Origin of the sequence: Mesorhizobium sp. WSM4312 (genome assembly GCF_002294875.1) — a bacterium.
Taxonomy (GTDB): domain Bacteria; phylum Pseudomonadota; class Alphaproteobacteria; order Rhizobiales; family Rhizobiaceae; genus Mesorhizobium.
The window spans coordinates 1-57,671 of record NZ_NSFU01000027.1 but is presented as its reverse complement, the minus strand read 5'-3'; the positions used below and the strand labels follow the sequence as shown (position 1 = coordinate 57,671).

45 protein-coding genes and 2 pseudogenes (1 of these 47 running past the window's edge) are annotated in these 57,671 nt (G+C 59.7%); 26 read left to right on the top strand and 21 right to left on the bottom strand.

Annotated elements, in window-relative coordinates:
* Positions 1-585 carry the 5' portion of a response regulator transcription factor gene (locus tag CK228_RS31275; RefSeq protein WP_069090554.1) on the bottom strand. 75 nt of this gene lie to the left of the window's left edge, so 585 of the gene's 660 nt are visible here — the first part of the coding sequence; it begins with the start codon at positions 583-585; the stop codon falls past the left edge of the window.
* A 146-nt stretch (positions 586-731) separates the two neighbouring features.
* Between CK228_RS31275 and CK228_RS31270 the strand changes: the two genes are divergently transcribed.
* The 7 genes from CK228_RS31270 to CK228_RS31240 all read left to right on the top strand — a co-directional run bounded on the left by CK228_RS31270 (position 732) and on the right by CK228_RS31240 (position 7,273).
* On the top strand, positions 732-1,043 hold the full coding sequence (locus CK228_RS31270; protein WP_095790334.1) for a PepSY domain-containing protein: 312 nt from the start codon (positions 732-734) through the stop codon (positions 1,041-1,043).
* Positions 1,033-1,719: a cytochrome b/b6 domain-containing protein gene (locus tag CK228_RS31265; protein ID WP_095790333.1), complete on the top strand. Its 687-nt coding sequence runs from the start codon at positions 1,033-1,035 to the stop codon at positions 1,717-1,719. The genes CK228_RS31270 and CK228_RS31265 overlap by 11 nt, the downstream gene beginning before the upstream one ends.
* Before the next feature lie 156 nt (positions 1,720-1,875).
* Positions 1,876-2,238: a hypothetical protein gene (locus tag CK228_RS31260; protein ID WP_095790332.1), complete on the top strand. Its 363-nt coding sequence runs from the start codon at positions 1,876-1,878 to the stop codon at positions 2,236-2,238.
* A 40-nt stretch (positions 2,239-2,278) separates the two neighbouring features.
* Positions 2,279-2,749 (top strand): DUF2271 domain-containing protein, encoded by a 471-nt coding sequence (locus tag CK228_RS31255; protein WP_095790331.1) that lies wholly within the window; start codon positions 2,279-2,281, stop codon positions 2,747-2,749.
* Positions 2,750-2,761: 12 nt separating this feature from the next.
* Entirely contained in the window at positions 2,762-4,966 is a 2,205-nt protein-coding gene (locus tag CK228_RS31250; protein WP_095790330.1) for a PepSY domain-containing protein, read from the top strand.
* The gene (locus tag CK228_RS31245; protein ID WP_095790329.1) at positions 4,947-5,930 is read left to right on the top strand and encodes an FAD:protein FMN transferase; all 984 of its coding nucleotides are present in this window, start codon (positions 4,947-4,949) and stop codon (positions 5,928-5,930) included. The genes CK228_RS31250 and CK228_RS31245 overlap by 20 nt, the downstream gene beginning before the upstream one ends.
* 50 nt (positions 5,931-5,980) lie before the next feature.
* A complete protein-coding gene (locus tag CK228_RS31240) occupies positions 5,981-7,273 on the top strand; it encodes a glucoamylase family protein (RefSeq protein WP_095790328.1) in 1,293 nt (430 codons plus the stop codon).
* Between the two features lie 789 nt (positions 7,274-8,062).
* Here the strand turns inward: CK228_RS31240 and CK228_RS31235 are convergent.
* Entirely contained in the window at positions 8,063-10,546 is a 2,484-nt protein-coding gene (locus CK228_RS31235; protein WP_095790327.1) for an adenylate/guanylate cyclase domain-containing protein, read from the bottom strand.
* Between the two features lie 85 nt (positions 10,547-10,631).
* Here CK228_RS31235 and CK228_RS31230 point away from each other — a divergent pair, with 85 nt between their 5' ends.
* Entirely contained in the window at positions 10,632-11,879 is a 1,248-nt protein-coding gene (locus CK228_RS31230) for a YcaO-like family protein (protein ID WP_179296108.1), read from the top strand.
* A 36-nt stretch (positions 11,880-11,915) separates the two neighbouring features.
* Here CK228_RS31230 and CK228_RS31225 read toward each other — a convergent pair whose 3' ends face one another.
* From CK228_RS31225 to CK228_RS35530, 4 genes are all read right to left on the bottom strand, one after another.
* Positions 11,916-12,383, bottom strand: coding sequence for a hypothetical protein (locus tag CK228_RS31225; RefSeq protein ID WP_095790325.1), 468 nt, complete (start codon positions 12,381-12,383; stop codon positions 11,916-11,918).
* A gap of 30 nt (positions 12,384-12,413) precedes the next feature.
* Positions 12,414-14,033: a hypothetical protein gene (locus CK228_RS31220; RefSeq protein ID WP_143750641.1), complete on the bottom strand. Its 1,620-nt coding sequence runs from the start codon at positions 14,031-14,033 to the stop codon at positions 12,414-12,416.
* 1,269 nt (positions 14,034-15,302) lie between these two features.
* Positions 15,303-16,391 carry an IS110 family transposase gene (locus CK228_RS31215; RefSeq protein ID WP_095790323.1) on the bottom strand — a complete coding sequence of 363 codons (1,089 nt, stop codon included), beginning with the start codon at positions 16,389-16,391 and terminating at the stop codon, positions 15,303-15,305.
* Between the two features lie 852 nt (positions 16,392-17,243).
* Positions 17,244-17,486 carry a transposase gene (locus tag CK228_RS35530; protein WP_179296107.1) on the bottom strand — a complete coding sequence of 81 codons (243 nt, stop codon included), beginning with the start codon at positions 17,484-17,486 and terminating at the stop codon, positions 17,244-17,246.
* 243 nt (positions 17,487-17,729) lie between these two features.
* Here CK228_RS35530 and CK228_RS31200 point away from each other — a divergent pair.
* A pseudogene (locus CK228_RS31200) lies at positions 17,730-18,188 on the top strand (integrase core domain-containing protein); the annotation flags it as partial.
* A gap of 605 nt (positions 18,189-18,793) precedes the next feature.
* A complete protein-coding gene (locus CK228_RS31190; protein ID WP_095790320.1) occupies positions 18,794-19,855 on the top strand; it encodes a glycosyltransferase family 2 protein in 1,062 nt (353 codons plus the stop codon).
* A 1-nt stretch (position 19,856) separates the two neighbouring features.
* On the opposite strand, the gene CK228_RS31185 is transcribed toward CK228_RS31190, so the two are convergent.
* The 3 genes from CK228_RS31185 to CK228_RS31175 all read right to left on the bottom strand — a co-directional run bounded on the left by CK228_RS31185 (position 19,857) and on the right by CK228_RS31175 (position 22,378).
* Positions 19,857-20,264: a GtrA family protein gene (locus CK228_RS31185; RefSeq protein ID WP_143750640.1), complete on the bottom strand. Its 408-nt coding sequence runs from the start codon at positions 20,262-20,264 to the stop codon at positions 19,857-19,859.
* Positions 20,261-20,971, bottom strand: a complete 711-nt coding sequence (locus CK228_RS31180; RefSeq protein ID WP_245438151.1) for a class I SAM-dependent methyltransferase — start codon at positions 20,969-20,971, stop codon at positions 20,261-20,263. The genes CK228_RS31185 and CK228_RS31180 overlap by 4 nt, the downstream gene beginning before the upstream one ends.
* Positions 20,972-21,433: 462 nt before the next feature.
* Positions 21,434-22,378: a hypothetical protein gene (locus CK228_RS31175; protein ID WP_095790317.1), complete on the bottom strand. Its 945-nt coding sequence runs from the start codon at positions 22,376-22,378 to the stop codon at positions 21,434-21,436.
* A 522-nt stretch (positions 22,379-22,900) separates the two neighbouring features.
* On the opposite strand from CK228_RS31175, the gene CK228_RS31170 reads away from it, so the two are divergent.
* From CK228_RS31170 to CK228_RS31160, 3 genes are all read left to right on the top strand, one after another.
* On the top strand, positions 22,901-23,692 hold the full coding sequence (locus CK228_RS31170; RefSeq protein ID WP_095790316.1) for a class I SAM-dependent methyltransferase: 792 nt from the start codon (positions 22,901-22,903) through the stop codon (positions 23,690-23,692).
* Positions 23,693-23,988: 296 nt separating this feature from the next.
* On the top strand, positions 23,989-25,425 hold the full coding sequence (locus CK228_RS31165) for an MBOAT family protein (protein WP_095790315.1): 1,437 nt from the start codon (positions 23,989-23,991) through the stop codon (positions 25,423-25,425).
* Between the two features lie 2 nt (positions 25,426-25,427).
* The gene (locus CK228_RS31160; protein ID WP_179296106.1) at positions 25,428-26,915 is read left to right on the top strand and encodes a hypothetical protein; all 1,488 of its coding nucleotides are present in this window, start codon (positions 25,428-25,430) and stop codon (positions 26,913-26,915) included.
* Positions 26,916-27,178: 263 nt separating this feature from the next.
* Here CK228_RS31160 and CK228_RS31155 read toward each other — a convergent pair whose 3' ends face one another.
* Genes CK228_RS31155 through CK228_RS31145 form a run of 3 tightly spaced genes read right to left on the bottom strand, consistent with a single transcriptional unit; the run spans position 27,179 to position 32,598 of the window.
* Positions 27,179-29,992 carry a rhamnan synthesis F family protein gene (locus CK228_RS31155; protein WP_095790314.1) on the bottom strand — a complete coding sequence of 938 codons (2,814 nt, stop codon included), beginning with the start codon at positions 29,990-29,992 and terminating at the stop codon, positions 27,179-27,181.
* Positions 29,989-31,563, bottom strand: coding sequence for a class I SAM-dependent methyltransferase (locus CK228_RS31150; protein ID WP_095790313.1), 1,575 nt, complete (start codon positions 31,561-31,563; stop codon positions 29,989-29,991). Before CK228_RS31150 ends, CK228_RS31155 begins: the two co-directional genes overlap by 4 nt.
* Positions 31,564-31,590: 27 nt before the next feature.
* Complete coding sequence (locus tag CK228_RS31145) at positions 31,591-32,598, bottom strand: NAD-dependent epimerase/dehydratase family protein (protein ID WP_095790312.1); 1,008 nt, start codon at positions 32,596-32,598, stop codon at positions 31,591-31,593.
* Between the two features lie 450 nt (positions 32,599-33,048).
* On the opposite strand from CK228_RS31145, the gene CK228_RS31140 reads away from it, so the two are divergent.
* Complete coding sequence (locus CK228_RS31140) at positions 33,049-35,094, top strand: hypothetical protein (RefSeq protein WP_095790311.1); 2,046 nt, start codon at positions 33,049-33,051, stop codon at positions 35,092-35,094.
* A 145-nt stretch (positions 35,095-35,239) separates the two neighbouring features.
* On the top strand, positions 35,240-35,452 hold the full coding sequence (locus tag CK228_RS31135) for a hypothetical protein (protein ID WP_143750639.1): 213 nt from the start codon (positions 35,240-35,242) through the stop codon (positions 35,450-35,452).
* A 222-nt stretch (positions 35,453-35,674) separates the two neighbouring features.
* Here the strand turns inward: CK228_RS31135 and CK228_RS31130 are convergent, their stop codons facing one another.
* Complete coding sequence (locus CK228_RS31130) at positions 35,675-37,003, bottom strand: sulfotransferase family protein (RefSeq protein ID WP_095790309.1); 1,329 nt, start codon at positions 37,001-37,003, stop codon at positions 35,675-35,677.
* A gap of 538 nt (positions 37,004-37,541) precedes the next feature.
* Between CK228_RS31130 and CK228_RS31125 the strand changes: the two genes are divergently transcribed.
* Complete coding sequence (locus tag CK228_RS31125; protein ID WP_095790308.1) at positions 37,542-39,152, top strand: class I SAM-dependent methyltransferase; 1,611 nt, start codon at positions 37,542-37,544, stop codon at positions 39,150-39,152.
* A 94-nt stretch (positions 39,153-39,246) separates the two neighbouring features.
* Positions 39,247-39,705, top strand: coding sequence for a class I SAM-dependent methyltransferase (locus tag CK228_RS35525; RefSeq protein WP_179296105.1), 459 nt, complete (start codon positions 39,247-39,249; stop codon positions 39,703-39,705).
* A 148-nt stretch (positions 39,706-39,853) separates the two neighbouring features.
* Here the strand turns inward: CK228_RS35525 and CK228_RS31120 are convergent, their stop codons facing one another.
* Positions 39,854-40,507, bottom strand: coding sequence for a CmcI family methyltransferase (locus tag CK228_RS31120; protein WP_095790307.1), 654 nt, complete (start codon positions 40,505-40,507; stop codon positions 39,854-39,856).
* A 775-nt stretch (positions 40,508-41,282) separates the two neighbouring features.
* Between CK228_RS31120 and CK228_RS31115 the strand changes: the two genes are divergently transcribed.
* Positions 41,283-42,260, top strand: coding sequence for a right-handed parallel beta-helix repeat-containing protein (locus tag CK228_RS31115; protein ID WP_095790306.1), 978 nt, complete (start codon positions 41,283-41,285; stop codon positions 42,258-42,260).
* Between the two features lie 1,051 nt (positions 42,261-43,311).
* Here CK228_RS31115 and CK228_RS31110 read toward each other — a convergent pair.
* Genes CK228_RS31110 through CK228_RS31095 form a run of 4 tightly spaced genes read right to left on the bottom strand, consistent with a single transcriptional unit; the run spans position 43,312 to position 45,170 of the window.
* Positions 43,312-43,653 (bottom strand): hypothetical protein, encoded by a 342-nt coding sequence (locus CK228_RS31110; protein ID WP_095790305.1) that lies wholly within the window; start codon positions 43,651-43,653, stop codon positions 43,312-43,314.
* 1 nt (position 43,654) lies between these two features.
* Positions 43,655-43,867 (bottom strand): hypothetical protein, encoded by a 213-nt coding sequence (locus CK228_RS31105; RefSeq protein ID WP_179296104.1) that lies wholly within the window; start codon positions 43,865-43,867, stop codon positions 43,655-43,657.
* A gap of 8 nt (positions 43,868-43,875) precedes the next feature.
* Entirely contained in the window at positions 43,876-44,757 is an 882-nt protein-coding gene (locus CK228_RS31100; RefSeq protein WP_095790303.1) for a WD40 repeat domain-containing protein, read from the bottom strand.
* Positions 44,694-45,170, bottom strand: a complete 477-nt coding sequence (locus tag CK228_RS31095; protein ID WP_095790302.1) for a hypothetical protein — start codon at positions 45,168-45,170, stop codon at positions 44,694-44,696. Before CK228_RS31095 ends, CK228_RS31100 begins: the two co-directional genes overlap by 64 nt.
* Positions 45,171-46,282: 1,112 nt before the next feature.
* On the opposite strand from CK228_RS31095, the gene CK228_RS31085 reads away from it, so the two are divergent.
* From CK228_RS31085 to CK228_RS31065, 4 genes are all read left to right on the top strand, one after another.
* Positions 46,283-46,741 carry a MucR family transcriptional regulator gene (locus CK228_RS31085; RefSeq protein WP_095790301.1) on the top strand — a complete coding sequence of 153 codons (459 nt, stop codon included), beginning with the start codon at positions 46,283-46,285 and terminating at the stop codon, positions 46,739-46,741.
* A gap of 504 nt (positions 46,742-47,245) precedes the next feature.
* The gene (locus tag CK228_RS31075) at positions 47,246-47,728 is read left to right on the top strand and encodes a hypothetical protein (protein WP_095790300.1); all 483 of its coding nucleotides are present in this window, start codon (positions 47,246-47,248) and stop codon (positions 47,726-47,728) included.
* A 4-nt stretch (positions 47,729-47,732) separates the two neighbouring features.
* Entirely contained in the window at positions 47,733-48,116 is a 384-nt protein-coding gene (locus CK228_RS31070) for a calcium-binding protein (protein WP_095790299.1), read from the top strand.
* A gap of 3 nt (positions 48,117-48,119) precedes the next feature.
* Entirely contained in the window at positions 48,120-48,455 is a 336-nt protein-coding gene (locus tag CK228_RS31065) for a hypothetical protein (protein WP_245438150.1), read from the top strand.
* Positions 48,456-49,415: 960 nt separating this feature from the next.
* Here CK228_RS31065 and CK228_RS31055 read toward each other — a convergent pair.
* Positions 49,416-51,113 carry a recombinase family protein gene (locus CK228_RS31055; RefSeq protein ID WP_095790297.1) on the bottom strand — a complete coding sequence of 566 codons (1,698 nt, stop codon included), beginning with the start codon at positions 51,111-51,113 and terminating at the stop codon, positions 49,416-49,418.
* A 366-nt stretch (positions 51,114-51,479) separates the two neighbouring features.
* Positions 51,480-51,935, bottom strand: a complete 456-nt coding sequence (locus CK228_RS31045) for a hypothetical protein (protein ID WP_095790344.1) — start codon at positions 51,933-51,935, stop codon at positions 51,480-51,482.
* Between the two features lie 246 nt (positions 51,936-52,181).
* Here CK228_RS31045 and CK228_RS31040 point away from each other — a divergent pair, with 246 nt between their 5' ends.
* From CK228_RS31040 to CK228_RS31025, 4 genes are all read left to right on the top strand, one after another.
* Positions 52,182-52,394: a helix-turn-helix transcriptional regulator gene (locus CK228_RS31040; protein ID WP_095790296.1), complete on the top strand. Its 213-nt coding sequence runs from the start codon at positions 52,182-52,184 to the stop codon at positions 52,392-52,394.
* Between the two features lie 435 nt (positions 52,395-52,829).
* Positions 52,830-53,666, top strand: a complete 837-nt coding sequence (locus CK228_RS31035) for a universal stress protein (RefSeq protein ID WP_095790295.1) — start codon at positions 52,830-52,832, stop codon at positions 53,664-53,666.
* A gap of 87 nt (positions 53,667-53,753) precedes the next feature.
* Positions 53,754-56,294 (top strand): cation-translocating P-type ATPase, encoded by a 2,541-nt coding sequence (locus CK228_RS31030; RefSeq protein ID WP_095790343.1) that lies wholly within the window; start codon positions 53,754-53,756, stop codon positions 56,292-56,294.
* Positions 56,295-56,446: 152 nt separating this feature from the next.
* A complete protein-coding gene (locus CK228_RS31025) occupies positions 56,447-57,472 on the top strand; it encodes an AI-2E family transporter (RefSeq protein WP_245438149.1) in 1,026 nt (341 codons plus the stop codon).
* A 62-nt stretch (positions 57,473-57,534) separates the two neighbouring features.
* Here the strand turns inward: CK228_RS31025 and CK228_RS36120 are convergent.
* A pseudogene (locus CK228_RS36120) lies at positions 57,535-57,671 on the bottom strand (VIT family protein); the annotation flags it as partial.

Sequence of the window (57,671 nt, the reverse complement as noted above, 5' to 3'; positions counted from 1 at the left end):
GCTGACATGAACCTCGATCGTGTTGCTTTCCACCTCGGCATCGAAATCATAGAGCTTTTCCTCGAGCTGCGCCTTGGAGAGCAACTGGCCGGGCCGCGTCAGGAACGCCTCCAGCAGTGCCCATTCGCGGGCTGTCAGCTGAACGGCCTTGCCGTCTCGACGCACATTTCGGCGGGCGATGTCGATGTCGAGCGAACGAAGCCGGATGATGGGGTTGGGATTGCCTGAATATCGGCGCGCGACCGAGCCGATGCGCGCCGACAGCTCGTCGAGATCGAACGGCTTGACCATGTAGTCGTCCGCCCCCGCGGTCAGCCCTTCGATCCTGTCCGACACCTGGTCGAGCGCTGTGAGCACGATGACGGGCGTGACATCTCCGGCGGCCCGCAATGCACGAAGGAACACGATACCCCTTCCGTCGGGCAGCATCAGGTCAAGCAGGATCAGGTCGTAGGCCGCACCCGCCATCGCGTCCCTGGCCGCGTCGATCCGCGAGACCCAGTCCACCGAATGGCCGTCACCGACGATCTGGTCGCGTACGGCCGCGCCCAGCACACTATCGTCCTCTATGAGCAGGATTCGCATTGTCGTTCGCCCTTCGCGGTCACAGCCTTCCTTGCCGGACGTTCCTGACGCCCGGCTGAAGCGGATTGCGCGTAAACTTCAGGATAGCGTCAGCTTGGCCGTGCACTTTGCGCTGGCGCAAATCGGTTGGAACGGAGTCCTGGCCCATGCGGCTTGCCCTGATAATTCTTGCGTGTGTCGCGTCCCTCTCCGCAGGGCCGGTGCGCGCCGATGACGAATGCTTCGTGCCGATGGCGGACTGGAAGCCGAGGGAGGCCGTTGCCACTTTGGCGGCCCAGCATGGCTGGACCGTGCGTCGGATCAAAATCGACGACGGCTGCTATGAAATCGACGGCATCGACGCCCAAGGCCGTCGGATCGAGGTGACAGTCCAGCCATCCACCCTCGAAATCATCCAGATCGAACCCAGGGATGACGCCAATCGGCACCAGGACGAAGAAGACCGCCATGACAATTGATGACGTTGCCCCGACCGAGTCCGAGTCCCGCAACGCGGCTGCGCGGCGGGTTCCTGTCTGGGACCCGATGGTCCGTCTCTTCCACTGGAGCCTCGTCGTCGTGTTCGCCACGGCTTGGCTTACGGCGGAAGATCTCCAGCCCGTTCATCAGCTTGCTGGATACGCGATCGCCGGTCTGGTCGGCTTCAGGATCGTGTGGGGTGTCGTCGGCAGCCGCTACGCCCGCTTCACACAATTCGTCCGTGGACCGGCCCGGACGATCTCCTACATCGCTGACATGGCAGGAAGCCGGGAACGGCGCTACCTTGGCCATAACCCGGCTGGTGCGGCGATGGTCGTGGCGATCCTGGTGACCCTGTCCGGGACCGCCTTCACCGGATGGCTTATGGAAGCGCCGGACCGCGCCGCTGCGGCTGTCGCACAGATGCGGATCGTCGCCCCCGCATTCGCAGACAATGATGGCAACGACACCGAGGACGGGATTGGAGCCGCCGTGGAAGGGCGGGCCGTAGGTCCGCTCAAGGAAGTCCACGAGGCCCTTGCCAACCTGATGCTACTGCTGGTCGCGCTGCATGTCGGCGGAGTGGTTTTGGCGTCGTTCCGCCATCGCGAGAACCTGGTCCTGGCGATGCTCACGGGCCGCAAGAGGCCTCCCGCTCCCGACGACGTCGCCTGAATAGGGACATTTCGCAATAGGTTGCCAATCCGGCCCCGCCGTTTCGGCGGGGCCTTTCGATTCCTGACGGCAAGCTGAAGCAGAAAACCCATTCCCTTCAGGAGAGGATCAGGTCTGGCCGTCAGAACAGTGCCAGCAGAAAAAGGAGATCCTGCCATGAAAAAGACCCTTGTCACCTTGCTCGCGTCGACGGCGTTGATCGCCGGGATCGGCCTTCCCGCGTGGAGCGCGATGCACGGCGCTGGCCTGTTCGAAGGACCGCGCGATGTGGCCCTGACTGCCTTCCGCAACGCAAGTGCTTCCCCGATGCTGGTCAGCGATGATGACAGCGCTGACCTTAAACACCGTCGCAGCCTGCAACGCGGAGGCGATGATGACGAACATGGCGCAAGCGACGAAGAGGATGGCGACGACTCCGATGGTGGCAACGCCTCCGGCCCGGCTCCGGCCGGGAGCGTGGCTCCCCCGAGCAACGGCCTCTTTGGCACCGGCGCGACGCCCAAGGTCCAGGTGAACTGAGCCAACGGCCCGCATCACGGCAGATCAAGGAAACAGTCCAATGAAGACCATATTCGCCGCCTTGGCTCTGACCACGGCGCTGACACTCCCCGGCATCGCCATGGCGCGGCCGGTAACTCTCACAACCACGCTGAAGGACTATGGCGGCAACGGGGCCTTCCTCGCCATCTACGTCACAGACCCGAAGGGCACCTACGCCGGCAGCCTGTGGATGGCCGGAACCAAGTCCAAGTACTACGAGCACCTGTCCGACTGGTATCGCGCGACGGGCGGCAACACGGCCGAGATCAATGGCATCACCGGAGCGAGCGTGGGCGCCGGGCGCCGGCTGGAGATCACGCTCGACCTTGCCGACGCGCTCTTTGACGCGGGCTATACCGTTCACATCGACGCGGCCGCCGAGGACATGCGCGACAGCCCCAACGAGATCGCCGTGCCGCTGACCGCGCAAGGAGCGGGACAATCCGTCCCCGGCCGCCGCTACATCGCGAACTTCAGCTACGGCTTGTAAGGGGTCGCAACGATGATCCGTGCCCTTCACCGCTGGCTGGGCTTGCCGGCCCTGGCTCTTCTGACGCTGCTCGCTGTCAGCGGTGCGGTGCTGTCCATCTTCCCGGCGGCCGAGCGGATTTCCGCACCTCAGGCGAAACAGTCGATGAGCGTTGCAGACCTTGCCGCGCGCATCCAGGCCGCCTTCCCGGGAGTCGAGCAGATCCGGCGTTCGCCCTCCGGTCGCATCACCGCCTACTGGTTCGATGGCGGCACGCCGGCGTCCGCCGTCATCGATCCGGCGACCGGAACCGCTACAGCATCGGCCGATCCGAATCCGATGCAGCGCTGGCTCACCAACCTGCACCGCTCGCTGTTCCTTGACGACGCCGGCCGCATCGCCATGGCGGCAGGAGCGGCGGCTATGCTCGCCCTCGCTGTCTCCGGTTCCATGCTCGTCGCGCGACGCGCCGGCGGGTGGAGGCGCTGGTTTGGCCCGCTTCGGGGACCTGTGGCAGGACGCGTCCATGTCGAGCTTGCGCGGCTCGCTGTACCCGGCCTCCTGCTGTCGGCAGCAACTGCGCTTTGTATGACGGCCTCGACCTTCGGGCTCCTTCCCGACAAGGCGGCCCTTGCGGAATTGCCTGCGGCAAGCGGCACAATTGGCGCGCAGCTGACATCGATGCCGCTGCTCGCGGCGACGCCAGTCTCAAGCCTGCGCGAGCTGAACTTCCCCTATCAGGGAGACGCCACCGACGTCTTTACGCTCAAGACCGACACCGGCACCGGCTACCTCGACCAGGGAACCGGAGCAACGCTAGGCTGGTCCGGCCTGAGTGGCTGGACGCGTGTCTCCGAAACCATCTACATGATCCACACCGGACAGGGTGCTGCTCTTCTCGGCCTGCTTCTAGGGCTTTCGGCGCTTGCCGTCCCTGTCATGGGCGCCACCGGGCTCCTCATCTGGTTGGCGAACCTCAAGGGTCGCCCCACAATCCGCGACAATGCCGCACCGGCCCGCGCTGAGACGGTCATCCTGGTCGGAAGCGAGGGTGGCAGCACCTGGGGTTTTGCGGGGACACTTCACGCGGCGCTGACCGGCGCCGGGCAGCGCGTCCACACCGCGCCGATGTCGGCGTTCGACGCGGTCCGCTTTTCAATCGCGCAACAGTACCTCATACTTGCCGCGACCTATGGCAATGGCGATCCGCCGGCGTCGGCGAAGGGGTTCCTCGATCGAGTGGCCGGACTTTCCGCCGCGCCACAGGCAAGACTGGCGGTGCTGGGCTTCGGCGATCGGAGCTTCCCGGGCTTCTGCGCCTACGCCAGGGCGGTTGCCGCCGCGGCGGAAGGCAAGAGCTGGCCGCTTCTGGTGCCTTTCGAAACGGTGGACCGCCAGTCGCCGCAGGAGTTCACCCGCTGGGGCCGTGCGCTCGGTGCTGCGCTCGGCGTCGACCTTGAACTCAATCACCAGCCGATCCTGCCCGAGACCAAGACGCTGACGCTGGTTTCGCGACGCGACTATGGCCATGAAGTCCAGGCTCCGACCGCGATCCTACGCTTTGCCCTGCCTCCCTTGTCCGTTTGGCAACGCCTGACGAGATGCGGGTTCGCACGCTTCGAACCTGGAGATCTGCTCGGCATCGTGCCGGAGGGATCGCCCGTGCCGCGCTTCTATTCCCTGTCATCAGGCAGCCGGGACGGGTTCATCGAGATCGTGGTGCGCAAGCATGTGGGAGGTATCTGCTCGGGCGAACTCATGGCACTCGAACCGGGCGGGACCGTCGCCTCCTTCATCCGCCGCAATCCCACGTTCCGTGTCAGACGCGACAGCGCTCCCCTGATCCTGATTGGAGCGGGCACCGGAATAGGACCGCTTGCCGGCTTCATCCGCGCCAATACCGCGCGGCGACCGATTCACCTGTTCTTCGGGATGCGACTTCCCGAAAGCGATTTCCTCTATCGCGAGGAACTCGAAGCCTGGGCGGCCGCTGGCGGGCTTTCCAGCCTGTCCACGGCGGTCTCCCGCGGCGCGCGGCCAAGATACGTTCAGGACGCACTGGCCGCTGAGCGGCTCGAAGTCGTCCGCGCAATACGCAAGGGGGCACGCGTCATGGTGTGCGGCGGGCGGCAGATGGCGGCCGGAGTGGCAGAGGCGATGGCGCGGATACTTGAACCGCTTGGCCTGTCCCCCGCCGTCTTGAAGGCACAGGGGCGCTATGTCGAAGATGTCTACTGATCTTGAGCGCCACGCCCTCAACGGGCCGACGATGGGCACGCGCTGGTGTGCGCTATTCCACGCTCCCTCCGGCTTCGACGCGAAAGCTCTCCGTGCGGCCCTGCAGGCCGGGGTCGATGAGGTCGATGCGCAGATGTCGACATGGAAACCCGACAGCGATCTGATGCGCCTCAACCGGGCGCCCGCGGAAGAGTGGGAGACGGTTCCGGGACGCCTTATGGACGTGATCCGGCTGGGACTGAGGATCGGCCGGGAAACGGGTGGCGCCTTCGACATCGGCATGGGCGACGCGGTGACCGCGTGGGGCTTCGGCCCGGTTGAAGCCAGTTCGGATCGAATCCGCAGCGCGATGCAGGCAAGGCGTTTGCCTGCCCCCGACGCGCTGGAGATCGATGGAGCCAGGGTGAGAAAGCGCGTACCAATTGCGCTCGACCTGAACGGCATTGCTAAGGGTTACGGCGTGGACCGTCTTGCCGAGATCCTCGGCAGCTTCGGAGTCCGCGACGGGCTCGTGGGCATCGATGGCGAGTTGCGGGCCATGGGCCTCAGGCCCGACGGTGAGGCCTGGACGGTCGCATTGGAGAAACCGGACCCGCAACGCCGCGCGCCGCATTCAATCCTCGCCTTGCAGGATTGCGCGGTAGCCACGTCCGGCGACTACCGCCACTGGGTCGAGGTACAAGGCCGACGTCTCTCACACACCATGGATCCGACACGCGGCGCACCGCTTACCAAACCTCCGGCGTCGGTCACCGTCCTTGCGCCCACCTGCGCCGAGGCCGATGCTTGGGCGACCGCGCTCATGGTGCTCGGCCCGGACAAGGGCGGTGATATTGCCCGACGACTGGGGATTGATGCCCTGTTCCTGCTTCGGGGTGAAGCAGATAGCATCGGCTCCTGCCGGATAGACTGTAGCAGCAAGGCGGTGATCAACTTGGAGGCATCGCGCCGTGGGACGCTGTAGTAGGTTTCCGAATATATGATGCTGAGTTAGATGAGGGCGAGGCGATTGCCATGAACGACGACCTCGAGACTCTGCAGCGGGAGACATTCGACTACTTCGCCCATGAGGCAAACCCAGCCAACGGTCTCGTTCGTGACAAGACCGAAGCCGACTGGCCCGCAAGCATCGCCGCCACCGGCCTTGCGCTGGGATGCTATCCAGTCGGGGTCAAGCGTGGCTTCATGAGCCGGAAGGCCGCGGTGGAGCGGACGCTAGCCACGCTACGCTTCTTCTGGAACAGCCCTCACGGTCCTGAGCCGGACGCCACGGGCTATCGCGGCTTCTATTATCATTTTCTCGACATGCAAACCGGCCGGCGGGCTTGGCGCTGCGAGCTGTCGACCATCGATAGCACCCTGCTGCTGGCGGGTGCATTGGCGGCTGCCACTTTCTTCGACCGGGACACAAAGGCCGAAACAGAAATCCGGACCTTGGCTGATGCGCTTTACCGTCGGGCCGACTGGCGATGGGCGCTAAACAAAGGAAAGACCGTCACCCACGGTTGGACTCCCGAGGCTGGTTTCCTGAAGTATCGCTGGGAAGGTTACGATGAGGCGCTTCTGCTGTATGTCTTGGGCCTCGGCTCGCCGACCCACCCTCTGCCTTCGAGCAGTTATACGGCATGGACCGCTACATTCCGATGGCTGAATGTCTACGGTCACGACTATGTCTATGCGGGACCGTTGTTCATCCATCAACTTTCGCATGTGTGGATTGATCTTCGCGGTCTGCAGGACTCTTACATGCGCGGCAAGGGAAGCGACTATTTCGAAAACAGCCGACGCGCCACTCTTGTCCAGCACCGCTATGCCTTGGAAAATCCACGCGGCTTCGACGGCTACGGAGAATACTGCTGGGGCATTACCGCTAGTGATGGCCCCGGGCCCTCCACGATCAAACTGAAAGGCATCGAACGCCGGTTCCTTGACTATGCCGCGCGTGGCGTTCCGTTTGGCCCCGACGATGGAACGCTCGCGCCCTGGGCAGCCGTCACCTCGTTGCCGTTTGCTCCGGAGATCGTGTTGCCGACAATCGCCTTCTGGATCCATAAGGCCAAACTCAAGTCCAGCAGAACGTACGGTTTCGCGTCGTCCTTTAATCCGACGCACCCGCAGGGCAAAGCCAAAGGGGCGTTCGGCTGGTGGGTCTCACCTTGGCATTTCGGCCTCGACGAAGGCCCCATCGTATTGATGATTGAGAACGTGCGCACCGGACTATTATGGCGGTTGATGGGCCTGTGTCCGCACATCCGTATCGGCCTGCAACGGGCAGGTTTCGTGGGTATGGCTGGATCAAGTTCCTGACACCTGATGCAAACCTCAACGGACTTGATTGAACCTCAGCCATCCGCCGCGTCGAAAATCCAGCTATTGCACACAGCTGTGGCCCGCATTTTCGCACTCATGCGCCAATCCTCATTAGCCAACAACCGCGGCCACTCCGGCCCTTTTTGTCGATATCTCGCCGGAAAAATCTCAGGCGAGAGGGTGACCATCGAATATAGCATCAACGAGGGATTGCAGAGCGTCGAGTACTATTTCGGTACTCCACCGGATAATCGAGGGTGCACCCGACCGGAGTGTCCCGATCAGTTGCACGGTCACGTTTCGCCGTCCTAATGACGGCGCCCCTGGGGCAGACCAACGATGTCCTTCCTGGCCATTCAACAAGAGACTATGAGCAAAGAGTCTGCTTACGGCAGATTCACTCCGACAGCCGACGGGCAGTTTTCGACCCCTGAGCTGCCAGTCGGCAAGGCGCCCAATGTCGGCCGTTAAGGTGAGTTGGGCCGTCGCCTGAAAGCAGTCATCGCCGTCGGCCAACGCTGGAGGACGCAGTAACGCCACCAGTGGACTCTTCAAACCCCGGTTCTCAGCTGTCCTAACCTATCGCCATGAAGATCTAGACGGGGTGGAGCACGCACCTACCCTCATCCTGCGTATCGCCCTGCTCTACGCTTCAGCCAGAGCCTTCAGCCGATCGACCGGCGATGAGAACTTTCCCAACGGCGAGGTCTCGCGCGCATCTCATCATGACCAGCGACGACCGTCTGGCGCTCCCGATTGTGACGGAAGTGAACCTCTCAGCAAGCATCAACCCCGTGTTTGAACTTCGCCGCCGCGCATCTCCGTCAGGCCGGCGCCCAGTTTCGCCCTGTCCAGGGCATGCCTGATCGGAAAAGTGCCGAGAAACCACGCGAGAATATCCTCCTGCGATGGGTTCGCGGGTCCGGCCCAGGCGGCTCCTGCGGCCGCGAAAAGCTGATCGAGCGCCGATTGCCGCTCCTCGATGCGGCCGAGCCTGCCGAGGGCGGCTGCTTTCCATCCGGGCGTGTCTATGATCAGGTTCTGCGAGCGCTCGGCAGCCTCGATGCTGCCCGCGTAATCGCCGATCAGAAAGCGCGTCGCCGCCATGTGCGACCATTGATAGTCGGGAAACAGCGACGTCAGGTCGAGCGCGTGCTGGTTGAGCCGGGCAGCAAGGTCGATCCGCCCCATGAAGGCAAGTCCGAGCGCCGCCGACACCGTGATCTTCGGATCGTTCGGATTGAGCTCGGATGCCAGCTCGAAATGCAGCTCGGCCTGCTCGTAGCGCTCCACCATCGCCGCGGACCAGGCGACCACCATCTGGTTGCGCGCATCGAGCGGGTCGAGCTCGACCGCCCGCCTGGCGAGCGCAAGCGCGCGTTGCTCGGCCGTCGCATCATGCGGGCTTCCGGGCCTGATGAAAGGCCGCGAATTGTAGACGCTGGCGAGGCTGGCATGCGCCGGGGCGAAGCTCGGATCCTCGGCGATCGCCTGGTTGAACAGGCGCTCGGCTTCATCCTCCGCCTCGGCCGACCAGCGCAGCAGCAGGTGCTCGCCGCGCAGCCATGCGTCGTAAACGCCCAAATCCTCGGGAAGCCGCTGCACGGCGCGCGAAAGGCGGTCCTGCGAGAGATAGACCTCTAGCTTCGACGTCAGGCGTGCGACCAACCGGCGCTGGGTCGCATGCCAGCTCGCCAGGGTCAGCCGGTAGGACTCGCTCCAGACGACCCGCCTGGCGGCGCTCTCGTCGAGCGTGACGACCAGCGCAAACTCCTCGCCGAGGTCGCTGCAGCCGGCCTTGAGCCGGTAGTCGGCATCCGCCGCATCGTCACCGTACTGCATGTCAATGATCGTCAGTTCGCGGAATTTCGACAGGCTGATGATCAGTTCGGAGCGGAAGCCGGTCGCGAAGGCCGCTGTCGATTCCGCCTCGCTGCTGAAGCTCGAGACGGCGATGACCGGAGCGCGCTGGTGCGATGGCTTCTCGGGCTGTCGCGGCAGCGCGGGGTCCGACAGGCTGGCGGCGAGCGCGGCGGTTTCGGCGCTGGGTTTCAGCTGATATTCCCGCTCGAGGCGGGCGACGAGCTTGTCATAGACGCGCCTTGCCGCGGCAACGTTCTGGTGGGACGCATGGTGGCGCATCAGGCAGCGCACGGCGCCCTCGTGCGACGGCTCGAGCATCAGCAGGGCGCTCGCCGCATGCCGGATGATCGGTTCGCTCGCGTCGAAGCGACCGAGAATGTTCTCGAGCGCCTCTTCCGCCCGGTTGCGGCGATTGTGGCGGGCGACGCTCAGCCAGGCGCCATAGAGGCTGCTGACGGATTCGAAGCCGTAGAGGATGGCCTCCGCCCAGTCGGACCGCTCGAGCAGCGTATCGTCCACCTTGCCTTCGCTGAGGTCGACGAAGATGCGATTGATGTCGACGACAACGCGTGCGGGATCCAGGCTCACATAGGCGCCATGCCGCAGCCCGGATTCCCTCGATCCGCGGGAAAGCGCCTTGGCGGCGACGCGCAGCCCACGTGTCAGGGCGCTCCTCGCCTCGGCGTGCGGGCGCTCGGGCCACAGCAGCGCCGCCATCCGGTCCTGCAATTCACGAAATCCGGTCGACAGTACGAGATAGCCGATCAGCGCCTGTGCCCAGCGGGACCGCAGGGCAACCGGCTCGCCGACGTCGTCGAGCACGGCGAGCCCGTCCAGGACGGAAACCGAGAAATGTGGTGCCCGGCTCGCTTCCTCGCCGGGCGTGTCGCCGGGAACCACATGGTAGAGCGACATCTGTTCGGGCAGGTTCTTGAGCGTGTGGCGGCCGGCGAACCGGAAACCGCAGCCGGTCATGCCGTGCGCTGCCCGGCATACCTCCTCCGTCACGCAGGTGCCGCCGGGTTTGGCCAGCGTCTGGACGCGCGCCGCAATGTTGACGGCATGGCCGTACGCATCGCCCTCGTGACGGCGCACCTCGCCCAAGTGGATGCCGATCCTGAAGCGGCCGGCAGCGGGCAGCTCTACGGCCAGCGCTGCCAGCCTGCGCTGCATCGTGACCGCGTAGTTGACCGCATCCGAGACGCTGTCGAACAGAGCGAGCACGCCATCACCGGTCGACTTGACGAATTCGCCACGGTGCTCGGCGGACAAATCCCTGAACAGCGCAAAGCACTGGGTGACGAGGTCGATCGCCGCGAGCTCGCCCGCGGCGGTGAGGCGGGTGTATTGCGAGAGATCCGCGAACAGGATCGCCTTCAGCGCCGGCAATTCGACTTGGGTTTGCATGATGGCCGGCTCGCGCTACGGTCTTGACTGATATTGTGGCCCGGCTGATCACGTCTGTCGATGGGATCGCGCCGGGATGGTAAGCATGGCGATGACGAACGCGAAAGAGACCAGGCGGGCACTCGATCAGCTCTTCGACATTCTCGATCTGCCGGGAGGCGGCGGCCCGGTGCGCCTGGCGATCGCGATGCCGCGTGCGGCGCTGGTGCGGCTGCCGGGCTTCCCGCAAGTTGCCCTGCCCGACTCGGGGCGCGTCGCGACCGGGCGCGGCCTGGACGAGGCGGGTTCCCGCGCCAGCGCGCTCGGCGAGGCGGCCGAGCTCGTCTCGTGCTCGGCGTGGGGGAACGAGACGCTCGTCACGGCACGCGCCGGTGATATTGGCCCGGCGGCGGTCCCGCCGGAAATGCTGAACGGCTTTTCCGATTCGCAGCTCGCGAGCCGGGCGTCCTGGAACGACCGCAATCGCGACTTCGACTGGCGCCCGCCACCCTGCGATCCGGCCGCAGAGATCGACTGGCTCGAGGTGGAAGACGCCCATGGCGGGCCGCCGGCCTATGTGCCCGCCGATTTCGCCTTCATCGGCCGCAAGGCGCCAGGGGATGAGCGTGCGGTGGCGAGCGGCGACAGCAATGGTTGCGCCTGCGGCGCCAGCGCGGAGAGCGCCAGGCTTGCCGCAACGCTGGAGCTGATCGAGCGCGATGCGGCGGCGCGCTGGTGGTATGGCCGGCGGCAGAGGCCGGTGCTCGACCTCGCCATACTCGACGACACCAGCGGACTGGTGTCATGGCTTGATGCGCGCAGGCGCCGAACCTGGCTGTTCGACATAACAACCGATCTCGGCGTGCCGGTGGCGGCGGCTGCCTCGTCCGAACGCGACGGCAGCGACGTTGCACTCGGCTTCGCCGCGAAGCCGGACATCCGCGAGGCGGCACTGGCGGCGCTGACCGAGATGGTCCAGACGGAGTTGCCGCTCGCGGCAGCGCGGAAGCTGGGCGCCGATGCCGCCGACTGGACACAATGGCGGCAAACCGTGACGATGGCCTGGCCGCCCCTCGATCCGGTCGGTGCTACGCGGGCGGGCGGTCCGCTTCGCTTGCCGGGCATTCCCCCGTCGCTTGACGCGCTGGTCGATGCGTGCGCACGGGCCGGCGTTCGGCTGTGGTTCGCTGACATGACGCGCGATGCCCTGGGAGTACCGGCGTTCCGCGCCCTTTCAGGCGAGCTTTGCCACATAAAGCCGCGGCTCGCCCGAAAGCGGCTGCTCGGGCTCGACAGCCATGATCTGGGCCCTGTTGTCAGCGCACCGGAGACCCAGATTCCGCTGAATGTGTGAGGCGAGCTCCGAGCGCCTGCGATACAGTCCGGCGATTCAGCGACACCTCTTGAGCAGAAGCAGACCAAAGAGAAACTCGCGCTTCTCGTCGGGATGTATTTGCGGGTCGATCAACTTGGTCAGCGCATTGTTCAGATAGTCTTTGGTATCACCGGTATCAGGGTCGGCAGCCACACTGGGAACGGCCATCGTCACAACGTCGTTATTCGGATTGTCCTTTTCCGCTTTGACATTAATCTGCTTGTCCTGCCCGCCGGACTTGTAGAACACATGATTGGCTCCTCCAGTGTTTTTCACAAAAACCCTGTTATCGGGATTGAGGTCGTCCTTGTAGGTAACGATCAATCCGCTGCCGACGAGCCCGATAATGAAATCTTCAAAAATCTTCTGCCCGGGACCGTTCTGCGTCCAATAATTATGGAACAAGGCACCGGCTCGCTTCGTACCTTCGAATTCCTGGTCGTAATTCGATGTTCCTCCGTAGAACACCTTGAATGTCGACATATCTACTCCTCCTCTGGCAATGTGGGCGGGTCAACTGTCCAAAAGTCCGGAAAAAGCGATGAGGTCCGGAAGGGCGTAACTTTCCGACGAAGGATGAAGCCTGGGATCCGGACGCCACGGCTGCACGGACGGGTCCAGGATCGACGGTTCGGCAGCGCTGACGGCAGCGTGGAGCGTCTCCATCACGATGCGGCTCCCCAGGGGACCGAGCTTCAGCCCGCAACCTTTGACGGCCGCTTCCTTGAGCACGTAAAACCACAATGGCGTGGAATCGACGAGCCGCGCTGCTCCGCCTTCCGGCCGTTCGGTCAGAGCGTCGCGGACAGCCTGGCTCTCGCCGTCAAGCAGTTCCGGCTCGGTCAGCGGAGCGAAACCAGGATGCGCGCGATCGCCGAGCTTTCCCGCGACGCAATGAAAGACATGTTGCGCGCTGCTCAGCTCGAGCAGGTAACTGCGCTGGAGCGTGCGAACTGCGAGATTTCTCGACAATGGCATCGAACCGGTCGTGTGCGGAAGGGCTTGCGGCCTGATCTGCCTGAGCTCAAATGCCAACCGCGTGTCGATCTTCGCTGCGAATATCGCGCCCTGGGCTTCCGTCAGACCGATTGCCAGGAGCCGGCGCCAATCCGCCACCCATTGGCCGCGCAGCCGGGTCATCGGCGTGATTGCGCTGTTGTAGGTATTGTCCCAAAAGGCACTGACGGTCGCCCCCGGGTTCCATGCGTTCCAGGGATACCGGTTGCGGATCATGCTGTGGCCGAACCGCGCGCAGGCCGCGGCGAATTCGAGGGGTAGCTTGAACCCGTCGGCGTCCACGTCGATGACGGCTCGACCGCGCTCCATCACGTCCTGGTAAATCACGTTGTCGATTAGCCGGCGGGCGTAGTCGTGAAGCACCACCGACTGGAGATGCAGTTGCGTCAGCCGCCTAGCCTCGTCGGCGTCGTCGCTGAGACGGCGCACAGCATTGAAAAAACGGATGAGCGCCATGTGGGTCTGGGCGAGCGCCAGGTTGCTGTCGTTGCGCCGGTCCGCGATGCACGGCATGCCATCCGTCGCACGTGGAAGGTCCAGCAATCGGCCGTCAGTCGTCTCGCCTACAGCCATGGGCGCCGGGCAGGCCTGGGAAGATGCCGACGCGCCTCCCGGCGGCATCGCACCAAATACGCTGTCGAGATCAAGGGTCGCGCTGCGAATATTCTTCGGCTTCGATTTCCCCGGTGTTATCGACGGTGTCATCGACGTCAGGTCATGGAGGACGAACTGCCCGAAGTAGGTGTAGCCCGCCGGGATCGTTCCCGTCTGATCGCCGAAATCGTTGAATTCCATTGCGTCCCCGAGCGCCTGAAGGAGCGCCAAAGGCGGGGCGGTTCCTTTTTCGGGGCGGCCGAAATAGCGGCGATAAGGCACGAGGACCTTGCGCGTGGAGGTCTTCGGATCCGCCCGGTCCAGGACTTCGACAGTCGTAAAGTCACGATCGATCCTGAAGCTGTGCTCGGGCAGCAGCCCATCGTCGTCGTAGAAAGCGATCGGCGATCCCTGGTCTTCGAAGACCGCGTACAAGCCCTCGCCGTGCCGCTCCGGCGCAATGACGATCTGCGCCGTCTCGTTCGACAGCGTATCCCCCGAATACACCGGAGAGCTGCTCATCCCTCACCCCCCTCGGGAGCCGCCGAGCGCTAGTCACTGACCGCGTTGCACCGCATACGACCGACTGCGACGTTTGAATTGTCGCCAAATAATCCGTCAAGGCAGCAAAGGAATCTGGAATTCACTTTGCCTCGCCGGCCAATGCGACCATGCAATACTCAAACCGACAGCTTTGCAATCGGATTTTCATCGGCCCCTCCTCTTCACGGCGATCGCAAAGCGATCGCGAGGATCTGGAGGAATGGTAAGGCCCGCTTGCGCTCTATCGGTACCGCTGATGGGGCGACTTGGTGACGGGTGCCATGAAGCGCGAGGCGCTGGCGAGTTCGCGCCCTCCTCCCTCCTTGTTGGGGGAAGATAGTAAGGCCCGTTCCGCACTTCGCGGAACCGTTCACTGGTGGAGGGGTGCGAAAAGCGCGCCATCGTCCTTTCCATGCCGCAGCGATCGAGAAGCCCGTCCGCCGGATAACATTCGCGGCATTACTGGCAAGGCCCGAAGGTGGCGCCACCACGACCTCCAGCGCGGTCGCCTGCGATGTCAGCTTTCAGGAAACGGCAAAGCCGATCTAGACGGCTGACATGAGGCGTAAGGCGAGATTCACGGCGCCGCCAGCAAAGCCAAAGCTCAAAAAACCCCTTGCCAGCGGAGAGCCGTCCATACACGGCCCCAGTGCAGTCGTTTGAAGGATAAGGGGCAAAACCCGGTATGGGCAGCGGATGTGCTCCGCACCTTGGAGATTCTCACACCAGATCAATAATTTATTATAAAATCGCACATTGCAGCGAAGGCGAGCAATGTGTGAGAAATGGCGAAAACGCCAGCAAAAACAGCCAACCGACCGCGCTACAATGTGTGGCCTTTTATCTCGCCGTCTTAATCGGTCGTATTTTCCGCGACTTTCTTTCCATCGTCGTTCCTCTTCCAAACTACGATAATACACTATTCTATGCCCTAAACCACGATCCCGTACTCTTGCGTCGAGTTCCGATGCGCCGTGCAGTCTTCCGCGCTCTGCGACGGTGTAGCAGCGCTGCTTATTTGCAGCACGGGAACCGTCGTGGCGCACTTTTCCATCGGACTGACGGAGCATCATCACAGGCAATCCGGCGCGGTCCGGCCGTCTCGCGATCGGCGCGGCCGCAGGCAAGATAACGTGCGTTCCGTCGTTCCTGGTCTGCATCGGTCCTCATCCGCCGGAGCGGATCTCTGGTGTTAGGTAGCGCCCGTCAACGTGTCGGCGCCATGCGTTTCAATTTCCGTTGCACCGTTCATCGATGCGCCCCCAGCAGCCTGCGATCCTTGATATGAGCGCGCTGGGCGGCATCGCTTCGGCTCGCCGCGGAATCGCCGACATAGAAGGTTCCGTCACTCCACATCGCGTGCATGATCACCGCCAGCTTGCGCGCCACGGCGACACAGGCCTTGCGGTGGCAGGAGCGTTTGGCGATCGCCTGGCCCCAGCTTTTGACCTTGTCCCTGCCCTTGAAGCGCGTCATCAATCCCGACGCCGCCTCGTAGAGCGAGCGTCGCACGTCGGCGTCGCCGGCTTTCGATATGCGACCCTGAACGTCAATCGAGGTGCCCGACTGCCATCGCCGCGAGGTCAGCCCGAAGTAGGCGGCGACGTCGCGTGAGCGGCGGAAGCGCGACGGATCGTCGATCGCCGTCATGAACGAAAGTGCGGTGACTGGGCCAACCCCGGGGATGGCCATAAAGCGTCGGCACAGTTCGCTGCGTGCCACCATTTTGACGACGAGATCGTGCAGCCGGCAATACTGCCTCCACAGCGCGGCGCGCGCCGACAGCATGGCGTCCATCAGCTCGGACGACAGTGGATCTTCTGCCACCGCGGTGCGCACCGCCTGCTCGAAAGCTCCTCGCCCGACCTTGCCCAATCGGATGCCAAATGCCTTCAGCGAATGGCGTATGGCGTTCTCCAGGTCGAGGAACTTGGCCTTCAGATTGCGGCGATGCGTCAGCAGAAGCTTCGTCCGGTAGCAGCTTTCCGACTTGATATGGGCCTGCCGGAACCAGCCGGTGCGCATGATGTGGGCGATGCCGAGCGCGTCCGCCTTGTCGGTCTTGTTGCGCTGCGCCGAGAGTGCGGCGCGCACGTGCTGCGTCTCCAGGCAGAAGGCCGGCAGGCCAAGTTTCTTGAGCTCGGGATGCAGCCAGGGCGACAGCGCGCCGGCCTCGTGGCCGACGCGGCGCAGGCGCGGCAGAAACGGCTTCAACGCCGCAAACAGCGCGTCGGGATCAGTCACCGCCGTCGTCTCGAGATGCACCGCGCCATGATCGTCGACGACGCACACCGCTGTCTCGTCCATCGCTACGTCCAGTCCGCAAAAGAATTCCATCGTTCGCCTCCTGCGTTGCTTCACAGGAGCAGATTTTGGCTAGGCGCTCGCCCCGATTACGGGCGGCAATTTGAATCGGCTGATCGGCTGCGCTTCGCGAGACTTATTCGCCATCGTCGTTCCTCCTCAAAACTACGATGATACACTACTTTATACTTCATACCACGATTCCGTTTGCTGGCGTTGAGTTCCGATGCGCCGTGCAGTCTTCCGCGCTCTGCGACAGGGTAGTTGCGCTGCTTATTTGCAGCACTGGAACCGTCATGGCGCATTTTTCCATCGGACTGACTGAGCAGCGTCACAGGCAATCCGGCGCGGTCCGGCCGTTTCGCGATTGGCGTCGCACGCAATGTATGGCCCGCCCCGTCTGCAGGTGGAATGTTCAAGAGGACCCGCCCGGTCTGCACCAATTTATGCGGCCTCGGCGCTTTAGGCGCCCTGGCAAGATAGAGATTCGCGCGCTCGGCTCCTAACAAGATACTCGGCCTCGAAAGGGCCGCTGCCTGCTGACAGGTTTGCCGAACACCGATCAACCGTTGGGCCATCTGCGCACATCCTCCCGCAGACTTCATGCGGCCGAGCAGAAGCCGGGGCGCGACCGCTCGACCAAACTCATTACCCCTTTGAGGCCATCACGGCTTCGTATGGGCGCTGGTGTGACATCACGGCCGAGGCGATCCGGGCCAGCTTGTGGGCGAGCGCAACCGCCACCACGTTGCGCTTGGCGCGCTGTGCAGCGCTTGTAGCCAGGCGCCGAGCTGCGTGTCCATTCCGCCAGAGATGGCAGTGCCGCTCGCGCGCCATGGATCAACAGCACGCGCATGTAGGTGCTCCCGCGCTTGCTGGTCCCCGTCAGGCACGGCTTGCCGCCGGTGGTGATCTGGCGTGGGACAAGCCCAGCCAAGCAGCGAAGTCACCCCCCTTTGCAAACGTCGACACGTCGCCGACCGCTGCCGCCAGCGCTGTTGCGTTGAGAGCGCCAATGCCTGGCACGCTGCGCAACAGACCAGCCCGCTGATCGCTCTTCGCGAGCGCTTCGAACTCCTGATCGAGCTGCTTGATCCGATGATCGAGCGAGCGCAGTTCGTCGATCATGTTATGAACGAGTTGCCGGATCCTGGGGTTAGGATCGCGTTCTACGGCAGGTTCTCGCACAGCCACAGGTTCAGCTTTGGGCGCCCCTTCGCGATGACGATGCCGCAGTCGAACATCAGACCTCGCAGTTGATTGATCAAGTGCCGTCCGCGTGCCAACCAGCCGCTCGCAAGCACGGTGCAAAGTCTGCACATCGAGTTGCTCTTCCGACTTGATCGGCACGAAGCGCATGATCGGCCGTGTCGCCGCTTCCGGATCCTGTGCGTCATCGACGACTTCAGCCGGGAGTGTCTGGCCACGGTCGTCGACAAACTCGATCTCAGGTGAGCGTGTCGCCCGCGAACTCGACATCATCGCCGAGCATCGCGGCTAACCCCTGCATGATCGTGTCGGACAATGGCACCGAGCTGACCTCGAATGCCATCCTGACATGGCAGGACGATCGGCAGGTCGAATGGCACTACATCGCGCGCCGGGCAAGCCGATGCAAAATGGCTTCGTGGAAAGCTTCAACGGGAGGCTGCGCGATGAGCGCCTCAATGAGCGGCTCTTCACCAGCTACCGGCATGCCCGCAACAGCGTCGAAGAATAAGGATCGACTACAATGTGAATCGCCCACACACGAGCCTCGATGGGCTCACCCCGCTTGAATATGCAACCCGATCCGTCAGGGATCACAACGTGAACAGGGCTAACTTATAGACGCGGACAAAACGGGGAGCACGTCACTTGAGACGAACATCTACGCCAAGGCCAGCGACGACATGAAAAGCCTAGATCCTGCCAGTGGCGAAACAGCGCCGTTCAGATTCCTTTCGGAAGTCGTCAAACCCAAGGCAATAATGGTCCACGGCAAACCCGCGTTGCAAGTCATCAGGAAGTTCGGCATTTCGGCTACGGTGATCCAGGCTGATCACCACTTCTCCGCCAGACCTATAAGGAAATGGCTCGCGGGATGAGAGCTGCCATGGAAAGCAGTGTAGTTCGCTAGACCCACACAATTCATCAGACGGGCGAAGGCCCTCATCCACCCTGCAACACTCGCCAGATCTCTGATCAGTCGATGATCATTTGCGAGCGATAACCGTCGAACTTCGTGAATCCAGCCGGCGCCTTCCAGAGGCGGCTCGATCCCCGGCGGCGAAGATTTGCTGCCGCCATCAAAGATGCCCTTGCAGTTCCACTTGTCAACGGCTGGCATCATCTTCCCAGGGTTCATTCGATCGTCCGAATTCCGGTGTTTAGGAGATTTCCTCCTATGACGCTGATGAACTTAGGGCTATCACGGTCGCCCTCGAAGTCGAAGAATGGGAAAAGTTGTGATTGTTACGCCGATATCTGTGTCGTTTGTTGTCCCGGTCTATTCCGGCCAGAAATATCTTCGCAGCCTCGTGGCGGAAATCGAGACCCTAGGTGCTCAATGGAGTGCCTCCAATGCTCCGTTTGAGGTCAGGGAGATCTGCCTAGTCGACGACAACGCAATCGACGGGTCCGGAGAACTGATCGACACCCTGGCTGCCGAAAATCCGCTGGTGCGTGCCTTTCATCTGTCGCGAAATTTCGGCCAACATCCGGCAACAATGGCGGGTATCATACGATCGACTGGCGATTGGATCGTCACCCTCGATGAAGACCTTCAGCATCCACCAAGTTCGGTAAACGATCTTTTCCGAAAGGTTGCAGAGCGTGGCAGCGACATCGTGTACGCGAACGCGGAAAGTGCCGTTCATCAGAGCCTGATACGGGACCTTGGGTCGAGGGGATATAAAGCCTTCGTTGAAAGAGCCAGCGGCAATCCGAACATCCGAATGTTCAACAGTTTTCGATTATTGCGAGGGGAGATCGCCAGGGCTGCCGCTGCCGCGTGTGGCCACGATACGTATTTCGATATGGCACTCTCGTGGTTCACACAGCGCGTCGATATTGTTTCCATGCGCCTAAAGGACGAGCGGTTCATTCAAGGTAAGGTCAGCGGGTACCGATTCAGCAAATTGGTCTCCCATGCCAGACGCATGATTATGTCGGCTGGAGCAAAACCTCTTCGCCTCGCCGGCTTTTTTGGGGTCTTATTCAGCGTCGCCGCACTCGTTGGCGGTGCGGCCTTGGTATTGGTTCACTTCATCTTCCCATCTGCTGTGGAGGCGAAGGGATGGACCTCCCTCATCCTGGCCATTGTCCTCTTCGGCGGCTTGACAATGATGCTCATCGCTGTCGTGCTGGAATTTCTCTCGGTACTGGTACTTCGGGCGCATGGAAAGCCGCTATTTTTTCTCATCGATCGGTCGTCAGATGAGGCCATAAAGCGCTATTTTTCAAACCCGGAAAAAGTAGCAAAAGCCCAGGTGCGGTTGCCTACACAAAGAGTCTAAATTAGCGATCCTCGGATCTTTGGCGCGGTACCGCAAAAACCCAAAGCTGAAATAACAGGAAGTTTAGCATAGGGATAAGAACGCTGATGATTGCAAATGTCAGCCATCCCGAGAAATAGCCTGATCGTGACAGGTTCGTTACGACAAAAATAATCGTTATGTTTGTGATTTGCACGACGCAGAATCTGAGCCATTCGACGCCGAGCCGACCTTTTGAGAGGAAGGTAAGCTTGCGATGGCCAATGAACGAAACCGGCATAAGGGCGCCATAGGCAGCGTACGCCGCAATCGTTTCGCTGACTCCAATTTTTACGAGGATGTTGGCCAGCGCGAAATAGGCGGCCGTGTTGAAGAATCCCACCATAGCGAAGGTCGAAATCCGCCTGGCTCTCTCGAATGTGATGTTCAACGGCGGCCCGACACGTAATACTGCGCCCCTAAGGGAACAAATCCCATCGCATCGTCTATCCGCCTCAAGGCGCCGTCTATCGACGGAACATTGAGGATATATTGCCCGCCGACATCGCGAAGGCCGGCATTTTCCAGATGCCTCATGACCTGCCTTTTCGTGAGTAGAACAGCGTCCACATCAAAGGCGCAGTTGGAGACGATCCGTCTCGTCACCGGGTTGTAAGGATTATGTTCAAAAATGAGCACCATCCCACCTGGACGAATGACGCGGGCCAGTTCTTGAGCGAAGAGCTCCCACTTGGATGGGGGGACATGATGCATGACGCATATTGCGTACGCCGCATCAAATCTATTGTCCGGGAAGGGAAGAACATTGCCGTCCGACACGGCATAGGCAACATCCGGATTCCTTAACTCGGCCTCTGCGATGCATTCGGAAGAAGGATCGACCCCTGTCAGACGGCCGACCTTTCCATGCAAGAGGCCGTGGTAGTTCCCTATCCCGCAACCCACGTCGAGAACGGACAGCCCAGCCGGCGCCCCGACTTCTCTTTTCAGGATATCGATCAGCCGAACCGCTTTCGCGCGAGTGAAGAAGTCCACGTCGAGGCCAGAAAACGAGATCGCGCTGTTTACGGTGTCTGCGTAGGTCTTCCTGTAGGCATCGAACTCGCTGCCGGCCATTTCCAATCCTTTTTTGCTCACGTCCCTGAAGATCCGCGTGACCTGTGTCGGCAAAGTCCAGCAACCTGTCCGGCGTAGGGCATGAACATAGCTGAGGGCAATAAGAAACGGTGCTTATGCGATGGTGATGTCGCGTTCAACCCGCCGAGGGGAAAACCCCGGCAGCGCCTTTCGGTCCTTCGCTTGATCGTCCACAGCTCCGTCAAAGCCTGTGTGGGATATACGGTTACGCGATAACGTCGTTATCGGCGAGCCTCATCCGTTTGATGTTACCTTCTCACCAGCAATCAAGCAATTTTCTTGCAACGAATAGACTGCGGCAGTGGCGACTTGAGGGTATTGCGATACGTCAGTTGTCGACCCGTCAACTCCAATCGATCGCACGGGCGGCAGCCGGGCGACGGAGTCGTTGGCAGTAGTGGCCAATCGCGAAGTTTCGACTGGGTCAACGTGCCGCCCTCTCGAGTGGCCGGGGTTGCGTGTTTAGCCTCCCCCTGATGCTGCGAGATGCCCAGCTCTGGCGCCTTCCAGCCCTGCCAGTTTGATGATTTCGGCGAACCTAGCGGCGTCGATCTTTCCGGCCATGCAGACTCCGTCCGGATGCCATCCTGGCCGCGACATCTCCTCAAATTCAGGGTCCTGCAGCCGCTTGGCCAGACTGCGATTGGAACTGAGATAGGCGTCTTCAAACTGTCGTACGACATCCGGCGGCAACCCGAACCGCGGCCCTGGCAGATGTCGTTGAAGAGCCAAAAGCGCTTCTGACATGGGCGGCAGACCTCGCTCGTTGAGCATTCGCGCAACCTCGGTCATTTCGGCGTTAAGGCTCCGGTTCGTATGAATTTCCTGCACCTGATCGATCGTGTCGATGCCGATGCCCAACCGCATCTTGAACGCGCTCAGCAGCGAACGCGGGCTGTAGTTGATCATCCGCATGGCGGCATCGGGGAATGCGCCGGCCCAGCTTTCGTAGAGACAATTCCAGTCAAGATAGGGAAAATATGCTGCGCCGGTTACAATATCGCTTCGCCCGAGCGATTTGACATCCTGCGCATAACCGCTGGCTGCCAGGATGTCCTGCCGCCTTAGGACACAAACGATCATGACAACGTCCACACCCTCCTTCTTGAAATATTCAGCCACGTGCAGCGGATTGCATATATAAAAAAATTCCGACGATATGATCGAAACCAGATCGAAAGAGAACAACGTCTCCCTCTGGTCAGGAAGGTTAGCGAGACAAATGATATCGTCCATGGCTCGCCGGGACTCGTCCTGGACCAGGCTTCCGGCGACTTGATGGGAGGCCATGTCAGGAGCGACATGGAAGCCGGCCTGTCGCAGGACGAAACTGTTATATCGTAGCCAGTTCTGCAGGAACGTGGTCCCGGTCTTGGCTAGGCCGATATGAAGGATTGCCTTGCGCATGAGTGCGAGCTCCAATGACGGATTTGTTTCTCTCTTCCTACGCTCAGTCAGGTTGGCTAAGCAACGGTCGACGCAGCCTGTCCCTCTCGCGGTCCGTGTGGGCGCGAAACGATCTCGCAGCGCGGTTGACCAGGACTCACCGCGACGCAAATTCGGTCGGACCTCCTCCACGCCAAGCATGCGGGACCATGCGCATTGCGCGAGGCACGGCATATCGTGCCTATTGACGAGCGCGGGCCGACGCGGCCGACGAAGCGAATCTGTACGAAACCGAGCGACGGCGGCTCCGTGTGTGGTGCGTGCGCAAAACGTCACCTCGGCCCAGAGGGCCTAAAGCCGCCATGGCTGCCCAACGATACCAAGCCGTCGCTGGAGCCTTGAACTTCTGGCCGGCGCCTTCAGATGGCGAACGTCGTCGACTGTAAATGTAATGAAAAAACGCGACCTAAAGGCAGGCTGCGTATTGTCTAATTGCTTCCAGAATGTAGGTTGGCGGCCGACCTGCCCAGAGAGAGATAACCAATGTCAGATATCGATATTGCCGGCATACTGGCCGAACAAGAGCCACTCGCCCGGTCGATCGCCAAAGCGAAAAAGGTCGCCTTTGAGATCAGCAAGGATGACATGCTGCTTGATTTTTTCGTCCGGGCCGTGTTTCCGACAGATCACCCCAAAGCAATCGAGGCTTATTTCACTGGCGGAGAGGATTGCGCCAAGCGCTTCGCCAACCTATGCCGCGAGCACCTTTTGTCTGACCCATCCAGCGTCCTTGAGTTCGCGTCAGGTTATGGCCGCGTCGCGCGCTACGCCACGCAGGTTTTGCCGGATGCAGCATGGGTTTCCAGCGACGTTCACCCTAATGCAATCGAATTCCTATCCAACAAGATCGGGGTTAGGGCACATCTCTCCTCCACAAAACCGGAGGACTGGAGCATCGACAACGAGTTTGATGCCGTCTTCGCCTTATCGTTTTTTTCGCATATGCCAGACGCCACCTTCGCGCCGTGGCTTTCTCGCGTTTTCACCGCCGTGAAGCCGGGGGGAATCTTGATTTTCACAACTCACGGAGCCGTCTCTCTCCGAAATATGAGAGCTGGGGGGTTGTCTGCGCAATTTGACGACACCGGATTCTATTGGAACTCGAACAGCGACCAGCGCGATTTGGACGCTCGTGACTATGGGACAAGCGCCGTTTCCCTTGGTTATGTTCAAAAAGCAATATCTGGCATCGAAGGGGCCGAGCTGATACGCTTCCAGCAGGCTTTTTGGTGGGGGCACCAAGACCTCTATATCGTCCGCAAGCTAAATCAATAAGCTTGCGGTACGAACTCGATGCGTTGCATTCACGACGGCTGCACCTCCGCGCGGTCCGTCTTCGCTGCTGAATTCAATGGTGGTTCGGCACGATATCGTTATGCACTGCGCCAGCAATCATCTATTTTCTTCCTGCGGTGGACTATCGGGCAACTCCCAACCCGCGCCCGCCAACTTGCCAAACTCAAATCACAAATGGCACGTTGTCACCGGGAGTGCGGCGCTGGTTCGCGCGGGGATCCGGCATAAGTCGTGCAATTGACTTCAATCCGTCCATTTGCGATCCGGAAGGACGAGTGGGCGCAACTGATCGGCGCGCAATGGTATTTTCTGACCAGGCATTTCTCTTCCTTTACCTACCAATTACACTCTTGTTAGGCTCACTCCTGAGTCGAACGAGATTCTTCTCGATTTTTATCCTGACGTCCAGCCTGATCTTCTTCTACTGGTCTTCAGGAATTTATATTCTGCTGCTTCTCTTCAGCATTGCACTAAATTTCGCGGGCGCGATCGCAGTGGAGCGCAGCCATCACAAACTCGTGGTCACCGCCGTCGTCACACTGAACGTGTTGATCCTCTGTTACTACAAGTATACGGCCTTCCTTCTTGGCTCAGTCGGCTTCTTTGGGTCCGAACTTTTGCGGGGCTTCGCGCAAGCCATCATCCTCCCGATAGGAATCTCGTTCTTCACGTTCCAGGGCATCTCCTATGTGATCGACGTATGGCGTGGTGAGGTAAAGGCTGAGCGGAACTTGGTGCTGTTCGGAGCCTACAAAGCGTTCTTCCCGCAGCTGATTGCCGGCCCGATCGTGCGGTATCGAGACGTCGAAAAGGACTTCCACCATCCTGATCTCAATGCGGATATCTTTGCGGCCGGAGTCGGTCGCTTCATGGTTGGCCTCTGCAAAAAGGTGCTTATCGCCGACAGCGTCGCAGGCGTCGCCGACGCGTCCTTTGCCCTTGCCGGCGCGGACCAAACCTTTGCCTCTGCGTGGCTCGGAGCGATTGCCTATTCGATCCAGATCTATTTCGACTTTTCTGGCTATTCGGACATGGCGATCGGCCTCGCTATGATGTTCGGAATCCGGTTCAAGGAGAACTTCAACCACCCCTACGCTGCGTCCACGATCACCGAGTTTTGGCGTCGTTGGCACATCTCGCTGTCGGGCTGGTTTCGTGACTATCTCTATATTCCCCTCGGGGGCAACAGAGCCGGCCCGGCGCGAACTTACGCAAACCTGATGATCGTATTCCTTGCGACCGGAATATGGCATGGCGCGGCATGGACATTCGTCCTGTGGGGCGCATACCATGGAACCTTTCTCATAGCGGAACGCCTGATCCTTGGAGGAAAGGCGTTTTCGTCACAGGTCGTTCGGATGATCTATTTCTTTCCCGTCGTGATTTTCGGGTGGGTCCTGTTCCGCGCGAACGACTTGTCGGTCTTCGCCAACCATGTACGCGCTATGCTGTTGCCTCTGGCACACGGGGCGTTCGGGTTGCCCGGATCGATGGACCTCGCTCTTTCGCCCCAGGGCAAAGTCGCCATGCTGTTGGCGTGCCTCCTCATAGTCATACAAGGGCAGGTAAGCCCCTTGGGTGTGGTCGTAGCCGGAGCAGCGAGCAGTGCCGCGCGCATCGCCCGGCTTGTCTTCGTCAGCGTCGCGGCAGTCATTTGCCCTATCTACATTGTACCTCAGGCCTTTTCACCGTTCCTCTATTTCAGGTTCTGAGTATGAAATTAGCGAATCTCGCAACCGTCGGAGCCTTCGCGGCCTTTCTAGTTGCGCCCGTCGGCAGCCTGGCACTGATGGGGCTCGACGCGACCGCTGAAAGAGCGATCACCTTGACCGAACTCACGTCGGCTAATCTGCTGAAACCAAATGACGAGTACCGGAACGACGTAGCCAGAAGGCTTGTTAGCAATTCTCCGGTCGGAATGGCTGCCATCCGGGCGAAGAATGCGCTGGATTTTGAGGTCTTCGGCTTCGTCAATACGTCCCAAGTCATCTCCGGCGCAGATGGATGGCTGTTTTACAAGCCTGGATTTCAGGACGGCGCATGTATGTCAGAGCACGATGGTGGCGTCATGCTGGCGCATGTCGAAGCGCTGCGAATGATGGCTAAGGGGATCGGCATCGACTTTCGTATGTCGGTCTCACCAGACAAGGAGGTTGTGTATCCGGAGAAGCTTGGGCCTGCCGCCGCAGCCGCTGCCGGCTGCAAGATCCTCTCATCGCGTATGTGGCGCCGCATCGCAAAAACCAGCGGATCGAGCATAATCGACCATTTTGATGTGATGGGTCACGACGCAACCGACGACCCGCTCTATTTTAGAACGGACACCCACTGGAACGATTTGGGGAAACTCAAAGCCGTCAAGCAACTCGTCTTCGAGCTAACGGGCAGAAAAATCGAGGGTCCGATACTCTCAAGCGGCCAAGTCATGCACGCCACGGACATGCCAAAAGGGTTGCTAAGAACCGAGCACGAAGAAGCTGAAGCGCTTTACGACGACTACGTATCTCGAAAATTTCCAGATGATAGCGATCAAAAGATTGCGGGAACATTCATACTTCACGATTCATTTTATGGTGTGAGCTATAACTTGTTGCGGCGTGTCTTTTTGAATCCTATTTTTGTATCCTACGGGATGGCGAATATCGAACTGGAAGTCCGGAATGCGTTGGCGAAGTCCCCCAAGCACGTGTTGGTGAACTCCGTCGAGCGGTACATGCTAGGCCGAATTCTCTTCGGTGAGCTGTCCTGGACAGGGGTGCTCGGCAAGGCGCTTCTGGACGCCAACGCAAAAACCGCTCGCGGATGCAAAATGTTGAATGCTGCGAAAGATCGGCTGAGATTCGAAAACCTAAGCGAACAGCCGTCGGGCGACTTCACCGCGGGGATCGATCCTCAGATTCTCATACGATTGCCAGAGCATGGCAGGCCCTGTGTCCGGGTTTCGTTCGAAACGACCTCAAGGCAGCACACCTACATCCACCTGCCAATCAGAGACCAGATCAATCAGAACGGACCATACTTCGAAGGATTCTCGCTGATGCTCACTGACGAGCCGGGAGCGCGCGACTTCTGGTTCGTTTTCCCGGAGGACTTTGCTGGCATGACGTTAAGGGTTGATCCAATCTACGCCACAGGAACCCTATCTAATCTGAGAATACAAACCGGGGCACTCCCCTCGTCCTCGCCTCAATCGAACATGTGACCACGACTCGATCGACGGCCGCCGTAGAGGTGACCGTCAAAGCCGCGAGGTCACGGCGCAGTCCTCAAATCAGCGTAAAAGTACGCCGAAAATTTTCACGGACGGTCGCAGCACCAGCGACTCTGCCGGGCGCTTCATGAATTGGGAATTGCTGCCAATGGCAGAGCAGGCTCTTGAATCAACGGGCGACGATGCATCCGCCCGGATGCCTCGCGTTGAACACCTTCGATGAAAGCGTTTTTCGGCTGCCAGCCCAATTTCTGTTACCAGCTCGTGCCGGGCGCGCGCAAACCAGCGGTATCGTATCCTGCCTTTTGCGCAACAAACGGCATCAAGCGCTCGATCGCATGAAGGACCGTGCCGTCATAAGGAACGGGCTCCGATGGGTAATCAATCCAACCGAGACCCAGATCTAGCAGCGGAAGTAACACCTTTGGTCGGCACCAGAACATGGTTCCCAGCGGGAAATCCAAAAAGTCCGCCAGCGGCGTGGCGATGCCCATCCGTCTTGCCAGATCCTCGGCGATTTCCCTGTTGTCGTTCCAACCTACGAGGTGTGGATCCTCCGCCATCAGAAGACCTATCGCCGGTTTCGATGCGAAGACTGCCGCAGCCAGGTCGAGCATCGCGTGTTCGCCGCCAACCAAGTTCTCCCAAAGGAAGTGCCGCCACGCCTCCCCCATGGCCGCATCCGTGCCCATGCTCCTCTTGGCGTGCACGTGGCCGATTAGATCGTAGCAACCATCTAGCAGCCGCGGCAGGAATTCGGTGAGAAGCGGTCCGACATCACGCCCCCTGTTGGGAACGATCGCAATTTCGACAGCACTGTCGTAGTCGCCGAACACGGCTTGAAGATGTCTGGCTTTGGCGTCGGTGTCCGTGGATAGGAACAGATCGCAACGAGTGCAGTTACGCTTGAGCCGGAAAGCCAAATCACTAGCCAGATCTTCATAGTAGAAATGAGCATGAAGGGCCACACGCTGCATATCTTGCGACGCCCGGTACGTGCCGTTGCCAGGATTGAAAACGTCCCGGGACCATGGGCCGACGGGGCGCCCGGCGCGGAGCCAATGGGCTAAGGGATTGGCTTTCCCCAGGCCGCACGTATCTGAATTCGCTTGTGCATAGATTTGCGGATTGAAGCCCGCACAAGGACGGCGGAATTGTGGATTGGCTATCGAATCGCCCGAAAGGCCCATGATGCTCCATTGCTGGAGCGTGCGCCGCTCGGCTTCCAACTCCTCAACGGGCGCTATCCCTGGAGGAAGGACCATATCGCGATCAACTGCCGCAGCCACCATCAGGGTAGCAATATCCTCGTCATGAAGTGCTGCCGCGGCTGCCTTGCCCCACTCATCGACTTGTTGAACATAGGCACTCATGTTGTAAGCGGCTTGTCCTACTCGCGCCACTTCGGCTCCCAAGGCCTTTGCTTTATCGCGGTCGTCTGCCAGCCCGCACAAGATGGCGGCCGCGGCGTAGGTGTCGAGGTGAGGTGCGATGAGAGGACGTGTAGCAGCGTCGGCCCCTAAGATCTCCGCCGTTCCACAGGCTCCCTGGAAGCACACGGTCGGGATCCCACGCACAACCGTATCGATGGCCACGTTTGGCTGAGGATCAAGGCGAGAACTGAGTAAGAAGGCGTCTGCAATGGCATATGCAGGCTCCAGATCCGATACCGGATCAAGCATCACCAAGCTATCGCCCAGATCAGACTGGGCGATCTGGTAAGCGAGATACGCCGAGTAGCCACTGTCATGCTCCGGATCGTACCCATGACCGATCCAGACAAATCGAAAGCGAACATTCGGCCGCAACCGTTTTGCCGTCGCAGCTGCGCTTATAAAAAGATCAACGCCTTTACGAATGTGCACCGAGCCGGCGCCAAGCACCAGAAAGGAAGCCTCGTCACCTTCGGGCCGCAAACGACGTAGGAACTCGCCACTATTTTTGTCAGCAGGCTGATGGGCTGAGGAAGCTGGCGGCGGATCGCTGCGCCCCTGAGCCATGATATGAATTCCGGGGCGCCCTTTGAGGCCAGGAAAGGCATCGTACGAAGACTGCGCAACGATCTCCGCTGGAAATACGACATGCTGCGCCCAGTCATAAACGTTACGCATCTTGGCTAAGGGGCGCGTATAGGTGGCAAACTCATGCACCAAAGCAACGCTCGGCACCCCACAGGACGCCAAGGCAGGCACCATGATCTGCGTCTCTATGCTATTGGCGATGGCATAAAGTGGCTTGAACTCTTCCACGATTCGCTTGGCTAGGCGGATCGCATCCGCTGAGTGCCAATCCTCCCATGTCAAGGGACCAACGGACGAGGCGGCAACGGCGACGAAGTCGTTTTCGAGTTCTCCACCGCGCATCATCAGGGAAACCACCGTTGCCCTTGTCGCTAGCGCTTGGGCAAGGTTCCACCCCAACATCGGCGCGCCGGTTCTCGAAGCCTCATGCACAATCAGAAGCACAACCGGCTTTTCTGAGTGAGGTAACGGCGAAAACTCTAACCTATCAACGACTGACACGCCTCTCCGACCTTCGTGCCGGCCATGGCGCTCGTAGTGCAGGAGAGGCGAAAACCCAACGCTAGCTATATCTGAGTAGCGTTCCCGATAATAAGACGAATCAAAAAAAGGCGATGCGCGCCAGCCAAGCGGTTCACCGACCACCGCGTAGTGCAACGCCGGGTCCATACCAGCAGGCAACCGGTGTGCGTAATATTCGGCATCGAAGGCATGCGCCAGTCGCAAATGGGCAGCAGCCTCCTCGGCTTCGCGTCTATTCGCAGGTAAAAAATCCACAAGAGCCGAGAGTTCTAGCCAGACATACGCGGGCGGCTTGAACATCCCTGCCGCCTGGTAGAAGGGACGCAGGAAGGCGCCGTCGAACCGCGCATTTGGCTCCAATCCGGTCCGCCAGCCAATGTCGGCATAGTGCCCCACTGGATCCACCAGGTCCGGCTGACTAAGCGAGGAACGATAGTAATCGCCATCTACGAACCTCGTCATTTCCAGCATAGCGACGAATTCATTACGAATTTCATCAACTATTGCGCTCGTGCGAGGATTCATTGGGTGCGTCCTGGTCCAAGAACACGATTGCGGACAAACGCGCGGAGCCGGCGCGGAAAGAGCCGCGACGCGCTAAGTATCCCAAAGCGTTTCAGAATGGCCTCTAGGCGGCGGCGTAGGCCGAAGTAGCGTTGCTCCCATTCGGCAGCTTTGCTCTCCAAATCCGCTACGCGGCCTTCCCATTCAGCATTTCGCTGTCGCAGTTCTCTGACGTCGGCTCCTTGTCTGAGACGCGATTCAGCAAGGAGGTTGGCATGTCGGAACGATGTTCTCAACACGTCTCGCTGAGAACATGCTACGGCCAGTTCGGAGCGTATTTGCGTGAGCTCTGCCCGTAGCCGCTCGAGTTCAGCCAAAGGTACGGACGCTGACGATTGAATTTCGGTGCCCGTCGCATCAAACGCTCTGGCGGGATTCCGCTGGCCCTTAGCAGTTTCGGCGCTCCACGGCTCCTCAATGTCCGCGTGGCTTCCCGACTGAGCCAAGGCCAAGGCGGCTTCCGCTCTTTCGGCTCGTTCGACTTGAGCCTTGATGGTTTCACTAGCCGTTTCAATTTCGCGGCGGAGACCAGAAGCCAGCAATTCCGTCTGCTTCATGTGACTGCGAAGCTCTGCGTGAGCGGCATGACTTCCCGACTGAGCCAAGGCCAAGGCGGCTTCAGCCTTTTCGGCCCGTTCGACTTGAGCCTTGATGGTTTCACTAGCCGTTTCGATTTCGCGGCGGAGACCAGAAGCCAGCAATTCCGACTGCTCCATGTGACTGCGAAGCTCCGCGGTAGAGGCGGCGCCACTCTCTGCTCGCGCCAGGATTTCACCGATATCGCTTGTCTCGATGAACAACGAATTAGGAATACTTGGGAGTTCTGATTCGGAGGCAACCGCAATATTGTATGGCGGTCGTGGTAAGCCTTGACTGACCTCGTAATGCGTCTCCCCTCGTCGCTCGAACGTTAGCGTTCTCGATATTCCAGCCTCGTCATCTGCGATAAGCGTTGATCCGAGCAGCGGTCTTTGAAGGAGTATCAAGACATTACGGAACACCCCCTTCAGCAGCGCCTCGAGCTCCACACGCGAGAGCTCGTGCACATGATAGGGATTGGCAGGGCTTCCGAGCGGAGAATAGACATCTCGTTCAGGAGACGAAAGGATGAGAAAACCGGCTGGCCGCAAAACGCGTCGAACCTCTGCGATAAACAGATCATGTTCAAAAAAATGCTCAAGCGTTTCAAAGGACACGACCACGTCTACGCTCGCATCTGCCAAAGGCAACTTGCGCGCGTCTCCTTGCAGATAGCGAAGGTTGGGGGCGACGTAGCCTCCCTGGGCGTGCGCTACCGCCTCCTCGGACAACTCGATACCAACAACCGATCGCGCGACTTGGGCCAGGAGAGCGGAGCCGTACCCTTCGCCAGACGCCACATCAACAACGTCAAGGTCGCGGCAAAGAGCCCGGGCAAAAAAATAGCGGTGAAGGTGCTCGATCTCCACTTGATTCGCCGTATCGGTTGTGAACCGTTCGCCGGTCCACTCTAGTGCTGGCTGTGGTAGGACCCGTTCGAATATCTCGCCCATTGATTCTCGCCTATTCCTCTCGCTGATCTATTGTTCAGGGCCACTTACCTCTGACCTGTCACGATGTGCGCCGCCACCACCAAGATCCCCGAGTGTTTGGCTCAAGCCTTCAGAAAAGGAGAGAGAAGGTCGCCACCCCAGTGTCTCCCGAATGAGCGAAATATCGAGCACACTCACTGGAACATCAAATTTTCGACCGTGCTCATAGCGAACGTCCAATCTATGGGGGAGTTTTGATTCAAGTTCGGCAATGACCCCGTTAAGGCTGACCCCCTCGCCACTCCCGATATTGAATACATGGTGGCTGTCGAGCGGTTGCGCGCGAGCCAGCGCAACCAAGCCTGCTGCGACGTCGGAGATGTGAATGAAATCACGCACGACTTCGCCATCGCCCCATATAATTATTGGCTGCTGCGACAATGCGCGGTGCAGGAACGTCGTCACCGCACCTAGACCTTTTGCCAAATTCTGCCCCGCTCCAAAAGGATTGGCTAGGCGTGCAACTCGACAGTCGAGCCCGTAGAGAGCTCGATAGGTCCCTAGATACAGTTCGACCGCAGCCTTACCAGCGCCGTAGGCGGTGATCGGACTTAAACGGTGATCTTCATGCACCGGAACACGCAGCAGTTTCCCGTAAACCGTACCGCCGGACGAAGCGAAGATCAGCCTCGGCGCTAGCGATCCTTTTTTTCGGAGCGCCTCTAGCAAACCCAGAGTTGGCGCCACATTGGTCGACAGATCAAGGGAGGGATCATTGTTAGCGCTGGCGGGAACGGATGACCACGCATAGTGGTGAATGACCGTGATCCCGTCGATCAGGCTATCCCATTGCGCGTTGGCGAGATCGAAACTCCGCCATCCGACTCGCTCCTCAAGTGCAGGAGTAAATGTCGGCTTCGAAAGTGAGCGCCCGGCTAAAACAACTTCATGCCCGCTTTGCACCAAGAGTGCAGCAACATGTCGGCCAATGAAACCACTTCCACCGAGGATCAGATGGCGTTCGACAACGTCAGGCTTTTCTACTTTAGAAATCATGCGGATAAGCTCTTCCGCCCCCCCGAATGCGGTTAACTGCTATTGCGGAAACCAGAATAGTGAACCGCAATTCTTGATGGGCACGGGCTGCAAATGGCCATGCCCGAATGGTTCCGTACCCTGACTTCGCCAGTGCGTCAAAGCATATTGGTTTGACAAATTGATTTCATTGAAGCGCCAGGCATTGTGCTGCTTGAGCGATCTGCCGAGTGCAGCGGCCCTGGTAGATCAGGCCCGGCCTGCCCATTGCGTCACTGGGCTCTTCTCGCCCTTTGGCGACCCGCGCTTTTGCCGGAACCATGGAAGGGATCGATGACATCCAGACCGGAAAGCGATATCGCACTGTTCGCGACGTCCGCGTATGTGGTCCTATAGGCATCGAACTGTTCCAGTTCTGCCAAATCTGCCTTAACTGCGTCGGTGGATCGACGAGCTTGTATCGGAGTGGGCATGAAGCTATCTGAGGGCAATAGGCAACTGATTTTGTGTGCGCTGATCGCGGCGCCGATTCTCATCGGCGTAGGTGCCGCCTATGTAAACGTCGAAGATCCCGACTACGTATGGGACTATGGCGCATATTGGAAGATATTCCAACAATACGGAACCCTGATCGGCTCCAGTGCGGACTGGGTTTCTATAGCCCTTGGCTCGATCCGGAATGACGACTACAACGCGTCGGCTGCGATACTACTTTACCCCTTCTTCGCTTTGTTCGGCGGTAGCCGAACTGCATATATTGTCGCGATCGTCCTGGTCTATTTGCTTCCTGCAACACTTGTAGCAACTATAGTCACCGGGCGGATTTCCAAGGCGACTTCTAACACTCTCGCCTGGATTTTCCTAATCGCCGTTACGTACCTGCCGTTCTGGTCGCCAACTCTTCGCGGCATGTTGGATATCGTCGGCCTCGTCCCACTCGGGTTAGCTACCCTCCTCATCTTCAGGTCGAATTTTCTGGAGCGCAGGCCCGTGGTTAGTGGATTGGCGATAGGCTTACTGGTCTGGATGCCGTTCCTGTTTCGCCGCTGGTATGCCTTCAGCGTGGTCATCTTCTTTGTCATGTCGTTTCTGTTCGGATTGATCCGGCATCGGCAATCCGGGCTTTCTAAACTGGCGTGGCCTCTGGTGGGTTTGTCGATAGCGGGAGCCCTCTTCCTAGTGCTGGTTTTTTCGTTCCAGTTCGGGTTGGTCATGCGAGCGCTTTCGACATCGTATGGCGACCTTTACGATTCGTACCAAGCTTCGGCATGGATCCATATCAGGTCGGCTTGGAACCGATTGGGCCCCTGTGTTGTGATGATGATGATCATCGGGGTGGCAGTTGCGTTGGCCAGAAGGAATTTCGAAGCCATATTCTGCCTATGTGCTGCACTCGCGACTTTCATCTTCTTCGCCAAAACCCAGCAACTCGGAGCGCATCACTTTTTGCCGGTCGCGTTTTGGCTGTTCCCAGTCTATTTTTTGGGCATCGATTGGATCGCTAACCGCCTCATTGTGCTACCAGCAAACTTACGCCTGATGCCGTTCGGAGCGCTGTCGGTTCTAAGTTTCACAGTCAGTATTGCACCAATCGCGGGCATGTCTGGGGCGCTTGGTGTGGTCGCCCCGCTGGTTGATAACAGACCACTTAGGATAGAAAATTTCGCGGAGTATGAAAAACTGGTGCACGATCTTGAAGCCACATTGATGCCCGACGCGCACGTCGTCATCTTCTCTTCAAGCATGGTGCTTTCGGATGCGCTTATTGCTGTTCTGTCGCCAGCATTGGACCCTCACATAAACTACGCACCGCACATCGCTAAGCTCCGCCTCTTCCCCTTCGAACTCCTTCGGTCCGAGTATGCCATAGCCGTCACGCCACCGCAGGCCGCCACCGGCCAGGCTCCGAGCAGTCAGGCCAATATAACGGTCCCTGGCGAAATGCTGTTAAAGCACGCCGGCTTTGGTGAAGCCTTCGAGCAGACCGGGAAGAGCTACAAGCTCGGCGCCAATGTGACCGCTTATTTGCTGCGCCGAACCAGACCGGTGACCCCCTCGGAAATGAAGCAATTGCTCGATATTCTGGGTGCTACCTATGCGGATTGGCCGGCATATTACTTTCACACCATGTTGATTCCGTTCGCCGCCAGGGAAGTTCAGCTTGGAGACGTCTGGGGTGTGGCTAAGGTCTTGGGGCCAAGCGAGCTTTTTCTCCATCCGGGCGCAACAAAGCCCACGTCGGTAGCGATTCCGCTGGCTTCCTCTGTAGCCGAAAGACCGATCTCTATGGCCTTCTCGATTAGCCGGGATGTCCTCGGACATTGCCCGAATGCCGATGGGGTAATAGCCCGCGTTGAACTAAATGCGCGCGAGATTTGGGCCGGGCCTGTGGGACCGGGGAACCAGATCTCGATCGACCTGCCGCCAGAAGATGGACTTCTAATGATCACCGTCGAGAACAGAACCGGCCCGAACTGCGACGATGTTGACGTTTCCTTTAGGCAGCCAACTCAGTAGGAAAATGTTGTGGGCGCCTTGAAGGCGGATATTCAGGTAGAGCGAACCGCGCTGTTGCGCACGCGCTATGCTTGCTAATTTGCGTGGGAAAACGGGAGGCAAATCATGCGCGCGATACTTCTAATCCTTGGTTGGTGGCATCTTGATGTACCTGTTCACCCAGTCTGAAATCCATGAAATCCTGGTCTCGGTCTTGTTCAGTACGGGCGTCATGATAGTCGGCCTGTCGAGAGTGATTGCTTTGCTTGAAAGGCAGTTGACGATTTCGACCGACCGAGGAAGCCCGGCGCGTGTCGAGGTTCCCGACCCATCGCCGAGCCACCATTCCCTCTACCGTTCCCATTTTGAGGTCGAATAGGTCCTGTCGCTTGGCATCTGCTGGCTCGAGCTCACGACTTGACCAAGGCACACGACTTTGCTGAGCGCGCAATGACAAGACCGATGAAGCGCGAGAGTCCCGAACTTTTCTCGTCTTCAGGCATGCCCGGATCATTCTTTGCCAACACGGCTGCTGACTAGCATAGGCGCCTTGCCGATCCTGATGGTTGTCTCGGACGACGGGCGCTCGTCGGTGCGGTACTCAGCGGGCGAACAGTCTTCTTATCCCTCGCAAAGGTGCTGTGAGCCGCCAACTGCGCGACGCGAGCAGTGCATTGCGTTCACCGACCACTCCGTCCCTGTCGCGCAACAGGGCATCGCGCTCGGCGATCAACCTGTCTTGTGCTGTTGCGAGGTTGTTGCGCTCAGCTAGCAGCGCATTGCGCTCGCCGACGACCCCATCCCTATCGCGCAACAGGTCATCGCGTTCGGCGATCAATCCGTTTTGGGCTGTTGCGAGGGCGTTCCGCTCAGCAAGCAGACTGTTGTTGGCCTGGGTAAGCGCATCACGTTCCCCCGCCAGGACGCGAACTATCGTGGACTGCTGTTCCAAAAAGGTTGTAAGTTTCGAATTCTCCTGGCGGATCCGTTCCGCCTCGGCGTTGAGCATGCCGTAGTGACCACGCAATTGCTCAACCGCCAATTCCTCGGCCGCCACGGCTGCCCCAAATGTTTCGCAGCCTTCATCAAATTTCATTCGCACAAGGTCCAGCCGATCAAGCAAATCCGTTTTTTCACCGTCGGCAACGATGGCGGTCAGAATTTCATAGGTCTCGCGGACTACGGCCGTGATGTCCGGGTGGTTCTGCATGTCTTCAAGGGTGGACCGCTCATGATAAAGGTCCATCGTCAAAAACTGCTCGATCTCGACGTCGGGGCCGTCTGAACGGACTGGCCAGATCAGACCGGTTTCTTCGGCGGCGCGGTCCATATGATTTCGCCAGTCGATCAGCAATCCCTCATATGGGAGAAAGTATCGCGGCAGGTGTCGCGAATGATATTCGGCATCGAGCACGTGCCGGAGCCACAAAAGAAGCGATTTCGGCAGCGCAATTTTGTCTCGCCGCTGCAGCGAATGTGCGACCTCAAGCGGATTGCGCACCGGTAGAAAAGCGACCGGGCTGACATTCATCTCGGCCAAGATCGACGACATAAATGGAACAAATCTGCATATCCGTGGGTCCTTGATAATGATTAAGGGTTCGTCACCGAACTCGTCGATGAGCAGCGCCTTTATCTTCTGGCGATGCACCTCCGCTGCCTCTGAGTTTATCCATTGTGGATTGAGTTGACGCCACTCGTGCCAGGATGAGCCTGCCGATGCGAGCAGTTCGTCATGCGCGGTGACAAGGGGCAAACTCTCGAAGAATCCGCGCGGATTGGACGCGTTCGACGGCAATGAGGTCTTCGGCCCGGCTGCTCCCAGTGTGTTGATCAGGCCGCCAAGCGCCGAGGTCCCGCTCCGATGCATTCCCAGGACAAGGATGGCCCGCCGGTCCAGCGACGATGGTAATCCGGCTATTTTGGTCATCAATCGAAGGCGCTTTGCATTCTGGTCCTGCCAAGGATCATTCACTTAGATCAAGCTACGTCAAAACGTCAATTCCGTGAATGATCGAGGATCCCTGATTCCGCAGTTTCGCGCAAAAGGCCTCGGGTTTTGATGTGCGGCGTACAACAAAACGCTCGGCGAGGCTGGGTTTTTGCGTTCGATTCTTGAGAGCGGTCCAGGCTGACCTCGATGATCCCGCAGTGATGGGTCTGACGGTCCAACGGGCCTGTGGTCATCCTGGCGTCGCTGGCGAAGACTCTGGCTCGTCATGGCAGCCCCGGTTTGGCTGTTCGGCACCGTACGCGCCCAGATGACTGCTCGGTTCGCGGCAAGGTTAAGGCTTGCAGGCATCCGGCAAGCGAAGCTAAATGCTCAGCGAGTAGGCGCGGCGCACCGTAGCCTTCTCTCGAATGCCACATCCGCCTGTCGGGGTACACCTCTGTCGGACTCAATTCCAGCCGCTGGACTTTGGAACGGCCTTCCCGGAACGGAGGCGGAGGAGCGGATTGCCGGCAAGGTGCATTATCTCGCCGTGCTCGACCGCCTGCACAACGAGCTGCGCCCCGCTCACTACCTTGAAATCGGGATTCGCCTGGGACGAAGCCTCGTGCTCGCCCGCGGCAGGGCGACAGGCGTGGATCCCGCGCCGGCGATTGATTGCGCATTGCCCCCGACAACAGAAATCGTGGCCTTGACCAGCGATGCGTTCTTCGCCTCGGCGCCGCCGGACCTTGCGCCGGATTTCGGTTTCATCGATGGATTGCATCTGTTCGAATATGCGCTGCGCGATTTCATGAACATCGAGCAGCGGGCAGCGCCCGGCACCGTCGTGGTGATCGATGACGTTTTCCCCAACCATCCAGCGCAAGCCGACCGCACACGCCGCACGCGCGCGTGGACCGGCGACGTCTGGCGTCTGGTCGAGGTGCTGCGCCGGTACCGCGGCGACCTCTTCCTCCTGCCGCTCGATACGGTTCCTACCGGCCTGCTTCTTATCGCCGGGCTCGACCCGACAAACCAGGTGCTGGCGCAGAATTACGACCAGATTGTACGCGAAGCGCTCGCTTGGCCTGGGCCCCCGTCCACTGTGCTGGAGCGCAGCGGCGCGCTCGATCCGTCAGGCGAGCAGGTCGACAGTATCATCGCGCGTTTGAAGGAAGCTCGGCAGACTGGCGCAAATGGATGGGAAATCGCGGCAAGGCTGAAGACGGCCGTCAGAGCGCCTCGACCACCGACTTCGGTTCAGCCAAAGCTCTCGGTTGTCGTCGTCGGCTACAATATGGCGCGAGAGCTTCCGCGCACGATCCGTTCGCTGTCGCCGCTCATGCAGCGTGGCATCGCGCCGGAGGACTACGAGGTCATTTTGATCGACAACGGCTCGACGCGGCCTGCCGACGAAGCCCAGTTGCGGAGCGTGCTCCCGGGTTTGGTCATGCGCTCTATGCCCCGCGCCACTGTATCCCCGGTGCTCGCGGTCAATCTCGGCCTATCGCTTGCGCGTGGCGACTTCGTCGGCGTGTGGATCGATGGCGCGCGCATGGCATCGCCGGGACTGCTGGCGGCAGCGCTCAGCGCATCGCGCCTGCACGTGCGTCCGATGATCGGAACCATTGCTTTCCATGTTGGACCCGAGGTTCAGATGGAGAGCGTCAAAAAGGGCTACTGTCAGGCAACCGAAGACACAATGCTGTCAGCGAGTGGTTGGGAGGACGACGGCTACCGGCTGTTCGGCATCTCCGCCCTCGCCGGATCTTCGGCGGGAGGCTGGTTCGAATTGCCGGCCGAAAGCAACGCCGTATTCCTGAAGGCCGAGCACTGGCGTGCGCTCGGCGGCTTCGACGAGCGTTTTGAGACTCCGGGCGGTGGCCTTGCAAATCTTGATACGTGGTCGCGCATCTGCGCGGACACGAGCGGAGAGCTCATCATGCTGCTCGGCGAGGCGACGTTTCATCAGGTCCATGGCGGCATCGCGACGAACTCCGTCAGCCCGCCGCATCAATCCTTCCACGAGGAGTACGTCCGCATTCGTAGTCATCCCTTCGTCAGGCCGACCCGCCAGCCCTTGTTTTTCGGGGGCCTGCCTGATCAGGCCAAATCCAGCCTAAAGCATTCGATCGAGCAGATGTAGCGGATCGTCATCGCCGGATTTGAGGCCGAGAATTCATGAATACGCGAGTTCACGGCAGGCAGCCCTGGGAGCAGCAATTTGGTTAGCGGGATTGATGCCAGAAGGCAGCCAACAAAGCGGAACCGGATGTCTCTGGGATGACGACGTTCCGCCACATCGATCCACCGTTCAACTTCAATCATCCAGACATTGTAAAATACCCGCCAGAGGTGACCGCAGCCACTTACTGGAGGCGCACGCCAAGCCGCCCCTCGCCAACGAAAGTTTTGATGCGGTTTGCATGTTTTCCGTCATTGCGCATCAGGCGCCTTCTGAAGCGGCGGCAATCCTCTCGTTGATCCGCAGTCGGTTGCGAACGCAACACCTATACTTTACTGTTATTGTATCGACTGTCGACGGCTATGCGGAAGCTGATCGGGCTAATCCTCGCCTTCTCAGCACCTACAACACGGCTCTCATCGAGACACTGGTGCGGGACGCGGGATGGCGCCTTGAACAGGTCTATGAGCCATCACCCGTGCACCAGACGGCCTTCGTCTGCTCGCCAAAATGAATTCGTTCCTGGATCGGCTCCATTGTAGATGATCCTGACGCTGTTCTATAGAACAGCGCCAACTCCTAGCTTGACGTTGAGGGTTGACGCGTCGCGATGCAAGAGGTCGACTGGACCGGATCTTGGTCGCGTAAGGGAATGAGAGTTATTAGCGAACGCGACGGAGATAGCCGTTGACGTTCCACGTCACATTGGTGCCGAAGTGGTCGCAAAGGCCGGTATCGATTTCATAGTCCTGCCCACGATCGCGCAAGAACAGCTCGACCGCACGGCGCGGGCCGCCCATCAGCTTAGCGACAAATTCTGGACCATAAAGATCGTCGATATTACCGTCCTCGACGGCAATATACTCTCCGGCAACCAGCCAACGATCGAAGAAGCGCAGCACGGCGAGCGTCGTCTCGCAATGATGGTCCGCGTCCTCGATGACGAACATCGGTCTGGGGAGGCTCTCCATCAGCTCCGCCGGTAAGGTTGCTGCCAGGTCGCGACCGTCGCCGCGATGAAACGTCACGCCCGGCACGCTGATCGAGGGCGGCGTGATGTCGATCGAGTGAATGACGCAGTCGACGCCGAAGCTGCGCAGTATATCGGCAAACCAGAGCGCGCTGCCGCCCCATTTGGAGCCGATCTCGATCAATGTCCTGGGCTTCTGCTGCCAAAGCAGCATTTGGTACAGCGCCAGATCGAATGGATTTTTGTAGGTGGGCACGCCCTTGTAGGTGTAGCGCATGGTGCCGTCTTGAATCCTGGCAAGCGGTGCACCCAGCAATGTACTTCCGGTGGCAAGACGTTCAATCATATGGTTGTCCCATGAGCCTGGTGCCAGGTGTGCCGCCGCTCGACAAAGCGCGAGAGAGACGCACCTCCGTTAGTGGTTCAGAAAAATATTGCTTTCAATGCCGCTGTGGCGGCGGTGACTGCCGCCACAAAGGAGGTGGTCATTTATGGAAACTGGGCTTTTTCGCCATGAACGGGTCAATGGTACGAAATATCGATACCCTTATTCAAGGACATTCGCACAGGCGGTAGCTGCCGGCTGCCGCAGGATCGTTGTGACAAGCGGCGCGGTGGCCTCGGCATTGGAACGTTGACGGTTGAGGTCGGAAAAGACATCTAGTCCCGGATTGCGATCGACGGGCGTCGGCTTGCACGCCTGACAGGGGGCACAAGCAATCCCCCACCCCGCCACCGAACACCCCAGGGTTAGAGGAGCCGGACCCGCCCGCGACGAAAGATTGCCGAGACATCGAATGGGCTCAACGTCACCCGGACATGAACCCCCAACAAATGGATCCGCCCGTCTGTGGGCATCGACGATGTTTTCCATTTGAAGAAACCATCTACGATCCGAATGGATATTTATTGACGATGACACACCGCCTCTCTGGAGAATCAAATTAGAACGCGGTAACGTCCACTCGCTTGGGTTCCTTAGGTTCAGTTTGTATCGAAGAATGGTATTTGGAAAAGATGGACAGTGTCTTGCACACGCCCGTCATTTATCTATGCCTCAAGCATTTCGGCACGGGGTTCCATGGTCGACGAGGGCGTTGGCCAAAATCTAGGAGGGGCAATTGAAACTCGTACGGGTTTTTCTTTCACTCGCTGTGTTGGCACTGGCGTCAGTCTTCCTGATCGCGCCAGCTTCCGCGCAAGCGACACGCACGTGGGTTTCCGGCGTTGGTGACGACGCCAATCCGTGCAGCCGCACGGCACCTTGCAAGACGTTTGCCGGTGCTATCTCGAAGACGGCGGCAAGTGGTGAAATCAACTGTATCGACCCTGGCGGTTTTGGCGGGGTCACCATCACCAAATCCATCACCATCGATTGCAGGAACACAGAGGCAGGCGTGCTTGTCAGCGGTACGAACGCCATCATCGTTAACACGCCTGCCGGCGCCGCAGTTCATCTTCGCGGCCTCGACATATTCGGTGTTGGCGCCGGCCTCGATGGCGTGCGGATGGTCGGTCAGGGTCAACTGCATATCGAGGACTGCAACATCGAGCGGTTTACCAGCAACGGCGTCGAATTTCTTCCCACCGCGGCCAGCGAACTATATATTAGCAATACGCGGATAGCCGAGGCAGGCGCTGAAGGCATTCTCATCAAGACAACCGGGGCCGCTGGTATCAATGCCGTTCTTTCGAGAGTGGAAATTACCAACAACGCCAGCGGCATTCTTGTCGACGGCACCGGCAACACCCTCCCCATGAATCTGACACTGACCAACAGCGTGGTCAGCGGCAACACCGGCAACGGCGTGGCAATCAAATCTGTCGCCGCGGCATCGCCCGTACGCGCGACGATTGTCGGCAATACCATCAGCGCCAATGCCGGCGTCGGCGTTAACGCCAACGGCGCGGCCGCCAGCGGCAACGGAAGCGCAATTGCCTTTCTTGGCGGATCGACTGTGTTCGGCAATGTAACCGGGGTCAGTAACACTGGCAGCGGCGCCGTCCAGTCGTTCAAGAACAACATGATCTCCAGCAACGTAACCGACGGCACGCCGATCACTGCCTTCCCTGGCCCTGCCGGTACGCCATTGCAATAAGCGCCTGCCGGCCTGCGCGGCAGCATGAAACAAAGGCGATGCCACCTGCCTTGCAAGGGCAGTGCGGCAGCGCCTTTCTTGTTCCCGATCGCTAACGGTCGCTGCCGTCTTTTCATCGCTCGGGCAATGCGACTGCCCGCCGGCAGTGATGAAATGATTAGAAGTATATTCTGCCAGAGCGCAGCGGGGCGGAGATACGGAGATCGTCAAGAATGCCGGGAACCGCATTCTCAAGGTCGCGGAGACGATTGACCATTGGCCCACTTCGTCAGACGTGTCGATCAGCAAGACTAGGTGGATGGGCTTCTTCCTCGGTACCGGAAGCATGGCAACGTTGGGCACTCGCAGAGGGTAGACGGGATCGATCCAGTACGGTCTGGGTAAACTCTAATGCATCTCAACGAGTCGTCGCTATAGTACGTCAAGGCACTTGGACGCATTCGTCGTTTTCCGTTCCGGGCAACAGGTTAACCCCGAAAAAGCTGAGCTGTGTCAGTGGTCATGCGAAACCCAAAACGAACGCAAGAGCCGATATTGTCAGGCTTGCCGCCCAGGCTATCGAATACCGCCGGCTCAATCTGCAAGCACGCTCCGCCTTTTCATGTTTTTCGCGTGACTGACTAATCAGCTGATTTCGAGTTCTATTCGGTTCGTCGGCAAGCCGCTTTGGAATGACAATCACCTAGTGTATCGCCTTAACGCGTCCGTGATCCTTCGCTCTCGCACACAGCGCCTATCTTTTGGCGACTCCCGTCTACGATCAATCATTCTGTCAAAGAGTGCCTGTATTTGATTGTACGCTAATATACGGTCTCAGCTAGGCAGGCACTGGCGCTATCGAACCAGACGAAGGAAATTGGATGGCCACTCTCCATTATGCATCATTGCGCGCCCCATCGTGCCGATCCTCGTCATCGCTTTCCCCTTTGGCCGACAAGTGCCGACTTTGCCATTCCGGCGCTGCCATCCCGAGCAATGCAGATAACGCTGCGCCCGCTTTGGGTTTGTCCCCGCCGCTCAACGAAATCCGGCATGGTGCCGGAGATGATCCTCATTGAATGAACCAATGCGTCAACAGCGTCACTCCGAGGAAAAACAGGGAGCCGACGGCTATCAAAATTGCGGCCAGATTTGTGTAGGGCTCCTTACCAGGCTTTGTGCCGGGTTTAGCACTGAGTTTCCCGTAAGACAGAATGGCGAAACCTGCGGCGCCGAGCAGAAGGCAAACTGACCCTCCAATCGCCCCCATGCCATGGAGATGGAGCAATCTTGTATGATTGGTCGAACCCCGGCTCCACCAATCATAGGGCATCACCAAGTCATCGGCCACGAGACCGTGTACTGCGTAGGCAGCAATTGCTATTGCGACAAGCAACCCGGTGATCTTGCGCATTTCAATTGCCGGCCGCCCTAAATAGCTTGTCCCATTGCTCGGCATGACCGCTGGCGCGCGCCGCATCGTCCCATTCCAGCTTTGGGCACTTGCGAAGAGTCTGGCAATTGTCGGGATCGCTGGCCATGCACATGGTGCCCTTGCCGTCGACAAAGGTGAAAGTCGCCTTGTCGACAGGTGTGCTGATAATCGAGGAACTCGCGCCCTCGAACACGCCGCATGTCAGGTCGGCCTTGCAACACATGAACTGCCTGGGCTGAAGCAATCACCTTCGCCACCGACAAGGAATTCAACGAGCCCATCCGGATGGACTATATAGGGACTGGTCGAACAGAAGACGCGTAGGTCCTCCGCTGTGGCCTCGATGCCGTCGGGAGGACCAATACCCCATATGCCCGCTATTCCGTCTTCGAGCCGGACATCCTCCTGCTGCTCATGCGAGGTAAAGACAATGCCAGCGGCGCCATGCGGGATTGCAAATACGCGACTGCCGTCGTCGCTGAAGCGCACGGAAATGATATCGCTCATACCGGCATTCAACTTGTCGACCAGGCTGCCGCTGGCGGCATCAAAGATACGCAGGGAGAGGTCGGACGATCCCGTCGCGATACGCGTGCCGTCCGGGCTGAAGGTGGCGGAGAGCACCTGGTCGGCGCCGTCGTCCTTCAGGGTCGTGATTTCCTCGCCGCTGCCAGCGTCGAAGACATGCGCCGCGCCGTCATCGGCACCTGTCACGACGCGCTTGCCCTCGCGGTCGAATGACGCCGTTTCCACGCCGTCCGAATGGCTCAAGGTGGCGATCAGTTGGCCGCTCGCGGCATCCCACACCCGTGCGGTTTCGTCGTCCGCAACAGTCAGAACGCGTGTTCCATCTGGACTGAACCTAGCGCTGCGCACGACTTTTTCGTGCCCCTCGAGCACGGCAATCTGGCCGCCGGTGCTGGCATCCCAGACCCTCGCGGTATGGTCGTAGTCGGAGGTGACAATGCGGCTCCCGTCAGGGCTGAAGCTCGCGTCGGTCAGTTGATCCATGTGCCCCTTCAAAAGGGCGACCCGGCGCGCGCCATTGATTTCCCAAACTGCCGCCGTGCCATCATAGAGCATGATGACCACCCGCTTGCTATCGGGAGACTGAATTTGGCTCGTGTCCCGCTCTGCGGCGCCGCGTCCGTAGGTATCGCCGCAACCTGCTTCGAATAACCGGCGTCCCAAAAGGCCAATCGCTTCGAAGATCCCACCATGAACAGCGAGCCATCCGGGCTCCAGGCTACAGAGCCGGCATCTCCGGTCCTGAGCTCGGCGATCTGCTTGCCGTCCAACGTGTTGAAGATGACGACCGAGCCGGCGTCGGTGGCGAATGCGATACGGTCCCCGCTCGGGCTAAAGCCCACGGTATACACGGTCTGCTCCACGCTGAACTGCTGCATCGAATAGGTTTCGGACGCGAACGTGTCGGTCACTGCCAGGGCCTGGTAGAAATGCAGGACCAAGCTGATCAAAGCCAGCCGTGCAAGCATCGCGTTGAACTTCCCCTTCCGGGCAGATCGAGCTTACTACCGGCGAGGTTCGCGACCTGAGGCGGAGTCTGCGCATTTAGGCACAATGCGCCTAGCTGGCCATGTCCCGACAATATCATATCATCCGGTAGTGTCGCCGCAAGGCGCCCTCGTGCCGTAACTCCGTAGAGGTTTGCGAGCCTCGATCGTTGGCTTCGATGACGTTCGCGGTCGGGGAACGATGCTCAGGTCATGCGGGATGACGAGACAAGGCTGAGGGACGGCGACACGCTCGACGTGTCGCCGGACGGTCGGACTATCATCCATCTGTCCATCAGCTGTCTTCCGGGCGATATTCATCACTCTGCCGCGGTGACGGCCGCTACGAAGGACGCGGAACACCCCGCCGGTCAGGATGTTGTCTACTGAACCGCGCAGGAAAACGGCGCCAAAAAGTCCGCGGAGCCGCATGTTCTTCACCTCTGTGCAGCTGTGAGTCCGCTGAAAGACAAGACCGTGAACAGCGGCTCCGTGACCGAAGCCTGTGCGCAGAACACCATAGGCATTACTAATCAGGTCGAGATCGAACCGAAGCAGGGTGGGTTCACAGTTTCGCAATAGACCTGCCCGCGTTCTATTGCACCCAGCATTCTAGGAGCCCCTATCTGGCCTCCTTAGCTCAGGCAGCGTCCCGGGCATATTCGTGCACGTTACCTTCAAAGAGCAGTTTGCCTGCATGCGTCAACGTCAGCTCTCAGGACGCGCTATCGCGACGGAATGACCGAGATAGGCGCAAAGCTGCTGTTCAGAACGTAGATCACTTGGGGGTTCGTGCTGACCGGCGCTATCAGGACGGCACACGCGCCAGAAAGTCGATGCCTCCCAAAACCATCCTAAAGCCGAATCTAGTGTCCCGTTCTGTCCATAAGCACCCGTAATTCAGGCTGAGGCGCGACCCAGAAAGTTCGAAAAGCTTCCAGGAACCCCAGGCTAATTAGATGCCCTCTAGGATTGGCCACCCGCCAGAGCTCAATCTCACAGCTTTCGCGATGCTATTTGTCTCGTGATCGCTCAAAATTGCGATATACGACAAATGGGCGAAGTGAATTTGACCACCTACCAGGAGCGAATACTTGAGCGATCAAAACGAAGCCGTGACGGCCGATCTCGTCGGGCTGACGGCAGACATTGTCTCTGCCTATGTTAGCCAAAATCCCCTGCCCGTCGCTGGGTTGCCAGATCTCATCGCGTCGGTCCATTCGTCGCTAACAGGCCTTGGTCAGCCGAATTTCGCCGAGCCGCCTAGACGGGAACCCGCCATCAATCCAAAAAGGTCGGTGACGCCGGACTACATCATCTGCCTGGAAGACGGGGAGAAATTCAAATCGTTGAAAAGGCATCTCGCGGTGCATTACGGGCTCACTCCAGACGAGTACCGAGAGAAGTGGGGATTGAAGCCAGACTACCCAATGGTTGCGCCGAACTATGCGGCCCAAAGATCTACGCTCGCGAAGGCGGCGGGGCTCGGACGCAAACCGCAACCTACCCCCGCCCGAAAGGCGCCCGCCAAACGAAAGCCCAGCGCTTCGTGAAGGCGGCTGTTGGTGCGTCATACCTCGGCGCACCGTGAGGGGCAGTTAGCCAAGCGAGACCGCAGCCCGAGCCACCCTAATTGTGAGCGATCTTCGGCGACGTTTACGTGCTATGCAGACCGTCGCCGATAGCAAAAGAGTGCGTCTTCGATAGTGGGTCTCGCGACGTAGCGGTCTACCGACTCGAACCCCCACAGATGCTTGGATCAAAATTGCACCACAGCGGATCCAGACAGGAAACGTCTATACCTGCCCCTGCCTGCGGGCAACTTGTCGACATGCGGGATTTACGCCAAGTCATCTGGCATGAGCGACCCGGCCACGAACCGCTTGAAATCGGACGTTGAAACCCAAGGAAATCTCGCTTTCGGCGCGCTGCTTATATTGCTGAGTTCGTGGCGACGGCAGTTTACCAAGTGAAAAATCGTACCTTGCGCAACTATTCACTTTAGCAGATGCTCATCTTCGGCCTTGGGAGGCTCGGGGATGAACAGAAGATCGTTGATGGCGCTTGGCGCCACTGTGCTGCTTTTCGGTTGTCAGACTAGCAACCAAGCCGACTACATGCAGATCGGATACGGACCAAGTTTCGAGGTCGCGCATGCTCAATGCGAGATGCAGAAGAGGTCGGCGGATCAAGGCTATCTTGCCATCGGATCACCGGCTTTTGTTGCAGGCGCCGGTCTAGGCAACGCGCTCGGCAACGCCGTCGCCGAAGACCAATATATGAAGAACTGCCTGATCCTAAACGGTTGGAAGCGCGCGCCGCACGGTCAGGGCGCCGCCGCCGTGGCGGCCGTCGCCACCGGTGCACCACCAACTCCCTACGGGATACAGCGAGCGCCGGGCAGTTGGCTGAACACCGCCCTTCTGGATTGGTCGGCCGCCAACAACAAATGCGTCGCCGGCGACAAGGCCGCTTGCGCCACTCGAGCCAGGCTTGGCGCGCAGCTCAGAGCAGCTGGCGTCAGCCCAGCGCCGGTCTAGAGCGATGCGGCCGAACCTCGGGATCTGTATTGGCGTCGCTCTCGCCCTCAGCGGTTGCGGCGCGGACTATCTGAACAATTACGACAGCGTGACCCTCGCGGCCGGCGACGCCAACCGCGCCAACACCCTCGCCCAGACCGTCGACCCGTTCAACCCGAGCAGCCGGAACACGCACATCGAGGGCGACGGCCAACGGATCGCAGGCGTCGTCCAGAGGTATCGCGGGGTCGCCCCTGCCTCCGGGGCGGTGCCAAACAGCGGGGGCGATCTCGACTGCGCCGGCGGCAAGGGAAACAATCCGGTGGTGCCGCCGAACACGCCGATCAGCGGACCGGACGTGAATGGCCTGGACCGAAATCACGACGGCATCGGCTGCAACAGTCATTGAGAAATGGGCAAGCGCTATCGAGACAGAGATGTCGGGGACAACGAGTATAACCGTCGCCGGTATCGCCGACGTAGGCGGCCGCCCGAACGGGCGCAATGGTGGGTTGGCCTGCTCGGCCTCTTCGCGCTGCTGGGCATCGGCCTAGCCATCCAGATTGGCCCCGAATTCACCAACTGCAACATCAAAGGCAACATCAGCTACAACACCGGCGAGCGCATCTACCATGTGCCGGACCAGGAATATTACAGCGAGACGCGCATAAGCCTTCTCAGCGGCGAGCGCTGGTTCTGCTCGGAGGAAGCAGCCAGAGCCGCCGGCTGGCGCAAGGCTCGGCGGTGACGGACACCAGCCACTGGCCAACCGCCCCGGTTTACAAACCTCGTGGCTACGTACTCATCCTCGAGCTTTCGGAAGCGGGTGATCTGCCGCCGACTTGGGAGGAGTGGTGGGACGATTTCAAAGCGTCTGAAGCTGTGCAACGCCGCCAAGGCTTTCCGGCTATCAGAGTGCACGTCCACGCAGGCAGATATAATGCCTGGCTCCATGACAACTCGCTCTCGTCATCCAGACAAACCCTGCAGCAATTCGCTCAGCAACGGCTGGATATGAAAGAGCCCGGAAAGCGGAACGTGCGGAATCGCCATGGACACCGTGGACGAGGCGCCGGCCCTTCTAACGCACTGGACGCACCGGCCGATAGAGGTTCTGGCCTATCTCCTATTGGCGATCGCGCTAGGCACTTTGCTGCTCGCTGTTTGACCTCGTTCAAGGCTCACGGCCCTGAGCACATCGAGCGTAAGCTCTGCGTTAACGGCTTGTTCGCCGCTCGCCATTTAGCATCCGCTCATGGACACCAATTTCGATGACCTCATTGATGCTGTGAAGGCATCCCCAAGCGCGCTCGGCTCGGCATTGCGATCGCAACGATGGCCATCGTCGCCGCTGTTGCCGGGGTCGGAGTGGCGTTGAAAGGCGCCATCCACGATGAGCCGCAGCTGCCAGCGGTCGATATCGGTCAGATACTGCACCCAGGCGTGATTTGATCCCGTCTTAAGGCTCGACAGCGGGCGATGATAGCCTCTCTCGGGGGTAGTCCGGGCCGCGACGTCAGCCCTGACCGTCGCCCGAAATCGGAACTCCGCAACTCTGGCCGAGTGGTGACCTTTTTGGCGCTATACTGGCGTTTCGCGTTTCAGGACCTCCAAACGCAAAAACCGCCCCAGGTTAGACCGGGACGGTAATTGATTTATGACAGAATTGGTTGCGGGGACAGGATTTGAACGCGGTATTCGAACCGACTTAAAGGAGGGCTATAGCGTAAACGTAGTTCTCATCATCACCCGGCGCGGCGCGCCACTTCAGTACAGAACTGCGAACTCCCGCCACCGCCGTTTCTTCGCCTGATGCCGCGACCAGGGTTTGGAGCAATTCGGACTTTGATCCGATGATTCTGACCTCCTTCTCGGCCACTTCGATCCGCTGCGCCAACGCTCGCAGGTGATCGCGGCGGTAGCCGCCACGCGGATCGCGCATGCGCTCGCGAGCGGCGCGGGCGAAGGTGGCGACCATTTCGGGCGTGATGGGCTGGTTGCCGACGCTGTCGAGCGATGCCTTGATGCGCTCGGCGTCGGTGGTTGCCTGGTCCTTGATCGCCTTGAGACCAGCCATGCGGTCCTTGAGAGCCGGATCGTTGACGTCTGTGACGCCAGCCTCAATGGCGTCATAGAGCCGATTGAGGCGCTGGTCGGTCTCGGTGATCTTCCGCTTCAGTTCGCCCAGGTGCTCACGACGGCGCTGAGTGCGTTCCTGCCTTCGGCCCAAGACAGCCTCAAGAATGGTGGTGAGCCGTTCTGGCTTGAGAAGCCGCTTCTCCAGATGATTGGCAACCAGGTCGTCCAGAAAGGCCATGGGGATTGATTTGCCTTGGCAACCAGCTTTGCCCTGGCGGGCGCGTGTCGAGCAGGTGTAGTAACGGTACATAGTGCCAGCGCAGCCTTTGCCGGTCCTGAGCGTCATGGCTCCTCCGCACTTTGCGCAAAAGCAGATACCGGTAAGGAGAACGGGACTGGTGGTGACCCTGGGTGGCGTCACCATTGGATGGCGAGATTTGAGACGCGCCTGCACGGCATCGAAGGTCTTGCGCTCGATGATTGCCGGCACCGCCATAACGACAACCTCGTCCTCCGGCTTCTTTGCCCTGCCTTTGAAGCTGCGCGTATTGAAGCGGTGTTCGCCAATATAGGTGGTTCGGGTTAGGACGGCGTGGATTTGCGCTAGTCCCCAGAGACCGCCGTCTCGTGTGAACAACCGGTTCTCATTCAGATGGCAGGCGATCGATTTGACGCCCATTGGTCCTGAGGTTCCATTGCCCTGAAGAAAGAGGCGGTAGATCAGTCGGACGGTGTCGGCGTGCAGCGGATCGACCTCCAGCTTCTTCTTGGTCTTCGATCCGCGCTGCTCTGCCGCAACGATCCGGTAGCCGATCGGAGGCAACGCCCCATTCCAGAAGCCCTGCCTGGCATTCTCGTTCATGGCGCGGAGTACATGCTTGGCGTTCTCTTTCGACTGGTACTCATCGAAGAGAGACATGATCTGGCGCATCATGACATGCATTGGATCGTCACCCATCTCCTGGGTAATCGACACAAGTCTTACGCCGTTCTTGGCGAGCCGCCTGACATGGAACTCAAGCTCGAAGTGATCGCGGAAGAATCGGCTGAAGGAATGAACGACGACGACATCGAAGGGGGAAGGCTTTGATGTGCCTTCTTCGATCATGCGCTGGAACTCTGGACGCTTGTCATTGGTGGCTGATGCGCCTGCCTCGACAAAGGTCTCGACCAGCTCATAGCCACGAGAGGCGCAGTAAGCCTCACCTTGGCGCCTCTGGTCGGGAATGGAGACATCGTGCTCGGCCTGGCGGGCAGTCGATACGCGGAGGTAGAGGACTGCCCGCGATCCCTTTGCAGACTGCTGCTGTTGTGAAGCCGTCTTCATAAGCACTGTCTCCCTGTCATTTCATGGGCGATCTCCGAAAAGCTGATCGAAGATGTCGCCAAACCACGCCTCGAACGCGTCGATTTCCGGGGAAGTGACAGGGACGGGCTTTGGCAAATTGTCGGTAACGCGCCACTCGCGTGGATCGTGTTGAACCAGTCGGCCGACGCGTGGACGCTGCTCAACGTTAAGGTAGTCATACAGGTCGATCGGCAATGTACCGAGGCGGACCCGTGACAGTTCCGCAGAGGTCGCTTTGCGAGCCGGGTGGGACATGGCCCAAATATGCCCCAGCAACCCGTCAAAGCGGAACGACCTATGTATTCGCCAGGACCACCATTCGCACGCTGATGGATCAGCTTTCGTTCAACCGGTTTGGCCGCATCGCTCCAAGGCATCTTCCTCCTCCAGGGCTGCGACCAGCTTGGTTGCCGCCTCCCAATGTCTGGCGATGTCAGTCCGGACCGTCGCCCTCTCCGGCCGATCCATACCTATGTCTCCAACGATCGCCTTCATGTCCCGAAGCACCGACGCGATGTGCGACCAGGGGAAGTCATCTGGGCTGTCAATCTCCCTATCTGCTCCAACGATCATCTCCAGCTTGGCGACCACGCCGGCAAGCGAAGTCGCGGTCACATCGGGGATTGCGTCGAGATGCTTCAACTCCTCCGTCACGGCGAGCACTTCCGCTTCACGTGCAACCGCAAACTCTGGGCTCCCATCGACCGTCTGCCAGGCCGCGATCTGCGCCGCATGGACGCTATTTCCGGAGCCCGATGCCGCCAGATCGGTCAATACCGGAATTCCGGTATTGACCAACATTCGGCTCTCCAGCCGTTGCTGTATTCGGCACAGTAGGAGCGCGACGTGATGGGCTCGCTGCTGGTGGGACCAAAGGTACAGTGCTCGGTCATCGAACCGACTTTCCAATGCGGGTTGGCTATCCAATCTGTCCATGCGGGTGAGCCTTTTCGTTTGCAGGAAGGCATCTCCTCCATATCATATTGAATGCCGAATAGGAACTATCGTTCCTGGAATGATCGTTCCATTCCTGAGCTATCTCTGGGAATGGACCTCAAGGAAGTTTTTGCAAGCAACTTGCGTCAAATCAGAAGCAGCAAAGGGCTGACGCAGGAAGAGTTGGCGGAGCGCGCAGGGCTTAGCGCTAGATACATCGGCTCAATCGAGCGGGCACACGTTTCGGCAAGTGTCACCGTGCTCGGGCGCATCGCAGACGCGCTGGGTGTCGAGCCGCACACGCTGGTGCGGCTGAACAGATAGCCACACGCGACCGTGGAGCCGCTCGCGAGCGCGCCATCAACAGCGCTGTAGCGAGCGGGCGGCGGCTTTGCGCCTCATACCAGATGTTGCTGAGAGGCTTGAGGCTTCCCGGAAGCAGTCATTCGTTAACGTTGCTAAGATCGGTCACTCCCACACCGAGCCATTCTCGGGCGTTATCAAGAGAGCCAGTCCCTCTGCCAAAATATGAGAGAATCTGATCGGAAGCCGGCGCGATATCTGAAATTCAGTTGCTTTGCGGTTTGCGATCGCCAGCAATGCGGCTTCACGCTTTGGCTAAACTCGTCGAACTCGCAATCAGAAAGGCAATGATCGGACCTCAATCCGACGATTTGCGGTGGATCAAAGCTCGGACCGTCCATTGGGCTAAAAACGTTTGCGGCCATCTCGCCGCGGATGGGACAGAGGCGAAATCCGATGGAACTCATGGCATGTCTCTCGCTGGCTACATATCCCGAAGCGAATACGGCGAAGGTCGCTTCGAATGCAGTGGCGCTCGCCAGGCACGTGGGCGCAGCGCTCCATGCGGTCGTTGTCAATGTCGACATTCCCGACGTTTCGAACGCGCTTTCGACCTACCTGCTCGATCTTCCAAGCAAGATTCGCGAGGTCGAGGCGACCAGCCGCAAGTGCGGCGAGACCTTGCTGGAGGCGGTTGCCGAGGAGGCCTCACAGAGCGCGGTGACCCTGGCCACGCAGGAGATCGCGGCGCCACCGGCCCTGATGGGTGATGCTGCCGCGGAACAATGCCGCTATTTCGATCTCGCACTTGTCGGCCTGGCCGCGGACAATCCGACGGCGCGCATGACTGCCGAGGCCATACTGTTTGGCGCAGGCCGCCCAACGCTCATTTTTCCCGAAGCGATGGATGTTGGTGTGCTCGACCATGTCGTCATCGCCTGGGACGGGAGCCGCGTGGCGGCACGGGCCGTCGCCGACGCGCGGCCGTTCCTGGAACGCGCGGCCAGGATCACGGTCATTAGTGTGACCGACGAAAAGCCGCTGCCCGGAAAGGACATCGGCGAACGCCTTGCGCAGGGCCTGAGGATGCGGGGACTGACCGTAGAGAGCGCTGCGATCCGAGCAGGCGACCGTTCGATAGGCGCCGCTCTCCAGGAGCATGCCGTCAAGATTGGTGGCAAGCTGCTGGTCATGGGTGGATACGGTCATTCGCGGGTCAGGGACTTCGTGCTTGGCGGCGCAACCGAGGGTGTTCTCGCCGATTTGCGGCTTCCCATTCTTCTTTCTCACTGAAATGCGTTTGGTGAGAAGGCGGCCATGACATTGGCTGATAGTCCCGTGGAGGCAGTTGAGCTGACCGAACCAATCTCGACGGTGGATATGTTTTCCGGCCTTTCGGAGGCCGAGGCGCAAGCCAGGCTTGCCGCCGAAGGGTACAACGAACTGCCGAGATCCAGCCAACGCACGCCGTTGCGGATTGCCTTCGAGGTCATTCGCGAGCCGATGTTGGCGCTCCTGCTCGGCGGCGGCGTTGTCTACCTCATTCTGGGCAATCTGGAGGAAGCGCTGATCCTGCTGGCCTTCGCCACGATGTCGATTGGCATAACGATCATACAGGAGTCACGCACCGAGCGTGTTCTGGAAGCGCTGCGTGATCTCACCAGCCCTCGTGCCCTAGTCATACGCGGTGGTGAGCGCAAGCGCATTGCCGGTCGCGAGGTTGTTCGGGGGGATCTCGTCGTGCTCGGCGAGGGCGACCGCGTGCCGGCCGATGCCAGGCTTCTCCAGAGCCAGGACCTTCAGAGCGACGAATCCCTGCTGACCGGCGAATCCGTGCCGGTTCGAAAGATTGCCGCTGACGCCGGCCCGCTACCGAGCGAATGCCGGCCAGGCGGTGACGACTTGCCTTTCATATTCTCAGGTTCGCTGATCGTTCGCGGTTCGGGCATGGGCGAAGTCCTGGCGACGGGCCCACGGAGTGAAATCGGCAAGATAGGGCAGTCGCTGAGTTCAATGGAGACCGAGCCGCCGCGATTGCAGGCGCAGATGCGGCGTGTCGTCCGCATTTTCGCAATGGTCGGCGGCGCGGTCAGCGTCGCCGCTGTCCTGCTTTACGGGCTTCTGCGGGGCGGATGGCTTGACGCCGTGCTCGCGGGTATCGCGCTCGGCATGTCCATGCTGCCGGAAGAGTTTCCCGTCGTGCTCACGATCTTCATGGCCATGGGTGCGTGGCGCATATCACAGGCGCGCGTCCTGACCCGCAGGGCCGCCGCGATCGAAACGCTTGGCTCGGCAACGATCCTTTGCACCGACAAGACAGGCACGCTCACCGAGAACCGGATGACGATTGCCGAACTTCGGACGGCGGATGGAAAGTCGTTTCGGATTGCCGACAAGCCGGGCACCGATCTGCCGGCGGCATTCGCCGATCTGGTCGAGACGGGTGTGCTTGCTAGTGCCGAGATTCCTTTCGACCCCATGGAGATCGCACTTCACAAACTCGGCAAGGAACGACTGTCCAAACGCGAGATTCTGGACAATCTGGATTGGGAACTGGTCCGCGCCTATCCGCTTCGACCCGGTCTGCTGGCGATGTCGAATGTCTGGCAGTTGGCAGGCGGCAAGCGCAATTCGCTGGTTGCGGCAAAAGGAGCGCCGGAGTCAATCGGGGCGCTATGCCATCTGAACGCAAAGGATCTGAAGGCCTTGAAGGGTTCGGTCGAAGCCATGGCGGCCGAGGGGTTGCGTGTGCTGGGCGTGGCCCGTGTGTCTCATCGCGGCGGCGCCTTGCCGGAGACGCAACACGATTTCAAATTCGAATTTCTCGGGCTGGTCGGCCTGACGGATCCGCTGCGCGCGCGCGTTCCCGAAGCCGTGAGCGACTGCCGTTCCGCCGGCATCAGGGTGATGATGATCACCGGCGACTACCCAGCAACCGCCAACGTGATCGCGCGCCAAGCCGGCCTCGACGCCGAAAGCGTGGTGACCGGCAGCGAGATGCAGTCGCTCAACGACGAAGAACTGGCGCTGCGTGTCAAAACCGCAACCGTGTTCGCGCGCATCATGCCCGAGCAGAAGCTTCGCATCGTCAACGCGCTGAAGGCGAGTGGTGAAATCGTCGCCATGACCGGCGACGGGGTCAATGACGCGCCGTCGCTCAAGGCCGCCAATATCGGGATCGCCATGGGTGGCCGCGGTACCGACGTTGCGCGCGAGGCATCGTCCATCGTGCTGCTCGACGACGATTTCGGTTCAATCGTCAAAGCAATTCGGCTTGGCCGCCGCATCTTCGACAACCTGCGCAAGGCCATGGGCTTCATCTTCGCGGTCCACGTGCCGATCGCGGGCCTCTCGCTGCTGCCGCTGCTGTTTGGCCTGCCGATCCTGTTCGGGCCGATCCATATCGCCTTTCTGGAGATGGTGATCGATCCCGTGTGCTCGCTTGTCTTCGAGGCTGAAAGCGAAGAAGACGATGTCATGCGCCGTCCGCCTCGCAATCCGGACTCGCCACTCTTCTCCGGAGCGTTGATCGGATGGGGTCTGCTCCAAGGGACGCTCGCCTTCGCGCTCCTCGCGGGCATTTACCTTGTCGCCCTGAGGCAGGGCATGGCCGAGAACGAAATCCGCGCTCTGGTTTTTTTCTCTCTGGTGCTGACAATCGTAGGGCTGATCTTTGTCAACCGCTCCTTCAGCGCATCGCTTCTGACCGCGCTCATAAGGCCGAACCGGTCGCTGATGATCGTCGTCGTGGCCGTCGCTTCGATGCTAGGCGGGACGCTCCTGTGGCCCTTTGCCACCAGTCTGTTCCGCTTCGGACCCCTGCATCTCGACGACCTGGCCGTGACGCTTGCCGCGGGATCTGCCGTGCTGGCATGCTTGGAGCTGCTGAAGCCATTCTGGCGGGAGCGGCTGAAGGCCTAGCCGCAGATTCAATGAGCCGATCCATGACCAGTCGTCGGCTGGAAAGGAGTTGGATGTCAACAAGGGCTGGAAAACGTGAAGGAAATTCTCGGACGAACCGCATCGGTATTGGCAGGATGAACGCCGACGATCCACGAGTTCGTGGAGGCCACGTGGGCACACTCGTATTGGCCGCCGCCGCGATCGTCGGGATTGTCGTCTGCGTGCTTTTGGCCGAGCCATTCTTGGGCGCGATCACATGGGCTCTCGCTCTGGCGATCCTCTTTGTCCCTTTCCATGCCTGGATCGAGACGAAGCTGAAGCAGCCCAACCTCGCGGCGATGGTTTCGGTACTGACAATAGTACTCCTCGTCGTTGTTCCCACAGCTTTCCTTGTCGAACGGCTGGTCGAGGAAGCTGCATCTGGGGCGGCCTCCGTCCGAACCCGGGTGGCGGGTGGAGAACTCCAACGTCTCCTCGACGCCCATCCCGGCATCGCACCTATTGGAAAGTGGATCAATCAACAGATCGATCTGCCCTCGATGATGGCGAGCCTCGCAACATGGCTGAGCAATGCCGGGGCGACGTTCGTCAAGGGCTCTGTGCTGCAGGTGGCGGAAGTCCTGCTGACGTTCTACATGCTGTTCTATTTCTTGCGTGATCGGAACGCAGTCGCGCGCCTGCTCCATGATTGGATGCCGTTGGAGAGTGCCGATACCGAGCGACTGTTCCAGCGGGTTTTCGATACCGTTCACGCCACGGTATACGGGACGCTGGCGGTCGCAGCAGTCCAGGGTTCTTTGGGCGGGTTGATGTTCTGGATCCTCGGGTTGCCGACGCCCCTTCTTTGGGGCGTGGTGATGAGTCTGCTTTCCGTCGTGCCTGTGTTGGGTTCGTTCCTCGTGTGGATACCGGCAGCAATCCTCCTCTTGCTTGACGGTGATTGGGGCAAGGCCCTGATCCTCTCGGGCTGGGGCGGTATTGTTGTAGGCGGAATCGACAACGTCCTTCGCCCGATGTTGGTCGGCAACCAGCTGAGGCTCCACACGATCCCAGCGTTCATATCGATGATAGGTGGGCTCGCCCTGTTCGGGGCTCCAGGATTCATACTGGGCCCCTTGGCAGTCACGGTGACTTTGCTGCTCATCGAGGTATGGGCTGCGCGCGACAAAATCAGCAACCGCCAGCAACAGGAATGATCTCACAACGTGATGCAAACCTGCTTAGGGGTCAAATCCCGAGCCGTCCGGCGGCCGACCTCTTAAACGGCCGTGCCGACCAGCGCGCCGATACCGGCGGTGAGCGCCATGGCGAAGGCGCCCCAGAAGGTCACGCGCAACGTTGCGCGAAGGATGTTGGCGCCGCCCGCCTTGGCGCCGATGGCGCCCAGCAGGGCAA

Excerpts from the sequence above, each read along its gene's own strand:
- CK228_RS31270 (WP_095790334.1), top strand. The coding sequence starts at position 732 with ATGCGGCTTGCCCTGATAATTCTTGCGTGTGTCGCGTCCCTCTCCGCA.
- CK228_RS31265 (WP_095790333.1), top strand. The coding sequence starts at position 1,033 with ATGACAATTGATGACGTTGCCCCGACCGAGTCCGAGTCCCGCAACGCG.
- CK228_RS31260 (WP_095790332.1), top strand. The coding sequence starts at position 1,876 with ATGAAAAAGACCCTTGTCACCTTGCTCGCGTCGACGGCGTTGATCGCC.
- CK228_RS31255 (WP_095790331.1), top strand. The coding sequence starts at position 2,279 with ATGAAGACCATATTCGCCGCCTTGGCTCTGACCACGGCGCTGACACTC.
- CK228_RS31250 (WP_095790330.1), top strand. The coding sequence starts at position 2,762 with ATGATCCGTGCCCTTCACCGCTGGCTGGGCTTGCCGGCCCTGGCTCTT.
- CK228_RS31245 (WP_095790329.1), top strand. The coding sequence starts at position 4,947 with ATGTCGAAGATGTCTACTGATCTTGAGCGCCACGCCCTCAACGGGCCG.
- CK228_RS31240 (WP_095790328.1), top strand. The coding sequence starts at position 5,981 with ATGAACGACGACCTCGAGACTCTGCAGCGGGAGACATTCGACTACTTC.
- CK228_RS31235 (WP_095790327.1), bottom strand. The coding sequence starts at position 10,546 with ATGCAAACCCAAGTCGAATTGCCGGCGCTGAAGGCGATCCTGTTCGCG.
- CK228_RS31230 (WP_179296108.1), top strand. The coding sequence starts at position 10,632 with ATGGCGATGACGAACGCGAAAGAGACCAGGCGGGCACTCGATCAGCTC.
- CK228_RS31225 (WP_095790325.1), bottom strand. The coding sequence starts at position 12,383 with ATGTCGACATTCAAGGTGTTCTACGGAGGAACATCGAATTACGACCAG.
- CK228_RS31220 (WP_143750641.1), bottom strand. The coding sequence starts at position 14,033 with ATGAGCAGCTCTCCGGTGTATTCGGGGGATACGCTGTCGAACGAGACG.
- CK228_RS31215 (WP_095790323.1), bottom strand. The coding sequence starts at position 16,391 with ATGGAATTCTTTTGCGGACTGGACGTAGCGATGGACGAGACAGCGGTG.
- CK228_RS35530 (WP_179296107.1), bottom strand. The coding sequence starts at position 17,486 with ATGATCGACGAACTGCGCTCGCTCGATCATCGGATCAAGCAGCTCGAT.
- CK228_RS31190 (WP_095790320.1), top strand. The coding sequence starts at position 18,794 with ATGGGAAAAGTTGTGATTGTTACGCCGATATCTGTGTCGTTTGTTGTC.
- CK228_RS31175 (WP_095790317.1), bottom strand. The coding sequence starts at position 22,378 with ATGCGCAAGGCAATCCTTCATATCGGCCTAGCCAAGACCGGGACCACG.
- CK228_RS31170 (WP_095790316.1), top strand. The coding sequence starts at position 22,901 with ATGTCAGATATCGATATTGCCGGCATACTGGCCGAACAAGAGCCACTC.
- CK228_RS31160 (WP_179296106.1), top strand. The coding sequence starts at position 25,428 with ATGAAATTAGCGAATCTCGCAACCGTCGGAGCCTTCGCGGCCTTTCTA.
- CK228_RS31155 (WP_095790314.1), bottom strand. The coding sequence starts at position 29,992 with ATGAATCCTCGCACGAGCGCAATAGTTGATGAAATTCGTAATGAATTC.
- CK228_RS31150 (WP_095790313.1), bottom strand. The coding sequence starts at position 31,563 with ATGGGCGAGATATTCGAACGGGTCCTACCACAGCCAGCACTAGAGTGG.
- CK228_RS31145 (WP_095790312.1), bottom strand. The coding sequence starts at position 32,598 with ATGATTTCTAAAGTAGAAAAGCCTGACGTTGTCGAACGCCATCTGATC.
- CK228_RS31140 (WP_095790311.1), top strand. The coding sequence starts at position 33,049 with ATGAAGCTATCTGAGGGCAATAGGCAACTGATTTTGTGTGCGCTGATC.
- CK228_RS31135 (WP_143750639.1), top strand. The coding sequence starts at position 35,240 with ATGTACCTGTTCACCCAGTCTGAAATCCATGAAATCCTGGTCTCGGTC.
- CK228_RS31130 (WP_095790309.1), bottom strand. The coding sequence starts at position 37,003 with ATGACCAAAATAGCCGGATTACCATCGTCGCTGGACCGGCGGGCCATC.
- CK228_RS35525 (WP_179296105.1), top strand. The coding sequence starts at position 39,247 with ATGCCAGAAGGCAGCCAACAAAGCGGAACCGGATGTCTCTGGGATGAC.
- CK228_RS31120 (WP_095790307.1), bottom strand. The coding sequence starts at position 40,507 with ATGATTGAACGTCTTGCCACCGGAAGTACATTGCTGGGTGCACCGCTT.
- CK228_RS31110 (WP_095790305.1), bottom strand. The coding sequence starts at position 43,653 with ATGCGCAAGATCACCGGGTTGCTTGTCGCAATAGCAATTGCTGCCTAC.
- CK228_RS31100 (WP_095790303.1), bottom strand. The coding sequence starts at position 44,757 with ATGCTCTATGATGGCACGGCGGCAGTTTGGGAAATCAATGGCGCGCGC.
- CK228_RS31095 (WP_095790302.1), bottom strand. The coding sequence starts at position 45,170 with ATGCTTGCACGGCTGGCTTTGATCAGCTTGGTCCTGCATTTCTACCAG.
- CK228_RS31075 (WP_095790300.1), top strand. The coding sequence starts at position 47,246 with ATGGCGCTTGGCGCCACTGTGCTGCTTTTCGGTTGTCAGACTAGCAAC.
- CK228_RS31070 (WP_095790299.1), top strand. The coding sequence starts at position 47,733 with ATGCGGCCGAACCTCGGGATCTGTATTGGCGTCGCTCTCGCCCTCAGC.
- CK228_RS31065 (WP_245438150.1), top strand. The coding sequence starts at position 48,120 with ATGGGCAAGCGCTATCGAGACAGAGATGTCGGGGACAACGAGTATAAC.
- CK228_RS31055 (WP_095790297.1), bottom strand. The coding sequence starts at position 51,113 with ATGAAGACGGCTTCACAACAGCAGCAGTCTGCAAAGGGATCGCGGGCA.
- CK228_RS31045 (WP_095790344.1), bottom strand. The coding sequence starts at position 51,935 with ATGTTGGTCAATACCGGAATTCCGGTATTGACCGATCTGGCGGCATCG.
- CK228_RS31040 (WP_095790296.1), top strand. The coding sequence starts at position 52,182 with ATGGACCTCAAGGAAGTTTTTGCAAGCAACTTGCGTCAAATCAGAAGC.
- CK228_RS31035 (WP_095790295.1), top strand. The coding sequence starts at position 52,830 with ATGGAACTCATGGCATGTCTCTCGCTGGCTACATATCCCGAAGCGAAT.
- CK228_RS31030 (WP_095790343.1), top strand. The coding sequence starts at position 53,754 with ATGTTTTCCGGCCTTTCGGAGGCCGAGGCGCAAGCCAGGCTTGCCGCC.